The following is a 57,671-nucleotide window of genomic DNA, read 5'->3' as shown; positions in this document are numbered from 1 at the left end:
AAGCCGGACGGCGTTTGTTTTATCAATCTTCATTTCTACTTATTTTTCTGCAAATAAAACAACTAAACATGATAGATGTTTACAAAGTATGTTTTGTACTCATATTAATTGCCCTTATTGCTTTCTCATATATTAAGTTCAGAAAGAAAAAATACAGCACTAAGATTGGAGAAAAGCACTGATTTTGTCAAATGTAAATCTGAATTGCTCGTCTACTTCATCTGCGATTTTTGGTAGTGCAGGGAATGGATCTTCATGTATATATTTGTATGGATAATCCAGAATTTCGATATTGATCGGGATATCCCTGCGTGAACCTTGCAGTGTATTTATTACTTCATAGGCCGGAACAACTTCATCCTTCGCCAATGTTATAGCATAGAATTGATGGCTCATTTTTCGGAATACTTCCTCCCGGCATTCTGTCAGTACTCTATAATTCAGCATGCTTCTGAAGTTGTTGCCTTCCGGATGTGTATGCATATAATGACGAAGCACTTCGTCGCGCTTCATGTGGCTATCCAGATGTTCTACGACATAGGAATAAAGACTTACATTGGCTTCACTGTCGAGAATAAATTTTGAGACGGGTGATAGTCTGTTGAATACTGCTCCTCCACAAAAAGTAGCATACTTGGAGTTAGAGAAATGCCCGTCTTTGTTACTCATCATCAGTATTTCGCCTAAGAATGTCCCTATAGAATATGAAAAGAAATCGATAGAAGCATCCTTATCTATAGCGGGATGTAATCCTTCCTTGAAATTCTCTACAAAGTCGATTACATCATAGTAAGTTTGCAACCCCGACCAAATAAAACGTTGAGGCTTATTATGCAAACGTGTACTGATGGCTACATTAGATAAACTGGAACAGATAACATCGGGGTGGCGCATTTTTCGTTGCTCGCTCACTCTGTACATTTCACGAGTACTACTCCAAACCGCAGGAGCACGATTCATATGAAATGCTATAGGGAACATAACTATTGATTTACCCGTTTTGTCGACTATATGCTTAGCCCACGGTAAATATTTATACCAAGTTTTCTCATTAAAGCCGTGAAACATGAGTATAATGCCTTTCGCTTTCGTTTCTTTTTTAGGCATTATCATGTGATATCTGAACTTGATATTCTCTAATATTTCAGCATCTCTCTTGTTCAACATTTCCTGAATCACATCGGGTTCATAATCTTCAGGTACACTCGGTATAAATTCATAATCATCGTTATTGCCCAATCCTCCGGGAAGGATAAAACGATAATTGGAGTCGAAGGTAAAGTTACGCATTACCAAATTTTGATCGATCTCGATCTCACTATCTGTATAGTTCTCGATCTTCTTTAGATGATTAAAAAGGTCTATGTACTTCATTTTATTTTTATTTTTCTACCAGTAATTGATGTCCTATTCTACAAAACAAACATTTGCGAAGTTCGCAATATTCTCTCTTCAGTTGAATCATAGCCTGTGAGTCGGCTGCACTGTTTAATGGCATTTTCAATTTTGCAAAAAGCTTGGTTATACTATTTTGTTCAGGTTTTAGCATTTCCAAAAACTTTAGAGCTCGTTCGCAAAGGGTTTCATTGTCTATACTTTTCCCATATATAAATAATATCGGAGCTACAGTGTTGATCAGTAAAATGTCGAGAGACGAATCACCTAGATATTTAGACTTACGTTCCGATGTTACTCCAAATGCGTAATGGGTTTGCCAATACTCAGAGGCATTGACATGAAACATCAGCCGGATACGTCCGATATCATCACAAGCTGTAATTTTAGAAAATAATCCATGTGAACTATGTAACAAAGAAGCCAGTTGGGCAATTCTTATCTGAGGAAAAGCCGTAGGCCGTGATCTCATACTTTTGAATATATATGAATCTAACGGTTTCAGATCATATTTATTTTTCAGAAACTCATATTCTTTTTTCAGCAAAACGAAGTAATCATCTTCAACTTTCACATTATCAAGCATACCCGCCTGTCCGAATAAAACAGCTTCTATTTGAATAATATTGTCTCCTTGTTTTTGAATGCACTTCAATGGCAGACTAAGCGCTAATCGCTCAAAAGAGTCGGAGTTGAGGCCAAATCCAAAATTTCTGGTAAGCAGCACATAAAAAGCATCTTCCCACGAGTTCTGGAAACGCTTTAGTAGGCTTTCTATATGATTCGCTTTTCTTTCGAGACGCTCTATCAGTAAGGTATTCATCCACGAGTTGAGGTGAAAAGGCGGAACGTTTCCTATATAGTTGCGGCACGGAATGTCTGTATTGGAATGAATGAGGAAATCATAGTTCTCTTTTATATGCTGCGGATACGTTATCTCGCATTGGATAACAGATTGTCCCAGTTCATTAAATACTTCACAATTAGCCTTCTCTACTACATGAAGTATCACCGAATTGTAGCTTTTGTTTTTATGATGGTTATGTGCTTTCCATTGATCTGAGCTTGTATGTATTTCTATATTTCCTGCCCATAATTCACCATCTATTTTTATTTTAGCATTAAAATAGTCGGGACCCTCATTCGTATTTGGCAAGCCTACGTCTAAAACTTCTATCTGACGACCATCAGTCGTTTTCAGTTCTTTCTGATAGAGTTTGAATTTCCAGATGTAGTGTAAAATGTCTTCCATAAGTTAAGTGTTAGGTTGTTGATCATAATCCGGTAATACCCATTTTCTTCATCAGAAAGCTTGCGTTCATATTTTGAGCTACTCCTTCCCTGATTTTGTAGGTAAATGACAGATGATCGTCTTTAATATCCGCCTCAAAGCGGTAATTCTTTATAGCATCGGGAAACTCTTTTTCAAGGTCGCCCAACAATAAATCGTGTGTAGCGATGATACCATTTGCCCCAAGTGACATCAATTGTTTCATCAAAGCAATAGAGCCTTTTTGCTTATCTTCCGAGTTGGTACCTTTCAGTATCTCGTCGAGGATAATAAATAACGGCTCGCCCGATTGCAGACGGTCGATTATCATCTTCAGACGCTTAAGTTCTGCAAAAAAGTAAGATTCGTTGTCTGTAAGAGAATCGGAGGTGCGAAGATTGGTCACTAGCTTGTATGGATAGAATTTCAATGAAGAGGCACACACCGGAGCACCGGCGCAAGCCAGCATGAGGTTTATGCCTACGGTTCGCAAGTATGTACTTTTTCCTGCCATATTTGCTCCTGTAACTACAAGGAAAAAGGGATGGTTCTCTATTGTTACATCGTTGCTTACGCACACCTCTCGATTGAGCATTGGGTGACCAAGGTTTTTACCTTCCAATATATATGTTTCAGATGCCTCGGGATAAATATAATCGGGATGGTTGTAAGCATATACAGCAAAAGACACCAGACTGTCAAACTCTGCCAAAACTTTTAACCAGCTTCCGATATTTTCTTGATGGCGGCTTATCCACTTTTCAATCTTTATTGAATAAATAATATTCCAGAAGAAAATGGGATTGAGAAGAAGCAACCCCAAGACATTGGATGACTGATCGAGGTTGTTGCTATATGATTTTAGCTGGCGGATAGCTAGTGAGGCAAGTTCCCCTTCTTTAATTTTATTTTGTAATTCGATTAATAATGGTGATTTAAACTCTTCGGTCTCTATTATTTCAAATAGGCTTGAGTATGTTTGTAGTGTCTCTATTTTCTTCTCAAAAAAACTCATCTTCAGCCGAATGTCTTTCATCGGAGTAAGGCTTGCGATAAAGAAAATAGTCCAACAAGATCCTAGTATTGCAATAGGCATCAATCCTAAGGAACTTAGGACAATAGATAGGCCAAATAGAACCGGCGCGATATATACAAAGTATCGCCAATAGCTTTCAGATAATAAGCGAGTTTGCATAAATTGACGGGAGAAGTGATCTATATCCAGTCCCTCGGTTTCGCTCATCTGTCCTGTTGCTCTCAGGTGGTTGAGTAGCCGCGGGTTGCGACTCAATTCTTTTACGGCTTCCTGATGTGCAAAAATATCATCTTTTTTCTCAAATGGCTTTAGCAGGGAGTCTGACAGTTTGTTCTTGCCAAAAGAAGTAACAGTACGGTTTATAGACTGAAAGAATGAGTGATTTCCAAATAAGTCGAGATCTACACTATAACTATGGCTGCCATCAGCCTTTTCAGGTGCTCCATCGAAAGCTGAAAAATCATAATCGATACCTTTCAGCTCACCTTCGGCATTTTTAATCAATAATTCACAATATCTTTTTTTGAGAAATAGTTTGTTGTGATATTTTAGCAGATAGAGAAAGATGACGACTGTTATAAAAATAATAGAGGCAACGGCAACAGTATGTCCCCACATTACCCAGCAAAGGAGGATACATCCCAAGATAGTAACTAACCGCAAAGTTCCGATCTGGAAAATAGCACTTTTTAGTTTGGTCAGCTTTTCGTCTTCTCTTTTTATAAGATCCTTATATGATTCTTGTATTTCTTCTAGTGTCATTCGCTAAAGTTATAGATTTTATTATAATTAATCGTATGCTAAAACAATTCGTGTAAGACATCCAGCGACTTCAGTGCCGCAAAGTCGTACAGATGCAAGCGGTAGTATTCCAATATTCTATTTATGATGTTAATCCGATCTTGCCGAGAGAAAACAAAATGATGCATATTTTCGTATGTAATACGTGCCAGCATAGATAAAGCTTTACTGTCGTACCTATTAAGATAATGATTATGCAAAGGTTGATAATGAACAAACTCGCCGTTTATCATATCAAACAAATTATTTTCCCTATATTCTTCAAGGTTAGGATAAAATCCCATAAAGTGGCTCAGTTTGAGCATAAATACCAAATGGAAATTGGCTATGCTTTTATCCGTCATCTCGAGTATCTGGACCGACTGTTCAAGAAAGTCGAATAGCAATTGGCTGGTGTCGGCATCTTTTAAGACCCTTGACAAAAACTCGGAAAGAAAAAAAGTCATTGACGTTTTTCCCATATCTCCCGCGATCTCATATAAATAAAAATCGGAGCGGGCTTCTCTGATTCGTTGGATGTCTCTATTGCTTTGATGCTCAACTTCCATGTCAAGTATCGCTAAAGGCGAAAATAAAGATTTGGGAACTTTTGATCCCTTACCTCTTGCTTTGGACACCATATACGTTACCCGCCCGAAGGATTCGGTGAATAACTGAGCAAGCAAATACTTGTCGTTGTAGTTTATGGTATTCAGTACCAGTCCTCTTGTCTTATAAAGCACTTCGATAATGTTTAGCTATACAAAAATACTATTTTTTATCCGAGTGAGATTCGTTATCTCTACAAAGAAGATAAAAGGGGATAGTAAAAAAGTAATAAACTCGTTTAGCTTTATCTTCAATTATTATCTTATTATAAAGAGCCGTTCGATGTGTGATAAATATTGTAAAGGGTAAAAGTAACATCGAAAAACAAGTAAAATACTGTCACTTTTGTCACTTTTTACAATTTCTGATCTATGGAGGTTATTTATTAAACATGCATGAATTATCTCAGCCATGTAAAAATAATTGACTAACTTCGCATATAATAAACATAACGTTATGTCTCAAAAAATAAAAAATATACTTTTTGATCTGGGAGGAGTTATTATAAGCCTCAATAAACAGGAAGCGTTGAACCGTTTTACGACTATTGGCTTCCCTAATATTGAAGATTATTTAGGTGAGTTTCGTCAAGAAGGAATATTTCTGGAGTACGAAGAAGGTAAAATAAGTCCTGAAGGTTTTTATAAAGAATTCCGCAAGTTATGCGGTAATGATAATATTGCCGCCGAAGATATCGATAATGGTTGGTTAGGCTTTTTAGCGGGGATTCCTCCATACAAATTTGAACTTTTGAAAGAGCTTCGCAAAAAGTATAAAGTATATTTATTAAGTAATACAAATCCATCTGTAATTAAATGGGCTTCAAGTGAGGCTTTTTCACCCGAAGGTTTGCCTATTCAGGCATATTTCGATAAATGCTATCTTTCTTTTGAGATAGGGCATGCAAAACCCGACAGGGAGATATTTGACTTTATACTTGCCGATTCGGGAATGATTCCGTCCGAGACTCTGTTTCTTGATGATGGCAAAGCGAATATAGAAATAGGTAAAGAGATTGGCTTTGAAACTTGTCTGGTCGATCAAACAGAAGACCTAAGAAAAGTGTTTACTGATAGAGACCTATTATAAGTTAATACTTAGGATATGCAGTTAGTGGATAAGACAAACAAGATAGAACTTCCGTCATTAGTGGCTACTATTGGCTTTTTCGATGGTGTACATACCGGACATCGGTATCTTATTGATCAGGTGAAAGAAGAAGCCGCCAAGCGAGGTTTACCCTCTGCCGTCATAACTTTTCCTGTACATCCGCGAAAGGTGTTGCAAAAAGACTATCAGCCGTCTTTACTTTGTGGCTATGAAGAAAAGATAGAGCGTTTGGCTACTACCGGAATCGATTATTGTATTTGTCTCGACTTTACGGTTGAGATATCACAAATGTCTGCGAAGAGATTTATGCAAGATATCCTGAAAGAAAAACTGAATGTTGATTCTCTCATTATAGGCTACGATCATCGTTTTGGTCACAATAGAGAAGATGACTTTTCTGACTACGAACGATATGGCAGTGAAATAAAAATGCAGGTAATAGAAGCTAAAGCTTTACCGGGGCTCGAACATGTTAGTTCGTCACGCATACGCAAGCTTCTGGCAGAAGGCTATATTCGTAAAGCGGGGAAGCTATTATCATATAACTACACTATCTCAGGAAAGATTGTAGAAGGATTTAAAGTAGGCAGGACGATAGGTTTTCCAACGGCAAATATACAGATATGGGAGACTTACAAGGTAGTCCCTGCTTTTGGCATATATGCAGTCTATGTGCATGTCGAAGGTGTTAAATATGATGGTATGCTTTACATTGGTAAGCGCCCTACACTGCATAATGGAGATAATATAAGCATAGAGGTTAATCTCTTCGATTTTGACGGAGATCTGTATAATAAAACCCTCACGGCAGAATTTCTTGATTTTGTGCGTCCTGACGAAAAATTCTCAGATATTGCGACTTTAAAGGATCAGATTAGTAGAGATAAAGAGACTGTAATAAAAGTTATTGAAAATTATAAAGGGCTTAATACCTAGTCTCTAAACCATATCTCAGTTATATAATCCTAAAATATTAACTTATAACAAAAAAATAATAGATAAAGAGTTAAATAACTGATTTTTATTTTTATATTTGTGGAGCATTAGAGTTCTTAACAGTATGGTTTAAATTTTTCTTCGCAAGTCACTTCCCTTCTTGGTAACCTTTCTTGTCTAGTTTATTTTAGCTTTTTATTCTTATTTACTTCTTCTGCAAAGTATTAAATTTTAAATTTTATTTTTTTACAATGAACATTTTTATTGCAGGGTTGAGCTACAGCATCAACGACAATGATTTGAGAGATTTATTCAACGAATACGGTGAAATTTCCTCAGCAAAAGTTATTATGGACAAGGCTACAGGCCGTTCTAAAGGTTATGGATTTGTTGAACTTGAAGACAATGCAGCCGGACAAAAAGCTATTGAAGAATTAAATGGTGCTGAATATGACGGAAGAACTATTTCTGTTTCAGAAGCTCGTCCTCGTACAGAAGGTGGAGACCGCCCACGCAGAAACTTCGATAACAACAGAGGTGGAAACGGTGGTTTTAGAAGACGTGAATATTAATTAGTATTCTACATAAACAATAAAAGGTGCCATTTGGCACCTTTTTTGTTTTTATTAATTGACAGGCGATAATCAATATGCCCATTTTAAGTATAAAGCTCCCCATGTAAATCCTCCGCCAAATGCTGTAAGGATGAGGTTGTCTCCTTTCTTAAGCTGAGATTCCCATTCGTGTATGCAGACAGGAATTGTGGCAGCACTTGTATTACCATACTTTTGTATGTTTACCATAACCTTGTTTGGCGAAAGTCCCATACGATTTCCTACAGCCTCGATAATGCGAATGTTTGCCTGATGAGGAACTAACCAGTCTACCGATTCGTTTGATAGATTATTACGTTCCATTATCTCTACAGAAACATCAGCCATTTTAGATACGGCATGTTTGAATACTACTTGTCCTTCTTGATATACATAGTGCATGTCTTTATCTACGGTCTCGTGTGAAGCCGGATAAGCCGAACCCCCTCCATATTGGTGGAGATGAGTTATTCCAATTCCATCGAGATGAAGAATACTATCCATAATGCCAAACTCTTCTTCGGTAGGCTCCAGCATTACAGCACCTGCAGCATCTCCAAATAGAGGACATGTAGCACGATCTTTATAGTTGGCTATAGATGTCATTTTATCTCCTGCAGCTACAATTACTTTTTTGTACTTGCCTGATTTGATAAAGTTAGAGCCAACCTCTAATGCATATATAAAGCCTGAACATGCAGCTTGGATATCAAACCCTAAAGCATTTTTTATTCCACAAGCTTCAGCTGTCATCGCAGCCGTTGATGGAAATACATAGTCAGGTGTAGTAGTGGCAAAAATGATTACCTCAACCTCTTCTGGTTTGGTATTTGTTTTCTTCAATAATTCTTTCACAGCTTCGGCTCCCATAACAGAAGTTCCTTTGCCTTCGCCTTTGAGTACACGACGTTCTTTGATTCCGACACGGGTCATGATCCATTCGTCTGTAGTATCCACCAATTTTTCAATATCACTGTTGGTGAGAATATCCTCAGGGACATATGCTCCTATACCGGTAATTGCAGCTCGAATCATTGTATTTTTTGGTTTTGTGAGTATTTATAAAAAAAATGCCCTAATATTAGGGCTTAAAGTCTTGGTTTAAGATATTAAACCGCCGCTCCTTTTTCTATTGCCAATTTACCTCTGTAGTATCCGCACTCAGGGCAAACTGTGTGGAATACATGCCAAGAGCCGCAATTAGAGCATACAGCTAATGTTGGAGCTACTGCTTTGTCATGAGTTCTTCTTTTAGCTGTTCTAGACTTTGACTGTCTTCGTTTCGGATGTGCCATCTTTTTGTTTTATTTAGTTATTTCTATATATCTGAATTAAAAAATCAAATTCCTGTTCTTATTTAATCCTCGTCAATAGAGACATCTTTCAATGCGTCCCAACGAGAATCTGTAAGGGATGAGTCGTCCTCAATTTCGATATCATCCAAGTCGTCTTCGTCCGAATCTTCATCGGAAGAACTTTTAGCCCGATGCTTATTTAACTTAGAAGACATTGTTTTATTGCATGTGCCCGGAGGATGTATTCGTTTTGCCGGTAAACTGAGTACGATAAATTCATACAAAAACCATGCGATATTAATTTCTCCATCATCTTCAGGGATGATAACAATCTCATCACTTTCTTCAGAGTATTCTTTACCGAATTTAACGACAAGCTTATTTTTTGTTTCCACATTCATGTTGATGTCATCTAAACATCTGTCGCATGGAACTAAAACAAAACCGGTAATATCAAAATTGAGCTCAAAAATAGTACTGGTCTTTTTTAAAGATACTACTACTTTTAAGTTGCCCCTTTTTATATCGGCTGTGCCGTCATCAATAAGAGCAAAGTACTTATTATCCAAGTCATACTTGAATTCATGTTTCCCTTCGGTTAAACTTCTCAAAGGGATATTATATAAGCTAAACTTTCCCACGTATTGTATTTAAAACTCAAAAGAACGGCGCAAAGGTATAAAGTTTTTTTGGAATAAATAAATATTTTAAGTCTAATCTTGAAACAAAGTGGGTGAGGGGATTCAAATGTAAATGATATGATTTTGAATTTGTATATAAAAAAGCTACATAAAAATTAATTTATGTAGCTTTCTCTTAATTAGCGTAGTAATGTTGTTTGTTTTCTCTTTTAATATACCTTTAAAAATAAAGAATATATAGTTTTAATTATGTAGTGTAGTTTTGTTTTTTAAGTATTGTTCTAGTGCTCATTTAGTATATAGATGGAGGGGATATACAAACGTTGCATATAAATTTTATTTTTTTTATTTTTTAACAAAATGGTTATTGTGTAAATCGTTGATAAACAACTGTTTGATTTAATTGTGCTATAGGGTTATAGGAAATAGGAAAATATTCTTTAGCGTAAGGTGAGATAAAAAGAGAGCGCCGCATAAAAATTAATTTATGCGGCGCTACTTTATAGATAGTTATTGTTTTATCCGATTGTAATCAGAGCGACTCCTTCTAGTACAGAGTCTCCTTTAGATACATGTATACCGGTAACTTTTCCGTCTTGAGTTGCTTGGATAGCATTCTCCATTTTCATAGCCTCAAGCATAACTACAGTTTGTCCTTTCTTTACTTCGTCACCTTCATTAACTAATACGTCGATGATGATGCCCGGAAGTGGAGATTTTACACTGCCTGCACCACCACTTGCTGGTTTGGTTGGTGCCGAAGTTGTAGCTTTAGGTGCTACAGTGGGAGTAGCTGTCGGTGCTTTCGAAGCCGGACGAGTAACAAGAGTGATTTCTTCCTCGTTGTTTACCAATTCTACTTTATAGTTGCTTCCGTTTACTGCAACTTCAGCAAGACCGTTATCCATCTTGTTTACGGCTACTATGTATTCCTGTCCGTTTATTCTATATATGAACTGTTTCATAATAATTTATCAAATTTTATTTTCTTACTGGCATTTGAAGCATAGCTTTACTTTTGTCAGCCCATGGTAGATAATCTTTCGACACATGTTTGATCGTTAGCACATTGCTTTCTATGTCGTGCTGGTTTTGCACATCATATATGGCTAAGGCTATAGCTGCTAATACTTCTGACGGTATATTATTATTACTCATAATACTAATTCGTTTAGAGATTATAGAGGCAGGTTGTCATGCTTCTTAGAAGGATTGACTTGCTTTTTAGTTCTCAGTTGTTCCAAAGCACGGATAACGCGGAAACGAGTATTTCTCGGTTCTATTACGTCATCGATATATCCATAGCGTGCAGCGTTGAAAGGATTACAGAATAATTTGTTGTATTCTGCTTTCTTTGCAGCAAGTGCTTCAGCTGGATTCTCAGATTCTTTGATTTCTTTCGCGTAAAGTACTTCTGCTGCTCCATCAGCACCCATAACTGCGATTTCGGCAGTAGGCCATGCATAGTTGATGTCGCCACGAAGTTGTTTACAGCTCATTACGATGTGTGAACCTCCGTAAGACTTACGTAGAGTAACTGTTACTTTAGGTACTGTAGCTTCTCCATATGCATAAAGAAGTTTTGCTCCATGAGTAATTACACCGCCGTATTCTTGACCTGTTCCAGGAAGGAATCCCGGTACGTCTACCAATGTCACCAACGGAATATTGAAAGCATCGCAGAAGCGTACAAAACGAGCTGCTTTGCGTGAAGCGTTGATGTCTAGTACTCCGGCAAGGTATTTAGGTTGGTTAGCCACGATACCAACAGATTGACCATTCATGCGGGCAAAACCAATTATTATGTTCTTAGCATAGTTTCCATGTACTTCAAGGAATTCGCCATTGTCGACAACCGCACCGATTACTTCAAACATATCGTATGGTTTATTCGGATTGTCAGGGATGATTTCATTTAGTAAATCTTCCATTCTGGCAGCTGGGTCTGTACATTCTTTACGAGGAGCTTCTTCCATATTGTTTTGAGGAAGGAAGCTATATAAGTGGCGGATCAAAGATAATCCATCATCTTCGTTCGCTACAGAGAAATGAGCAACACCCGATTTAGTAGTGTGTACGCTTGCTCCACCAAGTTCTTCTTGTGTTACGTCTTCTCCGGTTACAGTTTTTACAACTTTAGGTCCTGTAAGGAACATATAAGATGTGCCTTCTGTCATCAAGACAAAGTCTGTCAAAGCTGGTGAATATACTGCTCCACCGGCGCATGGACCGAAGATTCCTGATATTTGAGGGATTACACCTGAAGCTAAGATATTGCGTTGGAAAATTTCTGAATAGCCTGCAAGAGCGTTAACACCTTCTTGTATACGTGCACCTCCCGAGTCGTTGATGCCGATTACCGGAGCACCTACTTTCATTGCCATATCCATTACTTTACAGATCTTTAATGCCATAGTTTCGGAAAGTGATCCTCCTATAACAGTAAAGTCTTGAGCGAAGACATAAACAAGACGACCTTCGATCGTACCACAGCCTGTTACGACTCCGTCTCCAAGGAATTTTTGTTTGTCCATTCCGAAGTTTGTACTGCGGTGTTCAACGAACATGTCAAATTCTTCGAAGCTGCCTTCATCCAATAAGATGGCTAAGCGTTCACGTGCAGTATACTTGCCTTTTGCATGTTGAGCTTCTATTCTCTTTTCTCCTCCACCGAGGCGTGCCTTTGCGCGGAGCTCTATCAGCTCTTTTACTTTTTCAAGTTGGCCCATGTTTTAATATTTTAGATTCTAATTAAATTATAGGATAATGCAAAAATGACTTTACTTCATTGTGGGTTTAATGAGTAAAGTCATCTTCTTATTTATTTTTTTGGAGTCTCACAAAGTTCTGTAAGAACGCTTCCTGTTGATTTCGGGTGAAGGAATGCGATATCAAGACCTTCAGCACCACGGCGAGGGGCTTTGTCTATTAGTTGAACTCCTTTAGCTTCTACTTCAGCTAAAGCGTTTGCTACGCCGTCTTGAACACACCATGCAATGTGGTGAATTCCTTCTCCTTTTTTCTCAATAAATTTAGCAATTGTGCTGTCTGGACTTGTCGGTTCAAGCAGTTCGATTTTTGTTTGGCCTACTTTAAAAAAAGCGGTCTTTACTTTTTGATCTTCAACAACCTCTATGCTGTAGCATTTTAAGCCTAAAACTCCTTCATAATAAGGAAGTTGTTCTTCGATGCTTTTCACAGCAATACCTAGATGTTCAATGTGCGAAATATCCATGTTATATTTGAATAAAAAGTTATTATTTAGTTCGCCCCAAAGGTACTATTAAAATATAAGACAACGAAATTAAAATTATAAAAAAACTTGCATTGTGCACAAAAAACAAGAAACTGTGCATTTGTGGAAATATGTTACTGTTTGTGTTGATATTGTACTCCTTGAGCTTGTGTGAGGTACCAATATATCCATATTTAGTACTAATTGCTATGTTATTAATATTAATCATATATTCCCTATACTCATATCTCTTTTATATCAAATAGATAATTTTGTGAACAATGTGTTATAGATGGTTGTTATAATATGACCTATTGTTCCATCTTTTAAAATGATATTGCTATGAGACTTAGAGATGTTTTGAAGGTAGGGGATATATTATATAGAGTTGACCCCAAAAAGTTGTCTATAAAGGTGTTTAAGATTGACTCTCCTGACGAAGTTGTAAATTTTACGACGACCAATTATGAGGACTTTTCTGTAACGTGTGAAAAGAAGCGATTCTCTTTGCCTTTCGATAACTTCCCGTTTGAGTTTAAAGGGCTTATATATTTCCAGAGTGAAGATGAAGCGAATAACTTTATAAAAACTCAAATAGGATTATAGTTGTTTAGTTTTATACAATTGCTATTGTATTATAATACAAAAAGATTATCCCGATCGGGATAATCTTTTTTCTTTTTATTGCTTTAGTTTTCCTATTCTTGTCTCGAAATCTTACCGCTTCCGGATATTGACTGATCTATTTGCGGGTTGCCTTTGTATTTAACGCTACCACTGCCAGAAATGCTTACGTCCAGATATTTGTTGGCATATACAAAAAAGTCTCCGCTACCTGATACTGAACATTTAACAGAGTCGGCAACTAGATCTGTAGCTATTACTTTACCGCTACCTGATATTCTGGAGTCTATGTTTGTTACTTTACCTTTTGCATTTACATCGCCCGATCCTGATACTCTCGTTGACAATGAGTGACATATAAGGCTGTCTATAATGATGTTGCCGCTCCCTGATACTGATATGTCTAATTTTGAAGTTTCTAACTTGCCTTTTAAGTGAGCCTTCATAGAACCGCTGATGCTTAGGCTTGTGAGGTCTTTCGAGTTAGTATATATTTTGTATGTTGTAGGGTTGATGTTTTCTTTGCTCTTGAAAGACAGTACATCTCCATCTGTTTTTATTATCAACAACGGATAAATATTTTCATCAGTTTCTACGCGTACATACGGTGCTGTATCGGGTTTTTGTTCATAAACAAGTTCACCGCCCCCACCAAATTCAATGGCTTTATAGTCAGATATACTAACCTCGTTTTCTACTATTGTTCCGTTACCTCTTACCGAATTGAAATTACAAGACTGGGCAACAAATATTAATAAACTAATGCTGATTGTGTATAAAATAGATTTCATTTCTATAATAATTTAAAATTGTTAACTTATAGATATGACGGCATAACTATGTTTTTGGTTACAGAAAAAATCAAAAAAAATTAAATAATTTTATTTTTAATGAAAAATACAACCAGCAGCACCCATCCTGCAATCATAAACATACCTCCGATAGGGGTAATAGGACCTAAAAATTTTAAGTTCACATTCCAATATTCGGAGAAGGCTAGAAAATAAATACTAAACGAAAATAAGAATACACCCACAATGATGGAGATAGCAGCCCACTTCTCGAGAGAGGATGTGAAAGATAGAGTCAGGCCTATTACCAGCAATACAATCGCATGATACATCTGATAACGCACCCCTGTGTCGAAGCTCGCTAGCTTATCGGGAGTTAGCATCGCCTTGAAGGCATGTGCTCCAAAAGCTCCAAGTATAACAGATATAGTACCGTATACACTTGCTGCAATTAATACGAGTTGCTTCATTATCTTTTATCTATAGGTATGTATTCACGAACGTCAGCTGCATTTTTGTATGCAGGACGGATGATTCGTTTTTGCTTAAAGTTTAGTTCTTCGATGCGGTGTGCTGTCCATCCTACAATACGAGCCATAGCAAATAAAGGGGTGTAAATTTCCTGCGGAAGACCGATCATATCGTATACAAATCCGGAGTAAAAATCCACATTGGCACATACCTGTTTGTTTACATTTTTCCCTTTTGTTTCCATGAAGTTGAAGATCGCCCGCTCTTCTAATAAGGTGTAGAAATTATACTCAGCTTCGCGACCTTTCTCGATTGCCAAATCCCGGGCCATTTCTTTCAGGAGAACAGTGCGAGGATCTGATATGGTATATATAGCGTGGCCGATACCGTAAATAAGCCCGGTGCGGTCATAAGCTTCTTTGTTCAATATCTTACAAAGGTAATTGTCTATTTCTTCAACACTGGTCCAGTCTTTAACCTCACTCTTGATAGTTTGTATCATGTCTATAACCTTCAGGTTTGCTCCTCCATGAAGAGGCCCTTTCAGTGAGCCTATGCCTGCGGCAATAGTAGAATATGTATCGGTTCCTGTCGAGCTGGTTACGCGTACCGTAAATGTAGAGTTGTTACCTCCACCGTGGTCGGCGTGTACCATCATGGCAAGGTCTAGTATTTTTACATCCAGTGGAGTATAGTGGCGTCCTTTCATCATGTAAAGGAAATTCTCGGCAAGAGAAACGTCCGGCTGAGGGTGTCTTATATGTAAGGACTTACCTTGTCCATGTCGTATGGCATTATGTGCATAGGCTACTATGGTAGGGAATGTTGCAATCAGATTGACGGATTGCTTGATTAGATTTTCGGGAGTCGTATCGTCTGGATTCTCATCGAATGTGTATAGCTCGAGCACGCACCTTGATAAATAGTTCATGATGTCTTTTCCTACCAAGTCTAATATATGCATTACGATTTTAGGATTCAAATCCATAGTTCTGCTTATTACACCCGAAAACTCTTTTAGCTCTACTTTACTAGGCAGATTGCCCGATAGAATAAGATAAACGACTTCTTCAAATCCTAGTCGGTCTTCTTTTTGAGCTCCTTTTACTATATCTTCAAGGCTAATTCCCCTGTATATCAGTCTTCCCGGTATAGGTGTCAGATTTCCCTCAGCATCACGTTCGTACCCAACAACGTCACCTACCTTTGTGAGACCAACAACAACCCCTGTATGGTCTTCATTTCTAAGTCCACGTTTTACATTGAAAGTTTTGAAAAGTTCATTGTCAATGTTGCATGTTGTTTCTACTGTTTTTGATATTTTTTTTATTGTTTCACTATCTTTTAATCTATCCATAATATCTGGTTTTAATTGTTTGTCAATGGTACTTATTAGGAACAAAAAATTATTCAAATAGGTTCTTGAATAATATAAATATATTTAGAATATTATGTCGCAATTTTTTTCTGTTTCGTCTATTTTTGCTCCTAAACTTTTGTAAAAGGATATCGCTGGCTTGTTCCATTCAGAAACTTGCCACCTTAACCTGTCGCACTTCTCTTTCTCGGCATGTTTGATAACAGTATTGATGAGTAGCGTGCCGATTCCCTTCCCTCTATATTGTTCTTTTATGTAAAGGTCATCCATATATAAGGATTTACCCACCCATGTGTAATATGCAAAGAAAAAAGTAGCATATCCTATAATCTTATCATCTTCATCTCTGGCTGTAAAACCATGAAGGAAGTCTTTCTCGGATATCATCTTTTCTAACGAATTTTTCATCTTTTCCGGTTGGTTCTGGAATGTTGCAAATTCAAGAAAAAGAGCAACTAATTCTTCGAAATCATTCTCTTCAATGTTTTTTATTGTTACCATATTTTGATCTTTAATCAGTGAAGTTATCAACGGTTTTATCTTCCTGCCAGTTGTATTCTATTCTTTTTGCTATTTCTCTAGCTTTCACTAGTCCCTTTATGTCTGCTATAAAGCCTAAAGCCATATCTATTCCTGCGCTAATACCTGAAGATGTATAGTATTTGCCATCTACTACCCATCTGGCTTGTTTTATCCAAGTGACTTGCTCGGAGCTTTGTTTTACCCAATCGAAAGACCGTTTGTTTGACGTTGCTTTTCTTCCGTCCAATAGCCCCGTCTTTGCCAGTAGTGCACTTCCTGTGCAAACAGTGATAACGAATTGGCTTTTGGCCGCCAGATGTTTTATTGTATCAATAAAGCCGGAGTTGTTTATTTCATCCCTTGCACCCATTCCCCCGGGAAGAAACAATACCTGATCGGAGATAAACTGATCAAGTTTTTCTGTCGCGATGCGTATATTGTCTTGATTCGAAATCAAACCGCCATCCTGAGAATAATATTTGATTTCCCATCCGTCTGCTTTTCCAAAAACTTCCACAGGGCCGAATACGTCAAGGGTTTCAAAGTTGTGAAATAGTACAACGTTTATGATCATTGCTACATTGTGTTTCTATGTAAAAGGTGACAAAGGTGACAAAAGTAACAGGTTAATGATGTTTTCGTAATGTCACCTTTTACTATAGGTGTAACTTTATAATGAGATAAATAAAAATTATTTTTGTTTCATATAGTTCAGGGCACTACCGGCTTTAAACCAAGCTATCTGCACCTCATTATATGTATGGGCAACCTCAAAAGATTCTTTTGTCCCATTCTTGTGTGTTAGTTCAACAGTCAGGTTTTTTCCGGGTTTAAACTCGGTGAGACCGATTATGCTGATTTTGTCGTCTTCCTTTATTTTTTCATAGTCATTCTTATCCACAAAGGTAAGCGCCAGCATCCCTTGCTTTTTTAGATTTGTTTCGTGTATACGAGCGAAAGACTTAACAAGTATAGCTTTTACATTCAAGAAACGAGGTTCCATCGCAGCATGTTCACGAGAAGACCCTTCTCCATAATTTTCTTCGGCAACAACAACAGACCCTAACCCCTCGGCTTTAAACTTACGGGCTAGTTTTGGAACTGGTATGTATTCGTTAGTTTCTTGATCAAGTACTGCATTTGTCTTCTCATTGAAAGCGTTTACTGCCCCAATGAGCATATTGTCAGAGATGTTATCCAGATGTCCTCTGAATCGAAGCCACGGACCTGCCATCGAAATATGGTCTGTTGTACATTTTCCTTTTACCTTAATAAGAAGAGGTTGTTCTATAATGTCTTTGCCATTCCATGCAGCAAATGGCGCTAATTCTTGAAGTCGTTGCGAATCTTTTGCTATGCTGATTTCGATATCCGATCCATCTGCAATAGGTGCTAAAAATCCGGATTCTTTCAATTCATATCCCAACGGAGGTAATTCATATCCTTTTGGCTCTTCCAATTTTACTTTCTCTCCCTCACTATTTACTAAGGTGTCAGTCATTGGGTTGAAACAAAGATCACCGGCAATGCTTAATGCTGCAACAATCTCAGGAGATGTAACAAATGCGTGTGTATTTGGGTTGCCGTCGTTTCTTTTTGCAAAGTTCCTGTTAAAAGAGGTAACGATAGAATTCGCACGCTCAGGGTCTTTGCTTTCACGTTTCCATTGTCCTATACATGGACCGCAGGCATTCGCCATTATGGTAGCGCCCACTTCTTCGAAGGCTGGAAGTATGCCGTCTCTTTCGGCTGTATAACGTACTTGTTCCGATCCGGGATTAATAATGAATTGTGCTTTAACTTCTACATGCTTTTGTTTTGCGTCTTTTACAATCGATACGGCTCGTGATAAGTCTTCATACGATGAGTTTGTACACGACCCTATCAAGCCCACTTCCATTTTTTGAGGATAGCCTTCTTCTTTCACTACTTTGGCAAATTCCGAAATCGGATGAGCTGCGTCGGGAGTGAATGGGCCATTTACGTATGGTTCGAGTGTAGATAAGTCTATTTCTATCACCTGATCGAAATATTCTTTCGGATTGTTTACTGTTTCTGTATCCGGTTGAAGATACTCGATTACTTTATCAGCCAGTTCAGATACATCGGTGCGTTCTGTTGCTTTTAGGTAATCAGATGATTTTTTGTCGTAAGGGAAGATGGATGTGGTTGCCCCTACTTCTGCTCCCATATTACATATAGTTGCTTTTCCCGTAGCAGATAGCGAACTTGTTCCATCTCCGAAATATTCTATAATAGCATTCGTGCCTCCTTTTACGGTAAGTATTCCTGCCAATTTTAGTATCACATCTTTTGGCGAAGCCCACCCGGATAGTTTTCCTGTGAGTTTGACACCGATCAGTTTAGGCATTTTTAGTTCCCAAGGCATTCCCGCCATAACGTCTACTGCATCGGCACCACCCACGCCTATGGCTATCATGCCCAGCCCTCCGGCATTAGGCGTATGAGAGTCCGTTCCTATCATCATTCCTCCTGGGAAGGCATAGTTCTCGAGCACTACTTGGTGTATGATGCCGGCTCCCGGCTTCCAAAAGCCGATGCCGAATTTATTTGATACGGCACTCAGAAAGTCATATACTTCTTTGTTTGTTACTTCGGCCGTGTTCAGATCTTCTTTTGCCGATTTATGAGCTTGTATCAGGTGATCGCAGTGTACGGTGGAAGGCACAGCCACTTTTGTTCGTCCTGAATTCATCAGTTGTAATAAAGCCATTTGAGCCGTAGCATCCTGCATGGCAACCCTATCGGGTGAAAAGTTTACATAATCGGTGGCACGGACATAGTTTTTTAAAGGCTCATCTGTTGATAGGTGAGCGTATAGGATTTTCTCGCTAAGGGTTAATGGTCGCTTAAGGATCTTCTTTGCTTCATCAACTTTTTTGGGGTAAGATTCATAGAATTTACGAATCATCTCTATGTCAAACGTATTACTTTTCATCGATCATTGTTTTTTTAGTTATGTCCAAATACCTAGAATAACAAAAATAATAAAAATGTTCTATTATGTGACGTCTTTTATATAGAAAGATTATATTACACATAGATAAAGTAAGCTAAAATTGAATATCTATATATAAATGTAAGATGTGGATAAAATCGTTGTTTTTAGGTAATATGAAATAGCTGTATATTAAACCTCGGTCTTTTAAAAAAGTCTAAGAATTTTAGTTAAAGGCTTATTTTAGCAGGATTTTCTTATTTTTGTAGCTCTAAACAATTTTATGGCATGAAGAATATCATCTTTATATTAATTCTATTATTCGCAACATTATCTATAAAGGCCCAGTCTTCCTCCGAAAAACTCATTAGAGAAGGGGTTAGCCTTCATGATAAGGGGCGTTATAAAGAAGCCATATCTTCTTATGAAGAGGCATTGAAGGTAAATCCTTCGTCAATGTCTGCTGTTTACGAAATGTCTTTGTCTTATTTGAAGCTTAATAATTATGAGCGTGCCGTAAGCTTAAGCTCAAAAGTTATTAATGCCAACTTTCAGCCTTTACTTATGGATGCCTATATTGTAAAGGGTACGGCGCTGGCTAATATGGATAAGATGAGCGATGCAATTAAAACATTGAACGATGCGGTTGTCAGATGTGGAGATGAGTATTTGCTTCACTTCAACTTAGGACTCTGCTACTTCAATAGTAAGGATAATAAAATGGCTGCGCATCACTTGCGTAAAGCGATAGAAATAGATGCAACGCACTCGAGTGCATTCTTGTTGTATGCTTATGCTTTGAATGACTTGGATCAGTGGGTGCAGAGTTTTTATGCATTCCATTTCTTTTTATTGTTGGAGCCTAATACCGAAAGATCGAAAGATGCTTTCAGTGAGATGTTGGATATATTGAATGCCAAACTAGAACCCGGTTCAGTAAGGTTGACTCCTGAAGATGGCATAGACCGTGAATGGCTGTATAAGAATATACAATTGAAGAAACCGCAAGGCACCGATAGCGCTTCTGAATATTCTTATTTTGTAGAGGCTTCGAAGCTTATATTCTTTACTATAGCGCAAATGCAGAATGACTCTCAAAGTGGATTGTTGTGGTTTTTCTTTGTTCCTACCTATGAAGAAATCTTAGGTTCGGGACATTTTGATACTTATTGCCGCTATGTGAGTGTTGCTTATTTCCCCGAATCGCTTACATGGTGGGATAAAAACAAGACGCAAGTTGATAATTTTATCGAATGGTTCGAGCATGGTCAGGGTGAAGCCGATGAAGAAGCCGATTTTGGTGATGATTCGGATTTAGAATAATAGAGTAATTGATATTTGGAAGATTTATAGTAAATGTCACGGGAGGCAGAAGAACAACTTATAGAGAGGCTTCACGAGCCCAAAACTCAGCAGGCGGCATTTGCCGAACTGGTGAAGGAGTATAGTGAGCCTTTGTATTGGCAGATACGAAAAATCGTATTGAGCCATGATGATACGGATGATGTCTTGCAAAATACATTTATAAAAGTATGGACAAGTATCGAAAATTTCCGGGGAGACTCCAAGCTGTCTACCTGGCTTTATCGTATAGCTGTTAATGAGGCTATTACATTTCTGAATAAGCAGCGATCTCTGAACAATGTATCGATAGATGATGCAGATACGTTCTTATTGGGTAAGCTCGAAGGTGATGAATATTTTGACGGAGACGAAGCTCAACTGAAACTACAGAAAGCAATTCTTCTTTTACCGGAGAAGCAGCGTATTGTTTTCAATATGAAATATTTTGATGAAATGAAATATGAAGATATGTCCGAAATTTTAGAAACCTCTGTGGGTGCGCTAAAAGCGTCTTATCATCATGCTGTAAAAAAAATAGAGGAATTTTTAACAACAGAGAATTAAACCTTTTATCTAAATAATAGTCTATAATACAGATAAGGAATCTAAAGATTAAACAATCATGTTGGATAATTTTGACAAAAGCAAAAAACCTTTTAAAGTTCCCGAAAATTACTTCGAGAGTTTTAATAACAGGATAATGGATCAACTGCCTTCTAAAGAAGAACCAAAGGTAAAGATTGTTCCGTTGTGGAAGAAGGTATTGCCTTGGACAGCAGCTGCGGCAGCAATTGTTGGTGTTTTGTTCACAGTTGGTGTTTTTGACAGAAACAATATGCCTTCGGGTAAAGAATATGCCAATCAAAAGACGGATATGACCGGAGAAACTATTGCATATACCAGCGCTCAGGACGAAGAGGATTACTATCTTTTTTTGCAGGATGAGGTAAGGAAATCTCAATTTAAGGAAATGTTATATAACTATTAATAATGAATACCGATATGAAGTTGAAAAGTATTCTGGTTTTGTTGTTGCTGTTCTGTTTTACGTTTTCAGTTGCAGCCCAGAATAGACCGAGACAAGGTGGAGGACGGTTCGATATACAAGCATTCAACCAAAAGAAAGCAGAGTATTTAAAAAAAGAACTTAACTTAACAGATGCGGAAGCTAAAGCATTTTTGCCGTTGGAAGCAGAGTTTTCAATGAAAAAATATGAAGCTAACCGTGAGGCACGAAGGGAGACCCGCGAACTGAAGCGTAAAAAAGACAAAACGGATGCAGATTATAAAAGAATTGTTCAATTGAATCTGGAATCGGAACAAAGAGATTCTCAGTTACAAATCGAATATTATAAGAAGTTTGCAAAAGTACTGTCGGCTGAGAAGTTGGAAAAGTACAGATCAGTTGATATTCGATTCAAAGAAGACGAATTGAAGCGCCACAGGGAAAGATTCAATTCCGGTGGAGATTCTGATTAAAAGTGAAAAAATAATGACATAAAGTTTGGTTTATTGCAAATAATGTATACTTTTGCTTTTGTAAAAATAAAATTATGAGCAATAAATTTCATCATCATCATTATAGTGTTACTCCCGTAGGGTAAGTAAGTATATTGATGTGGTGTTTGCCAAAATATAGAAGAGCTTGCCTGATAGAGGTAAGCTCTTTTTTTTTTGCTGGAAAATAATATAAAATTAATATATCATGGTATTAAGAATTGCTGTTCAGTCGAAAGGTCGGCTATTTGAGGAAACGATGGCGCTTTTGCAAGAAGCCGGTATAAAACTGAATAATATTAAGCGCACGCTGCTTATTCCTGCGAAGGATTTTCCCGTAGAGATTCTCTTTCTGCGTGACGATGATATCCCGCAAGCTGTAGCTACAGGGGTTGCCGATATCGGTGTGGTAGGAGAAAATGAATATAAGGAAAAAGCCGAGGCAGCGGATGTCGTAAAAGGCTTAGGGTTTAGCAAATGTCGCTTATCGTTGGCTATTCCAAAGGATGAAAAATACGAAGGTGTGCAATGGTTTGAAGGAAAGAAGATAGCCACATCTTATCCTCATATCTTAAACCAGTATTTAGCAGAACAGGGTATTAAATCAGAGATTCATATTATTACCGGATCTGTAGAAATTTCGCCTAGTATAGGTCTCTCCGATGCTATTTTTGATATAGTGAGCTCCGGAGGGACATTGGTAAGTAATCGCTTGAAAGAGGTTGAGGTTGTAATGCAATCGCAAGCCTTATTGATAGCAACAAAAAACTTACCACAGGAGAAAAAGGATATTCTTGACGAACTAATATTCAGGATAGAAGCTGTTCAGAGTGCAGAAGGCAAAAAATATGTACTTCTGAATGCACCCGAAGATAAGCTTGAAGAAATATTTGATATCTTGCCGGGTATGAGAAGTCCTACAGTTACCCCACTAGCTACAAAGGGTTGGTGTTCTGTTCAGTCGGTTATCGAAGATAAACGTTTTTGGGAGGTTATCACCAAACTAAAAGCATGTGGTGCTGAAGGCATTATTGTATTACCTATAGAAAAAATGATTTTATGATAGACGTCTCAGAAGATATTGTATTATATCCTTTGTCTGTAGATGATATCTTTAAGATATTCAATACGCTCAACAACGAACGAGAATATATGCGTGAATGGTTGCCGTTTGTAGATGCTACAAAAGAAGCGGAAGATACGGGTAACTATGTGAGATATGTATTGCAGACTGCCGACAAACAATTTACTATATACTATAAGGATCAGTTTGTAGGACTGATTGGTTTCAAAGATACGGATACCGATAATAAGAAGACAGAAATAGGATACTGGTTGTCACAATATGCTCAAGGTAAGGGTATAATGATACAGTCAGTAGTCAAACTTATAGAACATGCTTTTGGTGAACTGGACATGAATCGTATTCAGATAAAGGTTGCTGTAGGTAATGATAAGAGCCGCCGTATTCCTGAAAAGCTTGGCTTTCAGATGGAGGGTATAGAGCGTGATGGAGAATTGTTGGTAGATAATATGTTTACTGACATAGCTGTTTACAGCTTGTTGAGGAAAGAATATAAGAAGTAAATTATGCAGATAATAAAATATCCTTTACGCAGCCAGTGGGCAGAGATACTGGCACGTCCTGTTTTCGATACTTCAGCATTGAACAGCACAGTTAGTTCTGTACTTGATGATATAAAAGAAAGAGGAGATCAGGCTGTCTTTGAATATGAAGAAAAATTCGATAAAGTGACGCTTCTCTCTCTGGCAGTTTCGTCAGAAGAAATAGCAGAAGCCGAGAATTTAGTTTCTCAAGAATTAAAGGAAGCTATCAGACAAGCAAAAGAGAATATCGAGGTATTTCATCGTAGTCAGATATTTGAGACTAAAAAAATAGAGACAAGCAAAGGTGTCACTTGTTGGCAAAAGGCCGTCGCTATCGAAAAAGTAGGACTTTATATTCCGGGGGGGACAGCCCCTTTGTTTTCTACAGTCTTGATGCTTGCCATTCCGGCTAAAATTGCAGGTTGTAAAGAGATTATCCTTTGTACACCACCCAATAAAGAAGGTAATATACATCCGGCTATATTGTATGCAGCAAAAGAAGCCGGTGTGGATAAAGTATTTAAGGCGGGAGGAATACAGGCTATTGGCGCCATGGCTTACGGCACTGAATCTGTACCTAAAGTCTATAAAATCTTCGGACCCGGAAACCAGTATGTGATGGCTGCGAAACAGCTTGTAAGCCTCAGAGATGTAGCGATAGATATGCCGGCAGGGCCATCCGAGGTACAAGTGATTGCAGATGAGACATCCATACCTGCATTTGTCGGGGCTGATTTATTGTCGCAAGCAGAGCACGGAGCAGATAGTCAGGTGATATTAACAACAACCAGCGAATCTCTTATCTCCGAAGTTTTGCACGAGATAGAGCGACAATTGTTTGAGCTTCCTCGTCGAGAGATTGCACAAAAGGCATTAGAAAATAGTAAGCTGATCCTATTAAAGGATAATAGGGAAATTATAGATATAACCAACGAATATGCACCCGAACACCTTATTATAGAAACGGCAGACTATGCAGATATTGCAGACGAAATAGTAAATGCAGGCTCTGTTTTTCTTGGAAATTATACGCCGGAGAGTGCCGGAGACTATGCTTCAGGAACAAATCATACGTTGCCTACTAATGGTTATGCTAAGGCTTATAGCGGTGTTAATTTGGATAGTTTTGTGAAAAAGATAACTTTCCAGAAGATTACAAAAGATGGCATTCACAATCTTGGCAAAACGATTGAAGTAATGGCAGAGAACGAACAATTGTTTGCTCATAAAAATGCAGTAACTTTACGGCTAAAGGACAAAGAAAAATGAAATCACTTAGTTTATTAGTTACAATCGTACTATTGGTAAGCTGTTCGGCTTTTGAGAAAACAATCAATAAGGCTCAATATGTAAATGCTGACAAGGTAATTTACGAAAAATATTTTGGGGAGAGAGTTGAAATACGAAACAAGGCTCAAATAGCCAGGCTAGTTGATATCATAGGCTCGGCACAGAAGGAAGCTGTAGACTTTATACCGAAAGATCAGTTTGTATTTATTCGAAGTAAAGATACTATCTCTATCCAACGAAACGGAGCATTACTGAGAGATGGAAACGGTACATACCGTTTAGGAGCTTACATGTCGACAGAACTAAATAAACTGTTAGAGAAATGATTCAGTCCAGAATTATAAAATATGGTACATCAGACTACGATAAGATGGTTGCTCTTCGTTATAAAATATTGAGAGCGCCTCTAGGACTTACATTTTCTGCTGAATATCTCGAAAAGGAGAAAGAGGATATGCTCTGTGTCTGTGAAAATGAAGAGCAGATTGTAGGATGTTGTATTCTTACACCAATAGATAAAAAGGTAGTTCAATTGCGTCAAATGGCAGTAGATGATTCTGTTCAGAAAAAAGGAATAGGTTCAAAGTTACTCTTGTTCACAGAAGAGTCTGCAAAAGCGAACGGATTTGACAAGATTGTACTGCATGCCCGAAAGGTTGCTATAGGATTCTACCTGAAATATAACTATGGTATAGTTGGTGACGAGTTTGAAGAAGTTGGTATTCCTCATTTTGAAATGCAGAAAATACTCTAAACATACCAAGAAAAATATTCGTATAAAGACATATATAAATTGAATAATGATGGAAAACGAAAAAAAACAAGTACTGGAAACAGTCTCAAAATATGTAGATATTACATTAACTCCTTTTGGAAAACCTCAACGTACAGTTATAGATATAGAAAAGAGAGACCCGATGTATGATGGTAATGGCGTTGTGTACATGCTGTCTATATTTGAGAAAGGAGAATTGGTGAATAACCGTATTGGTACTTACATGGTTTTGTTGAATAAGGGTGATCAGGCTGGATTTCATGAGCATGGCACTAAGAAAGAACAAGAGTTATATGTATTGGTTCATGGCGAAGGAGAATATATAGAACGTGAAGGATTGGACAAAATTACCCGAAAGTTCAACTTGAAAAAAGGAAACGTAACATCTATTCAGGGAGATAATAATTATCACTCTATAATCAATACGGGGGACGAGCCTCTGATCGTATTTGTTGTGACTACATATCAGCCTAATATATAAATAACTTTAACTCATAGAGCCTTTTGTTAAAATATTATTTATATTTATTGGAATTAATTGATTGTCTAATTATAAAATCTGTTTTATCATGAATAAAAGAATATTGATGCTAGCGGGCGATTTTGTTGAGGATTACGAATTGATGGTTCCTTATCAAGCACTGGTGAGTGTAGGATTCCATGTAGATGTAGTATGTCCGGGGAAGAAAGCCGGAGAACAGGTTGCTACGGCAATACATGATTTTGTAGGATTTCAGACTTATGCAGAGCTGAGAGGTCATAACTTCACATTGAATAAGACTTTTGATAATGTAAAACTTGAAGATTACGCAGGATTGTATATTACAGGTGGTCGAGCTCCTGAATATATTCGTCTCGATCCTAAAGTAATAGAATATACAAAGTATTTCTTCGAAAAAAATCTGCCTGTTGCAGCTATTTGCCACGGTATACAGGTGCTTACTGCCGCAGATGTGGTTAGAGGAAAGACGCTTACCTGTTATGTAGCTGTAGGGCCTGAAGTTAAGTTGGCCGGCGGTAATTACAAAGATATTCCCGCTACCGAAGCTATTACAGACGGTAATCTGACTACCTCCCCTGCATGGCCCGGACATCCGGCTATATTAAAAGAGTTTTATAAACTTCTTGGGGTTAAAATTGAATTGTAAAATATACAAGTATAAGAGAATAGGAGTGCTCAAAAGTGTGTTCTTCTCTTTTGGGCACTTTCTTAGCTCTGATATATGGCAGTGCTTGCTGCGTAGTTAAGTTAAATAAGTAAGATAAAAAGACATCTAAACTAAACAGTTTAAAGGAATGAATTTACAGCAGCTTGTGCGCAAAAATGTATGGAATATGAAGCCTTATTCATCGGCTAGAGATGAATTTAAAGGAGAAGCATCAGTGTTTTTAGATGCGAATGAAAATCCTTTGAATGATAAGTATAATCGTTATCCCGATCCTTTACAGTGGTCTTTGAAACAAAAAATAGCTAAGGTAAAAAATATAGCCCCCGAAAATATCTTCTTAGGCAATGGCAGTGATGAGCCTATCGATCTGGTTATTCGTGTCTTCTGCGAACCTCGCATTGATAATATTGTTGCCGTTGATCCTACTTACGGGATGTATCAGGTTTGCGCAGAGGTGAACGATATAGAGTATCGGAAAGTATTGCTGAACGAAAACTTCGATTTGGATGCTCAGAAACTGCTTGAAAAAACAGATCGTAATACAAAGTTGATATTCTTATGCTCTCCTAACAACCCTACAGGAAACCTGTTAAGCAGGGAAGAAATAAAAAAGGTATTAGATTCTTTTGCGGGTATTGTAGTCTTAGACGAGGCTTATATCGATTTTGCTTCTGAAGCGACATGGCTGAATGACCTTGAGAAATATCCTAATCTGATAATTCTTCAAACATTTTCTAAAGCATGGGGGTTAGCTGCTGTACGTCTAGGCATGGCTTTTGCTTCGGCTGAAATAATCAAGTTGTTCAATAAAGTTAAGTATCCATATAATGTAAATATCCTGACTCAAAATTTTGTTGGAGATGAATTAGACAAACTTGAATTAAGGAAGCAGTGGATTGCTACCTTGCTCGAAGGACGAAATTATCTGATAAATGAGTTGCCAAAATTACCTTTTGTAGAGAAAATATATCCCACGGATGCCAATTTTATATTGGTAAAGGTTGAGGATGCCAATAGCCTGTACAAGCAATTAGCAGATAAAGGTGTAATTGTTCGCAACAGGAATTCGGTCTCTTTGTGCGCCGGATGTTTGCGTATAACAGTAGGTACTGATAAAGAAAATGAGATGTTAATTAAAACTTTGCGAACGTTATAAACATATCAATAGAGAGGGAAATCCGATCTAAAAGCATATCCAATATATTATAATGAAAAAGAAAGCTTTATTTATAGACCGTGATGGGACTTTGGTTATAGAACCACCGATAGATTATCAACTGGATAGCCTCGATAAACTCGAGTTTTATCCAAAGGTTTTTCGTAACCTTTATTTTATCCGAAAGAATCTCGATTTTGAATTTGTGATGGTTACCAATCAAGATGGATTGGGTACCCCATCCTTTCCCGAGGATACATTCTGGCCGGCACATAACAAAATGCTTAAGACGCTGGAAGGAGAAGGAATCGTATTTGATGATATCCTTATTGATAAAAGTTTTCCTGAAGATAATGCCCCGACACGAAAACCTCGTACAGGTATGTTAAGCAAATATATGACAGGGGATTATGATCTTGAGCATTCTTTTGTGATTGGAGACAGGCAAACAGATGTTGAGCTAGCAAAAAATCTAGGTTGTAAAGCTATCTTTATGCAAGATGAATTTGTTTTACCTGATGAGCTAAACGATATATGTGTACTCCAAACTACCGATTGGGATGTCATCTCTGAGTTTCTGTTTGCCGGAGAGCGCAAAGCAGAGGTAAAAAGAACGACCAAAGAAACAGATATATATGTCGCACTCAATCTGGACGGAAAAGGGTATTGTCAGATATCTACAGGTTTAGGCTTTTTCGATCATATGCTTGAGCAAATAGGAAAACATTCGGGGATGGATCTTACCATACAGGTAAAAGGAGATCTGCATGTAGATGAACATCATACAATAGAAGATACCGCTATTGCTTTAGGTGAAGCAATATATAAGGCATTAGGAGATAAAAGAGGTATAGAACGTTATGGCTATAGCTTGCCTATGGATGATTGTTTGTGTTCCGTTGCGCTTGACTTTGGAGGTCGGGCTTGGTTGGTTTGGGATGCAGAGTTTCATCGTGAGAAAGTAGGAGATATGCCTGCCGAAATGTTTCTACACTTTTTCAAATCTTTGAGTGATTCAGCAAAAATGAACCTCAATATAAAGGCAGAAGGCGCGAATGAGCATCACAAAATAGAAGGTATTTTCAAGGCGTTGGCCAGAGCTTTGAAGATGGCGAAGAAGAGAGATATCTTCAATTACGAACTACCTTCTACCAAAGGGGTGATTTGACTATTTAATGTGAAATTGATGCAATAAATAAAGCAAGAGCCTGTTTTTAAAGGTACATTAACTACTCATTTTTCATTTTTTGTGTAAGTTTGCACCAATGAAAAAATATACAGTATTTCTTTTCTTATTTCTTTTCGCTTCTCTTGTTGCGGAAGCACAAAACAAGAAAGCTTTACAGTCTCCCGCAATAGTGGAGAAAGCGGATTCTATATCTGCAAGTCTTGGTAAATTGCCTCCGAGTGGACGAAAAATAGATACAGTAAAAGTTGAAGTTCCTAATATATATGTGTGGAAAATAACACCACGTTTGGGAGAACGTATATTTATTCCTCGCGATTCGGCTGTAATAGATTTTCATAAAAGTATGTTAGTGGATGGAAAAGGTGTAGCTATTGGCTATTTGGGTAATGTAGGCTCTCCTTTACAATCTAAAATATTTTTTGAACGACCCGAGCCTTCCCGTTTTATTTTTCAAGACCCGGTGCGTGCATGGCGAAAAGGGCCGGAGGATCAGATATTCTATAATACAAAAGTACCTTACTCTGAGATTAAATATCAAAGTGGGGGTGGAGGTGAAAGCGCTGAAAATCGTTTTCAGGGAGAGATATCCATGAATATGGGTAAAAAGTTGAATGTCGGTTTTGATTTTGACTATATATATTCTCGTGGATTTTACAATTCTTTGTCAAATAAAGGAGTTAGCTATGATTTATATGCCAGTTATATAGGTGATAAGTATAAGATGCATGCTTACTTCCAAAATAATAATTTTACTATTATCGAGAATGGAGGGATATCCGATACATTGTATATTTCGAACCCTGACCATCCCAATGTAGTCAATAATGGAAACTTCAAAGGGAGTTCTTTGGATATTCCTACTCGAATGCAGGATACTTGGAACAGACTCAGAGGTCGTAATCTGTACGTGACTAACAGGTATGACCTGGGTGATGATACAGAAACATATCCTGTAAATGACAGCGTGATGGGAACACGTAAAAAGAAGGACTATGTTTCGTTAGCAAGTGTGATCTTTACAACGCACTATACAGATCAGCGTCGCAGATTTAATTCAAACTATAGTAATATCGCAAATGTCTATACTCCACAGCTTTGGACTGGAGAGAAAGGTTGGACTACTCTTTCGGATCCGAAGTATGAGGCGAATATTGATGATTATATGCCATATTATTCTTTCAAGAATACATTGGCATTGGCGATGAATGAAGGCTTCCGAAAATGGACGAAATTTGGTTTAACAGCCTTCATTGAGCATGATCTGCGTAAATATTCCATGCCTTTTTTAGGTATCGAGGAATCAGGGACTATGTATGGTCTTCCAGGTGCATCGATGAAGGAAAGTGAATATTCATTGCTTGTAGGAGGAGTATTAACGAAGGAGAAGGGGAAGTTTTTAAGATATAGGGCTACAGCCGAAAAAGATTTACATAATAGTGATTACAGGCTTGAAGGAGAAATTACAACTCGATTGAACTTCAGAAATAAAGACTTTTCGGTAAAGGCTAATGCTTATATAAAAAATATAAGTCCAAGTTTTTTTCAGAACAATTTTTCATCTAAGTATTGGAACTGGAAGGATATGGGTTTGAAAGATACACGTCGTGTTTATATAGGTGGCGAGATTATTTTTCCAGAACTGTCATTTTCTCAGACTCGGATAAGTGGAGGTGTTGAAAATATAACAGGGTTGATATATTATAATCAGGAAAAGAAAATAGCTCAAAGTAATGAAGAAATACAAGTGATAGCTTTACGCCTCGATCAGAATTTCAGATCCGGAATTTTCCACTGGGATAATCAGGCTGTATATCAATACACCAAGAGTGAAGAAGCTTTGCCATTACCTCAATGGAGTTTGTATTCAAATATATATTTGACGACTAAGCTGGCTAAAGTATTGACTCTACAGCTGGGGGCAGATGCTTATATTCATGCAAAATATCATATGCCGGGCTATGAACCTTTGACTATGCAGTTCTATAATCAACAAGATATGAAACTCGGAGAGTTTCCTGTTGTAAGTGCTTATCTGAACCTTCATCTGAAATATACTCGCTTTTTTGTTATGATGTATAATATTGCCGAAGGAATGGGTAATGGACAGTCGTTTTCTCTATATCGTTATCCGGTAAACCCTCGGGTTTTAAAATTAGGAATTTCATGGCAATTCAATAATTAGTAAAATTATGAAGAATAAGGCTTTCTTATCGGTTCCCATAATTGTTATTATTCTGATTGTTGTTTGGATTTTTATACGGAATAATACTACAGGTAATGATTTTCGTGACTACCCTCAAATTCAGCACGAAGGAGTACTTCGCGTAGTTACAGATTATAACTCTGTTGGTTATTTTGTGTTAGGAGATACGATTGCCGGTTTCAATCACGATCTTATTGAATTATTACAGGAGAATATTCCTTTAAAAATAGATATCCAGCTAGAATCCAGTATAGATAAAAGTATGGATGGATTGAGAACCGGAAAGTACGATATTGTGGCTAGGAATATACCTGTTACTTCAGAGTTGCGTGACTCTGTAAATTTCACAGAAGCCATTGCTCAGAACAGGCAGGTGTTGATTCAACGTAAAAAAAAGTATAATGATAATATAGAGCCGATTAGAAGTCATTTAAACTTGGCTAAGAAAACGCTTTATGTTCCTGCTAAGTCTCCGGTTATCCTTCGGATACAAAACTTGGCTCATGAAATAGGGGACACAATATATATAAAGGAAGATCCGGCCTATGGTTCTGAGCAGTTGGCTATGATGGTAGCATCAGGAGATATCGATTTTGCAGTTTGTGACGAAAAGGTAGCAGCTAATATTGCCAAAACATCACCTGAAATAGATTATTCTACTTTTGTAGGTTTCACCCATCTGGAGGCCTGGGCTGTGAGGAAAAGCTCTCCTGTCTTGCTTGATTCTCTGAATGTTTGGATCAGCCGTATAAAGGGGACGGAAGCATATAATAAAATATACAAAAAATACTATAATTGAGTTTTTTTAAGCACTATTTTAGTAGAACTAATAGAGTTTGTTATTCATCATTGAAAAATACACCATGCGAATATAAAATTTTTCTGCATTTTTATATGCTGTTTCAAGAAAAATGATTAAAATTGCTAAGTGGACTTTGCAATGACATAAAAAAAAGTTACCTTCGTCGGGGTTTTAAGGAGTATCGAGTGGAATCTTTTTTTCGGACACATAAGTATTTAGTTGAACATCTTTTCGAAGATGCAACTCCCAGGCTGTTAATGCAACAGATTGACTGGTCGCGCCGTTTGATTGGAATCAAGGGGGCGAGAGGTGTCGGGAAAACTACATTCCTTCTGCAATATGCTAAAGAGTTCTTTGAGCTAGACAAACGAGACTGTTTATATATCAATATGAATCAGTTTTATTTTACAGTCAGAACAATCTTTAGTTTTGCAAAAGAGTTTGTAGAAAAAGGGGGTAAGACGCTTCTACTCGATCAGGTATATAAGTATCCGGGGTGGTCTAAAGAATTGAGAGAATGTTACGAATGTCTTCCTCAACTGAAGATCGTATTTACAGGTTCTACTGTAAACAAACTCGGAGAAGATGCAGAACTGGCATCTATTGTAGATGTATATAATCTGAGAGGTTTTTCCTATCGGGAATTCTTAAATATTCAATTTGGCTTGAATTTCAAGCCCTATGGTTTGGATGACATAATAAATAATCACCGTGAAATAGCTGAGGATATATTCTCAGAGATCAATCCTTTAGAACATCTATGGGGTTATATACATCACGGTTATTATCCGTTTTTTCTTGAAAAAAGAAATTTTTCGGAAAATTTACTCAAAACGTTGAATATGATGTTGGAGGTAGATGTGTTGTCTATCAAACAAATAGAAATGTCTTATTTGCCTAAATTAAGAAAATTGCTGTATCTATTGTCTTTGTCTGCACCGGGCAAACCCAATATCAGCCAATTGAGTACCGACTGTGAGATATCCAGAGCTACAGTGACTAATTATCTGGAATACTTGCGTAGTGCCAGATTGATAAATATGCTTTATAGAGAAGGAGAGGAGTTTCCAAAGAAACCCGACATGGTCTATATGCATAATACGAATTTGATTTTCCCTCTGAAAATATCAGATGTAAATGATCAGGAGCTACGTGAAACATTTTTCTACAATCAGGTGCATCACAGCGATAGCAAATTGAAGAAAGGAGCTAAAAGCGGAATGTTTATTGTCGAAAATGATGACAAGAAATATAAATTTAAGATAGATGGTCAAAAAAACAGAGGCAAACATAAACCGGAGATGATTTACGTAATAGCAAATCTAGAGAGGGGTGATAGAAATATTATTCCTTTATGGCTGTTTGGTTTTTTATATTAAAAGAATAAGGAGCTGATAATTGAAAAGTTGTCAACTTAGCCAAATCAAAAAAATGTAAACTAAAAAAGATAATCAACTATTAAAAAGTATGGCTAAACAAAAAAAATTCATTACATGTGATGGAAATCAGGCCGCAGCACATATCTCTTATATGTTCAGCGAAGTGGCTTCGATATATCCAATCACACCATCGTCAACTATGGCAGAGTATGTTGATGAATGGGCAGCAGCCGGACGCAAAAATATATTCGGCGAAATCCTCAGAGTGCAGGAAATGCAGTCGGAGGCTGGTGCTGCTGGTGCAGTTCACGGATCATTACAGGCTGGAGCTCTAACAACTACTTATACGGCATCGCAGGGATTGTTGTTGATGATCCCTAATATGTACAAAATAGCAGGAGAGTTACTCCCTAGCGTTTTCCACGTATCGGCACGTGCTTTGGCAGCACAGGCCTTGTCTATTTTCGGAGACCATCAGGATGTTATGGCAGCTCGTCAGACCGGGTTTGCTATGTTCTTCTCGGGCTCGGTACAAGAAGTTATGGACTTGTCTGCTGTTCCTCATTTGGCAACTCTCGAGTCTCGTATTCCTTTTATGAATATTTTTGATGGATTCCGTACATCTCACGAAATACAGAAAGTGGAAGAAATGAGTCAGGATGACTTAATTCCTCTTGTTAACCAAGAGGCTCTTAAAGGATTCCGTGATAGAGCATTGAATCCAGAAAATCCTGTAACTCGTGGTACAGCCCAGAATGATGATATTTATTTCCAATCGCGTGAAGCTGCTAATAAATTCTATGATGCAGTACCTGCTATTGTTGAAAAATATTTAGAAGAAATCAATAAGATTACAGGTCGCAAATACGGCTTGTTTGATTATTACGGAGCTGAAGATGCTGACCGTGTGATTATAGCTATGGGTTCGGTAACAGAAGCAATTAAAGAAACTGTAGACTTCTTGAATGCCAAAGGAGAGAAAGTCGGCTTAGTCGCAGTTCACCTTTATCGTCCATTCAAAGCTGAAGCTTTCCTTTCTGCAGTTCCTAAAACTGCAACAAGAATAGCTGTGCTTGACCGTACAAAAGAACCGGGAGCTCTTGGACAGCCATTGTATATGGATGTTAAAGACTGTTTCTTCGGTAAAGCTGATGCCCCTACAATTGTTGGCGGTATTTATGGACTTTCTTCTAAAGATACTACTCCTGCTCAGATTATGTCTGTGTACGAAAATCTGGCGATGAACCTACCTAAGAACGATTTTACAATCGGTATCGTAGATGATGTTACATTCAAATCATTACCTCTTAAAGAAGAAGTTTCTGTAGATGATACTACTTATGAAGCTAAATTCTATGGTTTAGGATCGGATGGTACAGTAGGTGCAAACAAAAATACAGTTAAGATTATCGGTGACAATACCAATAAATATTGTCAGGCTTATTTTGCATACGACTCTAAAAAATCAGGAGGATTTACAGCATCGCATCTTCGCTTTGGTGATAATCCTATCCGTTCTACATATTTGGTAAATACTCCAAACTTTGTAGCATGTCACGTTCCTGCTTATTTGCATTTGTATGATGTAACTAAAGGATTGAAGAAAAACGGAACATTCCTTCTCAACTCTGTATGGAGCAAAGAAGAAGTAGGAAACTACCTTCCTGATAATGTGAAAAAATATCTTGCAGTCAACAATATCAATTTCTATATCATTAACGCAACTCAGATTGCAACAGAAATTGGTCTTGGTGGCCGTACAAATACAATCCTTCAATCAGCATTCTTTAAGATTTCGAATGTAATCCCTTACGATTTGGCTGTAGAACAAATGAAGAAATTCATTGTGAAATCATACGGACGTAAAGGTGAAGACGTTATCAATAAGAATTATGCTGCGGTTGATCGTGGTATCGAACTCGAAAAAGTTGAGGTTCCCGCAGAATGGGCAAATATCGTAATTGGTAAAGCTGAAGAAGATGATGCTCCTGAGTTTATCAAAAACGTAGTTCGTCCAATAAATGCACAGCGTGGTTATGATCTTCCTGTATCTGTTTTCGTAGGCCGTGAAGATGGTACGTGGGATCATGGTACTACAGAGTATGAAAAACGCGGTGTTGCTGCTTTTGTACCTGTATGGGATGCCGAAAACTGTATACAGTGTAACCAGTGTGCTTATGTTTGTCCTCATGCTACTATCCGTCCATTTGTTTTGGATGCAGAAGAGCAAGCTCAAGTTCCGGGCGATGTTACTTTGTTGAAAGCACAGGGTAAACAATTTGATGGCATGGGCTTCCGTATTCAAGTGGATGTGCTAGACTGCCTTGGTTGCGGTAACTGTGCTGATATCTGTCCGGGTAAGAAAGGAAACTCTGCTCTTACAATGGTTGAGATCGGATCACAATTCCCTGAGCAAGACAACTGGGATTTCATGGTCAAGAATGTAACAAGCAAGGCTCACCTTGTTGATACTAAATTGAATGTAAAGAACTCTCAATTTGCAACTCCGCTGTTTGAGTTCTCGGGGGCATGTTCTGGTTGTGGAGAAACTCCATATATCAAACTTGTGACTCAGTTGTTTGGTGATCGTATGTTAATTGCCAATGCTACAGGTTGTACATCAATATATGGTGGTTCAGCTCCATCTACTCCATACCGTAAGAATGAAGAAGGTAAAGGACCGGCATGGGCTAATTCACTATTCGAAGATAATGCAGAGTATGGTCTTGGTTTTGCCTTGGCTAATATTACTATGCGCAACAGACTCGAAAAACTGATGAACCAAGCTCAGGATTGCGATAAATGTTCACCTGAAATAAAAGCTCTATACAAAGAATGGGTAGAAAATAAAGATGAGGCTGACAAGACAAAAGAACTTACAGCTGCAATGTTACCATTACTGGAAGTAGAGAAAGATAAATGTGACTACTGCAAAGAGATATATTCATTGAAACAATATCTAATCAAGCGTTCTATCTGGATATTTGGTGGTGACGGTTGGGCATATGATATAGGTTTCGGTGGATTGGATCATGTATTGGCTACAGGCGAAGATATCAATATTCTGGTATTGGATACAGAGGTGTACTCTAATACAGGAGGCCAGTCTTCTAAATCTACTCCGATAGCAGCGGTTGCTAAATTTGCTGCAGCAGGAAAGAAGATTCGCAAGAAAGACCTTGGTATGATAGCTACTACATACGGTTATGTATATGTAGCACAGATTGCTATGGGTGCTAACCAAGGACAATGTCTGAAAGCGATCAAAGAAGCTGAAGAATATAAAGGCCCATCATTAGTTATTGCATACTCTCCTTGTATCAGCCATGGTCTGAGAAAAGGAATGGGACATGCACAGGATGAAGAGAAAGCAGCAGTTGCTTGCGGATACTGGCATCTATGGCGCTACAACCCGATGTTGGAAGAGGAAGGCAAAAATCCATTTACAATGGATAGTAAAGAGCCTGACTGGTCTAAATTCCAAGCGTTCTTAGGTAATGAGGTTCGCTATACATCTCTACAAAAATCAAATCCTTCTGAAGCTTCTGAACTATATGAAGCAGCACAGAACAATGCGATGTGGAGATATAATAGTTATCAGCGTTTAGCTAATAGCAGTTTTGGCAAATTTCACGAGACAAAAGAACTGTAAAATTAATAAATATTATCGATGAGAGGGGAGCCTGGAAAGGCTTCCCTTTTATGTTTTTAAAAACACGCAAAATCCAATCGTTTATTGAGTTAAGTTATTATTTGATAAGAAAATAAATAAATATTAAAAAAAAATATTATCTTTGCCACACTTGATATATCGTTACTATAACTGTTACAAAACAAATGAACAAAAAAACTTTACTGACTTCACTGCTATTGGTCTGTGTATCAATAGTTTCTTATGCTCAACGTCAAAGCTCAGAGCAATATTCAGTTCCTTCGAGGAATGAATATTTGTTAAAAGATCCAGTGTGGTTCATATCCATTGGAGGTGGTGCCCAATTATATGTGGGTGAGGATGATAATGGTGTTCCGTGGAATAGGACGTCATTTTCTAGTAGATTAACCTTTGCTCCAACACTTTCCGTCGGTCGTAGAATGAGTACATTGATTACTCTACGAGCTCAAATATCAGGAGGAAGCATACATGGCTTCAATGATGGTTGGAGCGGAACTTACGATAGATGGTGGAAAGATGGAACGAATGGCGAAGGGTTAAAAATGTTAACTAAAGATCCCGCCTGGGATTATATGGGTTGGATTGAAGGTGTTGATTATGAGTATAGTGCTGTTGATGAGAGTGGAGTGCCTGTTTGGCATCCTACAAAATATCAACCAAACGAACAATATTATATGCAACATTTACGTTATATGAGTATAACTGGAGATGTGCAGTTAAATTTTCTTAATCTTATAAATGGATATAGGCCCGAACGTAAGTTCGAAATAAATCCTTTTGTAGGTGTAGGCATGTATCAGCGCTTTGCTCATAGAGGAAATCTTCAGGGTACTTTCTTTGGTGGAAGCGGCGGTTTGAACTTAGGCTTTAATTTAACTCGTAACTGGCAAATATTTGGAGAGGGAAGAGTCGTTTTACTTAGTGATACCTTTGATGGACAAAAAGGAGATAAAAGTAATAATGGGCTAGCTCAGGCAACGCTAGGTGTAACCTATAAGTTCACAAATCCAAAATATATTGACCCTGCTATTGAAACTCGTTTACGTTTACCTTACAATATAGCCCGTGCCTGTGACAATATGGTTCTTGTTCCGGGAGGTAATATAGAGTTAGGGACAGGTATTGATCCTTTATGGGGAGATGAAGTACCTCGTAAACTTGTTGCTGTCAGCCCGTTTTGGATGGATGAAACCGAAGTTACAAATAAGCAGTATCGTGAGTTTGTATATTGGGTGCGTGACTCTATTATAAGAGAACGTTTGGCAGATCCGGCGTATGGAGGAGACCCAACGTTTAAAGTTTTGGTAAGACCTGAAGATCAAAATAGTGCTGTTGGGCAGCGTTTAAACTGGAGTAAGCCAATTCCTTGGAAAAATCCAACTCAACGCGAACAGGCTGCTATAAACAGTGTGATAGGAGGAAATCCTTTTGCTGCGGATAAATCCGGATTGATAAATACTGCTTTGAATTTTAAATATGACTGGTTTGACGTAAAAAGTTATAATGCGTTTTTGGCAAAACTAAAAGAAGGCGATGCACGTTCTATAGTTATATCCAAGGATACAGCTTATGTAAATCAAAGAGGTGATATTATTCGCGAAACATTAGCAAGATCATCGCACGGAGATAAGATTGATTTTACAAATACATATATTGTAAATGTTTACCCTGATGTGATGGCATGGATGACAGATTTTGCTAATGCAAAGAGTGAACAATATGTGGGTAAATATTTTAATGATAAGGCTTATAATAATCATCCTGTGGTAGGTGTATCGTGGGAACAAGCCGATGCTTATTGTGCATGGCGTACGGATCGCTATTTGGCTGAAAAGAAGTGTAGCTTAGACGGTTTCGAAGGGTATCGTTTGCCTACAGAAGCTGAATGGGAATTTGCGGCAAGAAACGGACGTTCGGAGTTGATTTATCCGTGGTATTCGGATAAAACTCATACAACCGATGGGCTGGCTCATGCTAACTTTAGAGCATCAAAAGATTTGAAAGACTTAATGTCCCCTGTAGCAAGCTTCTTGCCTAATCGTTTTGGACTTTACGATATGGCGGGTAATGCGGCAGAATGGACAACTACAACATTTACGGAATCTGTAGATCGTATGGCTGATGAGGCTAATCCTGACTTCAGCTATAGAGCAGTACTTGCAGACCCAAGAGTGTTGAAACGTAAAATTGTAAAAGGCGGTTCATGGAAAGACTCTACGGTTAAATCCGGAGATCGTTCTGTTGAATTTCAAGATAAAGGCCGTTCATTCATTGGTTTCAGATGTGTAAGAACATGGAGCTTTGATGAAAGGGGTAAATTCTATTAAAAAATAATTTTTAAGAGAGCTCTCAAAATGGGAAAAGCGTGGCATAATTTTAGGCGATTTATTGCAAGTAGAAGAGGACAGACAGTGTTTAATATTCTTTATAGTTGGGGTGCTGCTGTAGTCATCCTGGGGGCAATGTTTAAAATTATGCATGTACCGGCAGGGAACATCGTTCTGATGATCGGAATGATTGTCGAGGTTATTGTTTTTATTGCCGCAGGGTTCGACTACTCATCTCCATCGAGTGATGAGGTCGGAGCGAATGCTTTATCCGGAGTAATAGTAAGTGGTGGGGTTGGATATGACGAATCCCCTTCTAATATAAAACTAGCAGAGGCAAGGAAATCCGGAGATTCTATAAAATCCTCCGGAGTTTCCGGCTCTTCGGTCGTTGTTCTTGGCGGTTCGGGTGGAAATGGAGTAACAGCTGTTTCTGGCAGTGGATCATCTTCATCATCGCCTACAGGGCAAACTTCTGCTGCTCGTACAGGTTCGGCAGATTATGGACAGAGCGCAGCAAATACAGCTCAAAATTTAGAAGAATTCTCCACTACAATTAACTCGTTGAATGAGGCTTCTCAAAAACTATTGAAAGCATATAATCAAATCACCGAAACAAATGGTTTTGTAGACAATCTGACTACATTAAATCAGAATGTGAGTGGTTTGAACGATGTATTTAATGCACAATTACAGACTATAACTGAACAAATGTCGGCTATCAGATATATTAATGACAGTTTGGCAAGGATGAAGAATTTATATGATGGAGCTATTGGTGATAGTTACATGTTCCGAGAAGAGTCTGCGAAAATGACCAAACACATTGAGGCTTTGAACAATGTATATGCTCGTTTATTACAAGCTATGACAACGAATAACAATCCAAACCAACCTAAATTCTAAGATAATCGGAGAAATAAAAAAACAGAATTAGAAACCTAAAGAAGAGAATATAAGATGGCTTTAAGTAAAGGGCAATTGACTAGGCAGAAGATGATCAATCTCATGTATCTGGTGTTTATTGCGATGCTAGCTCTAAATGTTTCTACCGAGGTATTGGATGGATTTGTGATGATTAACGATAATATTCAAGAATCTATTGTTGTCACAGATGAAAGAAATAAACAGATATACGCAGATATAGCTGCTTCTTATGAGACTAACAGAGACAAAACTCAGGACTCATATAATAGGGCACAAAGTGTAAAAGCTAAGACCGATTCTATTTTCGATTATTTGCAGTATCTAAAACTGGAAATTGCAAAAAAGACAGATGGAGCCGATGCTGATATAAATAATTTGAAATCGAAAGATAATCTCGATGCTTCTTCCGAAGTAATGATTTCACCAGTGGGTGGTCAGGGAAAGAAGCTGAAAAAAATATTAGACACGTATCGGGAAGCTATGGTGGCGCAGATTCCTGACGAGAGCAAACGTAAGATCGTAAGCAGTACTTTATCTACTGAACCTTCTGCAAGAGCAAAGAAGGATCATAAAGATTGGATAACTTCCTCTTTTGACGGTATGCCAAGTATTGCTGTGCTGACTTTCCTTTCAGAATTGCAAATGAATGTGAAGCAGGCCGAGGGTGAAGTTCTGAATGATCTTGCTAAAAATATCGACTTGAAAGATATTCGTGTAAATGAACTGAGTGCTTTTGTTGTTCCGCAATCAAATATGGTGATGAAAGGTGTACCTTACAAAGCCAATATTATAATGGCGGCGGTAGATACAACACAACGACCTCGTATTGTTATAAATGGTAAAGAGTTACCATCCGAGAAAAATGGTTTGTATGAAGTTGGTACAGGAGCTTCCGGTACATATAAATTCGATGGATTTATCGAGCTTATGGATAGGAGTGGATTGCCTGTAAGACGTAATTTCTCTCAGGAATATACAGTAATGGAACCTATGGCCACAGTAGCGCCATTCTGGATGGATGTGCTATATGCCGGGGTTCAGAATATGTTGACTATTGCTGTGCCGGGTGTAGCCAGTCAGGACGTACAGGCTACAGTGGTAAGTGGGGGGACATTAACTCCTTCGGGCAAAGATTGGGTTGCAGTGCCTTCACCATCTCTGATAGGTCAGAAGTTTATAATTTCTGTATCTGCAAAGGTGAATGGAACACAACAATTCATAGCAAGGAAGGAATTGAGGATTCGTCCGTTACCGGAACCATTAGCGTTTATCTCATATACAGATCAGAACGGTGCACCAAAAGTATTTAGAAAAGGAGTTATAGCCAGATCTATACTACTGGGCACACAGGGTATAAAAGCTTCTATCGATGATGGTATTCTGAATATTCCATTTCAGGTTTTGAGCTTCAGAACAATGTCTGTGGACGCTATGGGAAATGTAACTCCTGAAATGTCAAGTGGTGCTAATTTCTCACCTCGTCAGATAGAGCAAATGCGAAGAATGACTAGAGGTACAATTTTAATAATATCAGGAATAAAAGCCAAAGGCCCCGATGGTATAGAAAGAGATCTATACCCAATGGAAGTAAGAATTAATTAATTAACACAAAATACACATCCTATGAAATATATTGTTTCATTAATGTTGGGTGGACTGCTCTCGGCAAGTTCACTCTCTGCACAAAACTCAGCAAATAACGCATTCAGAATGATGAATGGAGCACCTGTTACATCGTCCACGGAAGATATGATTACAGAGATTTCGTCCAGAGAGCTTTTTCTTATGGAGAATTCGATGAACGATTACTCGTCTGCTACATGGACTAGAGATATATACAGGGAAGTATATGATGTAGAAGGCAACGAATCCTTGTTTTATCCAACAGTTTCAACCGAAAAGCGTGCTAATTTGTTTTCTCTTCTGATTAATCTTTTATCAGATAATACAATTGCCGCATATAAATTCGAAGATCAACCCGACTTCAATGATGATAGTAAATATACAGCAAAAGGGGTGATGGAGCAGAATCGCATTGGATATACAGTAAATAACAATCATACACTTTCTATAAAAAGGGAAGATTTGGCAAATATGCAAATCACTTGTTACCTTGTAAAGGAAAAATGGTATTATGATATTGCAACAGGAAAAGGAGATGTCCGTGTAGAAGCTATTTGCCCTGTGATTTGCGACAGAGGAAGAGAATATCCGATGTTTTGGGTAATGTTTGACGATATTAGTGTATATCTCGCCAGGGCCATATCTCCCGTAGCTGTAGCTAATATTACTCCGGTACTAAGCAATGCCTCTTTTTACGATATCTTCAGAAACAGATATTATAGAGGGTGTATATACCGTGTAGGGGTGCGAGACTTAGCTAAATATTTTACGACCCCTGAAAGTCTTACAAAAGAACGCAAACGTATTGAAAGCGAACTTGACTTTGTGCAATCCCGTTTTGACGCTGTAGCAACAGCTCATCAGAAGAATTAAGGAATTATGAGTTTTATATAGCCGAATTGAAGGGGGGGATCCGTATGGATACCCCTTTTCTTTTGCTAGTTTTTTTGTGCAAATTAAGTTGCAAAAAGGAATTATTGTTGCATTCGCTCTTATCTGTTTTTTATCACAGAGTGAAAAGTACCACAGAATTTTTGTATTATATGCTTATATACAAGAAAAAAGCTTAAAAGTTTCCTTTTAAGCTTTCTTTGTGAATAAATATAAGTAATTCTGATTATTTTGGTCTTACAAATACTTTATACTCCCATGCTTTTAGAGACGGGGGTAATTCCGGAACATTCACTCCCGCAAAATAATCGGTATAGCTGCCACGTCCTATGGCGTCATTGCTAGTATAATTGATATCTTTGTTCGATAAGTTGAGCATTACAACAATCTCTTGTCCTGCTCTTTCTCTCGAATATATCAACAGCTCCTTATTTGCAGAAGTATTATATTTCTTGAATGTGCCACCCTGTCCGGCTTGTAGCGCAGGATGGGTATGTTTTAATTGATTAAGCTTCTTATAGAACTGTGTTGTGCTATTTTCTGCCCATGAAGGAACCATATCTTTTTCGAAGAATGACAAGCGTTTTTTGAGTCCTACTTCCTGACCGGTATATATCATCGGCATTCCATTCAACGTGTAGGTAAGAACTGCAAACGCTTCAACACCTTTTCCGTAGCGTTCAAACTCTGTTCCATTCCATGAATTTTCATCATGGTTTGTTAAGAAGAGCATTTTATAAGCGTCCGGACACATTATCGTATCCAGTTTTTGAATATATGATGTAATATCTTCTGCACTCTTTGTTCCTTTGTTTACATCAGCCATCATGTGCATCAACTCCCATGAGTAGTTTGCATCAAATGCGTGTTCCAATAAATCATAATTTTCGGATTCAGCAAGCATAAATACAGGCTTGATGCTATCTAAAGTTTTACGTACATCGTTCCAGAAATCGGTAGGTACTTCATGAGCCATATCGCAGCGATATCCATCTATATTGAAATCCTTTATCCAGTATTTCAGGGCATCTGTCATTGCGGCTCTCATATCTTTGTTGTCATAATTCAGTTCGTAGGTATCAGTCCAGTCATACGGGCTTTTGATATTACCAAGACTATCTTTCATATACCAATCGGGATGTTCTGTAGTCCAGGCATTATCGCAACCGGTATGATTTGCAACCCAGTCCAGTATTACTTTAAAGCCCATTTCATGCGCTTTATCTACCATCTTTTTGAAATCCTCTTTTGTTCCAAATTCAGGGTTGATATCTTTATAGTCTCTTACAGCATAGTAACTTCCGAGAGTGCCTTTTCTATTCTTTTCCGAAATAGGATGTACAGGCATAAACCAAAGCACGTCTACACCCAGCTCTTTGAGTCGGGGAAGATGTTGTTCGAAAGCGACAAAGGTTCCCTCTTTAGTATACTGTCTTACGTTAACTTCATATATTACAGCGTTTCGAGTCCAATCCAAGTGTTTGACTGTACATTTCTCTTCTTGTTGTTCTTGAGTGTTTTCTGTTTGAGTTTTTGGTTTACACGCATAGCTGGTAAGAGCTATTAATGTGATTACAAATAATAATTTATTTTTCATAAATATTTATTCTTTCAGATAATTATATTTTCTAATTATTTAGCAGATTCGGGTTTAAGTTCTTTATGTGAGTCTTCGACAAAAGATACCGATATAGCAGCCAAAAGCATGGCTATCCCTGCAACCACCAACATCATTATAGAGCTGCCGCCAACCACATGCTTTAATATAAGCCCGCCTGTCAGCCCTGCTACGATCTGAGGTATGGTAATCGTTGCATTAAAGATTCCCATGTATAACCCCATTTTACTAGCCGGTAACACGGCTGATAGTATAGCGTAAGGCATAGCCAGTATACTTGCCCAAGCAATACCGACACCTACCATAGAAACAAGCAATAGGTATTTGTCCTCAAACACATACATAGACATCAGCCCTAAAGCACCAAGCAGTAATGAAAAAGAATATACTTTTTTTCGACCGAGCTTATCAGCGATTTTAGCCATAAAAATAGCAAAGATTGCCGCAAAGATACCGTATACACCACTTAATACCCCGTTCCAGTTTCCGGCTTCGTTATATGCCGCAGAGAGAGGGTCTGTTGTATGCCACACATTCTCTGCAATTCCGCCGATTGCATACACCCACATAATGAAGAGTGCAAACCATGAGAAAAACTGTACTATAGCCAGTTGTAACATCGTTTTTGGTGTGGCCTTGAGTACATCTATAAAAGATTTCTTTTGTTTTTCTTCTTCTGTTATATTATTATATTCTTCATACTCTTTCGGGGCATATTCTTTGACACGAATACTTGTCCATAACACTGTCAGTAAAAGTGCCGAACCTCCTATATAAAAAGACCAGATAACAGATGGTGCAACCTTTTCTCCTGCACCGGGAATATTCTGAATACCTATCCAAGTAAGTATAAATGGTAGGAATGATCCAACTACAGCTCCAATGTTTGTAAGGAAGCTTTGAGTTGAATATCCTAGATTTCGTTGTTTGTCATTCACCATATCGCCAACCAAAGAGCGGAATGGCTGCATAGAAACATTAAACGCACAATCCATAAATAACAGCATGAATGCTCCAAAAAAGACAGGAGGCATAATAGCTGCTACAAACTCGGAATTTGGCATAAAGAACATGGCAATGGCCGAAACTATAGCTCCTCCCAAAATAAATGGAATACGACGTCCTAGACGTGTCCATGTACGGTCACTCGACATCCCTATGATTGGTTGTACGATGAGCCCGGCAATAGGGGCAGCTAGCCAGAATAATGGAAGATGATGAGGGTCAGCACCTAAAGCTGATAAGATACGGCTTGTTTGAGAACTTTGTAAAGAATATCCGATTTGTATTCCTAAGAATCCGAAACTAAGGTTCCAGATTTGCCAAAATGTTAGACTTGGTTTTTGTTTCATGGTTTGTCCGATTATCTAAATAAACTTATTGTTATTAGCCATCAGACAAATTTCGTGTTGTCTGCCTGACAATTAATGAAGTTTTTATTATTTTGTTTTTCCTTGAGGTATTCTCAGGGTTTTCTATTTTTTCTAGAATTAGTTTCATCGCTTCCATTCCGACCTCTATAGGGTGTTGATCCATAGTTGTTAACATTGGGTCGGTATCTTGAGATATATTAGAATTCGAAAATCCGCAGATAGAGATTTCGTCAGGAACCTTGAATCCCAACTTTTTACAAGCAAGCAATATTCCCGAAGCCGTATAATCATTCATCGCCATGAAGGCATCAGGATGATTGGACTCTTGTAAGATTTCCATTGCTTTCTCATATCCAAGCTGTTTTGTGTCTGCGGTACGTATCAGTTGTTCATCAACAGGTATCTGATGTTTTCTCAGAGCGTCCAAATAGCCATTTTTCCTGTTTTTTGAAATCTCAAGATGCGAAGGAGCTGAAAAGAAGGCTATACGCTTACAGCCTGTTTTTATCATATAATCTACAGCAGTAAGTGTTCCATTGTAGTCGTCCACTACTACTTTATCTGAATCGATTCCGGTACATATCCTATCGAAGAAGATGACGGGAATATCATTGTCTATCAGTTCCTGAAAATGATCATATTTTGTTGTTGTCTTCGACTGAGAGATTAAAATCCCACATACTCGTGCCTTTATTAGCGTTTGCACATTTCTTGACTCCTTTTTATAGTCTTCAAGCGATTGGCAAACAATTACATGATAATCTTTTTCTTCAGCAACTGTTTCCATTCCGGAAAGGACACCCGAAAAAAAGTGATTAGCCAGTTCAGGTACAATAACTCCAATAATATTGTTGTGTTGAGTTCTGAGACTTAAAGCCAACGCATTTGGCTTATACTTATGCTTTTTTGCATAATCCTGTACTATTCTCCGTGTTTCAGGGCTGATGTCCGGATTATCTTTAAGCGCCCTCGATACTGTCGAGGGCGATATATTAAGATCCTTTGCAATATCTTTAATAGTAAGAGGCCCTTTTTTCATGCACTAGAATTTTGATGATACTTTCTATAAAAGTAATCAAAATTCTAATATAAAAACACTTCTTGGCCTAATTGTTAACGTCTCACCATCCAAGTTTATAATATTTTCAGTGATAATATCTTTAGCCTGACTTTTAGGTAGTATTTCTTTGTAAGTGGCTAAATTAATTGTCTTTTCGCTATCCGAGCCACTTAATATAACAACTACCGATTTTCCATTATACTTACGCTCATAAACGTAAACGCCATTGGTTGGGGCAAAATGCTTTAGAGTCCCTTTTGCTATTATTTCATTCCCCTTGCGCCAGTTTAATATCTTCTTCATATAATCGAAGGCCTCGTTTTGTTGAGCCGTTCTTTCATTCGCCTTAAACATATTCACTGCATCACCTTGCCATCCACCGGGGAAGTCGCGACGAAGATATCCATCACCTTCACTTTTGTCTGCCGCCATTAATATTTCTGTACCGTAATATATTTCAGGTATGCCACGAGTCGTTAATAGAAAAGCAATAGCTTGTTTATATCTGTTTAGATTTGATGTTTGTTTTTCATTCTTGAAAAAGCGTGATGTATCATGATTGTCAAGAAATATCAATAGGTCATGAGTGTTTTCATAAACAATATCCTGTCCTAAATATTCGTATATGCGAGATAGCCCCAAATCCCATGTTGTCTCTTCGTCAAAAGCTTTTTCCATCACAGACAATAGAGGGAAGTCCATTACACTGCGAAGGTTAGAGTTTCTTGGTGCAGCCAGTTTGCTGTCTTTTTGCCAGAAAGCAATGGCTACGTTGTTGTTTAACCAAGTTTCACCTACAATATTGAAATCAGGATATTCTTCTGTAACTTCTTTACACCAGCGAGACATCATATCGTAATCGGCATATGGGTGGGTATCTTGACGGATGCCATCAATACCACTATATTCTATCCACCAGATACTGTTTTGAATTAGATACTTTGCTACATGCTCGTTACGTTGATTGAAGTCCGGCATAGATTCAACAAACCATCCGTCAATAGCTAGTTTTTTGTCTGCTGCTGAAGCATAAGGATCATGTTGCGTTGTAGTTTTATAAGATGTCTGAACATATTTGTCAGGATAATTAAACCAGTCCCTGGAAGGCTTGTCTGTAAATAGATAGTGTTCGCTGCCACAGTGATTAAATATCATATCCATAACTACTTTCATACCCTTCGCATGAGTTTTGTCTACAAGATCAACAAATTCTTGGTTCGAACCAAAGCGACGGTCTACTTTGTAGTAGTCAGTTGCTGCATACCCATGATAAGAACCTTCCGGCATATCGTTTTCCAGTACCGGATTGAACCAGATAGCTGTCACGCCTAAATCATGTATATAATCCAGGTTATCGGCTACCCCTTTGAAGTCTCCGCCATGGCGGGCATATTGTTGATTTCTATCTACTTTGGTTTCACGCATTCCCGGAATCACATCATTTGTAGGATCTCCGTTCGCAAATCGATCCGGCATGATGAGATATAAAACATCACTGGAGTTAAATCCAACCCTTTCGGATGAACCCGCTTTACGTTGTTTAATCTCATAAGGAATAACTTTCTTGTCTTTACCTTGTTGTAAGATAATATCAAATTTCTCAGGTTGGGCATTCGAAAGATCCAAATATAAAATAAGATAGTTAGGATTTTCAAGCTTTACAGTTTCTTTTATTCTGGCCGTTTTGGAAGTAATACTTACATCACATTTAGATATATTATTTCCGTGAATCAGCACTTGCAGTTCGGGGTTTTTCATTCCCGCCCACCAGAAAGCCGGATCTACAGTCTTTATATCAATTGCTAGAATTGATTGACTTACAAAAACAAGAAGTAATAAAATTAAACAGTTTCTTTTCATCGGTATATTTATATATATAGGTTTATTCTCTTCCGGATGATTTTACCATGTCTTTTACATGTGCATTATATTCTTTGGCATCTAATAATTCCTCTAAACTGAGGTGCATGCGATATCTCCAATAATGTTGTGCAATCGCCGGAATATTTATACGTTCTTCTTCGGGGTTCTCTCTTTTCAGCTTATCATCTATCGAGAGCCAGTCTTGAAGAGGGAGGATAGCTAGCATTGAAGGAGAATTTAAGTGATTGGTTACAATCTGCGAGCATAACTCAGAATTACAGTCTTTCGGAGCAGCTCCGTTTTTCCATAATATTTGATTGTAATACTTCTGCGTTGTTTCTCTATTTTCGTTCCACCATGCTCTTATCGGAGCCATGTCATGAGTGGATGTAGTACAAACACTCATATATGGCAAGTTGCCCAGATAGTTGAAAGCCATATCTTTAACTTTAGGCATACGCTCTATCTCCAGACTGAGTATTTGCAACTCGTTCATTACAGACGGAACAGACTCCGGAACCATCCCAAGGTCTTCTCCACATACAAGCATGCGTGTAGAAGCTATCAGACTAGGCAATTTGCTCATAGCTTGCTCTCTCCAGAATTGGGAGTGACGACGATAGAAGAATTCGTCATAAAGTCTGTTGAACGCGAGTTTAGCATTGTTGTCCAGATTGGCATACGAATGGGTGTACTGTGCAGTAATACGTGGATGATATTTCCAAGGTTCACGTTTATCTTTAATAAACAAGACCTCATTACATAAACTGTACAGTCCGTTTCGTATAACATTGCTTTTATTATCGGTCTTATTTTCAAATAGAGCTTTAATCTTCACTTGAGTATTGCAAGAGTCTTTCAATTTGAACGTTTGCCAAGCAATCGGAGTTAGATATCTATCAATAACGTCTTGAGTATATTCTCCAAATACATCATTTAGGAAATGTTCGTGAATATAAGGACTGGTCATTCTATACTCATCAAACCACATACCCCACGATTGTATTTCTTCTACAGTCATCGGTATGGCAGGGCTAAAATACCCTAAGAGACCTTGTACCGATGATAGAGGTATTTCCCAGATGCGGAAAAATCCTAATATATGGTCAATCCGATATGCGTCGAAATAATCGGCCATTTTTCGGAAACGCTTTACCCACCATTGGTAGCCGTCTTTTGCCATTTCATCCCAATTGTATGTAGGGAATCCCCAGTTTTGACCGAAAAACGAGAAATCATCAGGTGGCGCACCCGTTTGTACATCCAGATTGAAAAGGTGAGGTTCTACCCATGCTTCAACGCTGTTGCGGCTTATACCGATAGGTATATCACCTTTTAATACAACTTCATGTTGATGAGCATACTCTTTTACTTCTTTCAATTGTATATGTAGCAGATATTGAGTAAAGCAAAGCATCTCTACGCTTTCTTTTGCTTCTTTATTTGATTTTATAAATGCAGTTAACTTCTTTTTATCAAAAGAGTTTTGGGTTTTCCATAAAGAGAAGTTTGCCGTTTTGTACACATCACGGAAGTACGAAAAACAAGCATAAGGGAACAGCCATTCTTCATTCTGCTTATAGAAAGTGAGATAGTCTTTACTTTTGAGGGTTGATGTTCCGATCTCTTTAAATAAATCTTTTATATATGACGACTTAAGGGCTAAAACCTTATCATAGTCTATTTCTTTTAATGCATTTAGCTCTTTAGCCTCACTTTCGTATTTCTTATATAATTTCTCATCCTTGAGCGGATAACTCTTTAAGCCTAAATAGATAGGGTGGAGAGCATAAATAGATATCGCATTATATGGGTATGAATCAATCCACGTGTGCGTGATTGTAGTATCGTTGATCGGTAATATTTGTATGATTTTTTGTCCCGTAAGGGTAGACCAATCAACCATTTTTTTGAGGTCGGAAAATTCACCGATACCAAAGCTATCGTTTGATCGTAGCGAGAATACAGGGATAGATACTCCGGCAGCTTTCCAGCTCATCCATTCGTGGCGATAGTCAAGTGCCTCTACTCTTACTGTATCTTCCTTTTCCGCGATGGGTGAGAGTACTCTGTTTGAGCCCTTTTCCCAATGGATTATCTTGTTCTCTGAATTGTCGTATATAGCTAATTTATACTCCTGGGGAGTTTTTATAGGGGTTGCATTGATTGCCACTTGCCATTCTCCAAAATTAGCAGGATTAAGGTGTATCGCCTTTTCGATGTTCCATTCGCCTAAAGCTTTTGACGAACCGGAAAGAATCATCGTTTGATTTTTCTTTATATATGGGCAATTTACCTTGACTAAAATAGTTTTTTTGTAATATTTCAGTTTTGAAGCATTGTCATGATGGAAAAAGCTTTCCGAAAATCCTGAAGTATAAAGATATCTTTGAGATGGAACTCCACGCCATGAATCCAATATATCGAAAGTCTTACTTGAATCCAGTAATAACGTATGAGGATCTCCCCACTCTTGTGCAGTAACTATTTCATTTTCTTTTACAATATAGCGATATTCTATAGATGTATCATTTGTTTCGAAATCAACAATCCATTCACTTGAAGAGATACATGTCATTTTCAGAGCCTTCTTCTCGTCCCAGTTGCCTAACTCGGGGCAAGATCCGCAGACATAGATGTTTTGTCCCCAGACAGTATGATAGTCGATATGTAACTTTATTTTCATGTTGCAGTTTTTATGGTTATAGATTAATGGTCTTTTTATGCAAAAGAGTATATCTGCTAAACAAAACTACATATTAAAGCATCATACTATAGCTTTAGAGGATTCTTTTTTTATAAAAATGATTTGCAAACGATTGCATTAGAACATAAAAAGCACAGAATCAGTTCTGTGCTTTCAATGCTTCTGTTGATTATTATTGAGGTTGAAAATGTTTTCCGATCTTTTCGAATTGGAATCAGAAACCAAAGCCATCAATGACAACATCTTCTTTCTTTTCTTCCTTAAAAGCTTTACGCTGTTTGTGCTCCTTGTTTCCTTCCACGTATATAGCTCTGTATGGGCGAACCGGACAAATATATTCACAGCCACCACAACCTACACAGATATCAGGGGTGATGAATGGGATAGTTAAACCTTCGTGACCTTCGTACGGAATCATCGTTACGGCTTGAGTAGGGCAATGCTCTGCACAGGCTCCGCAATTTGTCCCTTCGGTATGAACTACGCATATATCTTCGTGAAAAGTCACACGTCCAATTTGAGTCATATGTTTTTCTTCTATCGTAAGCGATTTTAGAGCATGACTTGGGCAAACATCAGAGCAAACAGTACAATTGTAATTGCAAAAACCGTTATCGTAGTTCATCATAGGTTGCATCATTCCCCCTAATCCATATTCCATAAAGGCAGGCTTGATAACTTTTGATGGGCATCGGCTGATGCAAAGATGACACGCTGTACAGTGCTCTAGTAAATGTTCTGCACTTACCGCACCCGGGGGGCAAATAGCATTCTTGCGGATGTACCTACCGTTACCGGTCAACTCAGCAGTTTTGTTTTGGGCATACGCAGCAGGAACAGCTATCGCTGTGGTGAGTCCGGCAAAAAGGAATTGTCTTTTATTTTTATCGGTTTTGTTATCCGCTTCCGCTCTTGTTGGACGTTTTTTCTTGAAAGATGGAGAAAACGCAAGTGCATTTTTTGAGCAACTACTTAAACAATTGAAACAGTCTACACAACGAGAGTAATCAACAGCGTGATTTTTGCTGTCGATGCACGAAGCTTTACATTTCGTAGCACATGAACCACAGCTATTGCACAAGCTTTCGTCTATCCTGATTTTAAATAAGGAAAACTTGCTTAAGAATCCCAATACTGTGCCTACCGGACAGATAGTGTTACAATATGTTCTTCCATATCTCCAAGCAAAAAAGCCGATAGTAAAGAATGTAATCAACGCCACAATAAAAGAAAATAGGCTAAGCATGACTATTTCCACTTTATAGAAAGTATAATTACCAAAGCTTGTAAAAATAGATTCTAAAACATTGTTGCCACCCATATAAACCGGGCGGAATACATTCGAGATAATTCTTCCCCATGCACTGTAAGGATCGATTAATCCAAGTAGGATAGGGAATCCGGTCAAGAAGGCAATAATTGTCGCACCGAGAACACTCCAGCGAATAATGTTTTTTGCTTTACTGTAATTATAGCGTTTCTTTTTCTTTGAGAATAGGCGTCGTTTAGAAAACCAGCTTACAATATCTTGATATATTCCCATTGGGCATATAGACGAGCAGTAGATGCGCCCGAAAAGTAAGGTTAGGATAGCTAAAAAAAGAAGGATAAGCAAACTACCTCCCAGTATTGCGGGAACTAGTTGTATCTGGGCTAACCCGTGAAAACCTTCGGGGAGTAAGGCTGCAAAGTCCAGAAAATAGAATGTTATGAGAGTGAATATCACAATAGATATCCCTACTCGCAAGTACTTAAGCATTTGATGATAGTTATAGTTTAATTATATTTTTATTCTCTTGATGTTCAGTTTTTCAATATCCATTGTTCCCAGTTTTAGCTTTTGTCCGTTAGCCAAGTGACCTACATGGTCGAGTGGCATTTCACGTACCTGACCAAAGAATTTAGTAGCGGCAGTATCTACTGCAACAATATCTTGTGAGACGAACAATCCCTTTGTCGTTACCACGTCGGAGGCCGATCTTCCCTGAGGCCCGTTGGTTTTCACGATACGGTATGCGTCCACTACATTCAATACCGGTTTTTTAGAATATGTACACACGTCAGCAATGCATTGTTGCAGTCCGCTTGCATGAAATATTCTTCTATCCCATACAATGCCCATATAGTTTTTCATCGAGATAGTGAGATTCGCTCCACCATGATGTTTGAGTACAGGCACGTTGATCCATGCATCACAGTCCAGAATTGCTTGATGTATCTTTGTGTTTTTCAGGGTAACACCGTTAGGCAACGACACACTTTTGTAGTATGACTCCTCATGAGCAGGCACAACCTTTGCTCCGGCGGCCTTTGCAGCAGCTTCTATACCGCTATTCTTGTAGCATTTGAGCCAGTCGTCACAGGTGTGATCAAATACAGTAACTTCTTTAGCTCCGGCAGCAAAGCATTGTCTAACAATTTCACTGACAAGCTTTGGGTTCGTATTTCCGGCAAGCTCGGGAGCTTTGTCCCATCCAATGTTAGGTTTAACTACAACTTTATATCCTTTCTTTATAAATTTGCCCATACCTCCCAATTCTGAGATGGCACGTTTAAACATAGCGTCAGGTTCTCCGCCCATTACGGCTACCATATCCACCGGCTTACCTGTTTGAGTGTTTTCAAGCGTTTGGGCCAGTACGTCCATACCTGCGCTTGTCTTTATTGTTGCTGCAGCACCGGTGATGGCTATTGCTCTTAGAAAATTTCGTCTGTCCATAGTTAATCTTTATTTAATAAAACCTTATTTTAAAATCTTAAATTGACACCACCAAACACTGTTGCTCTAGGCATGGGGTATCCTGCATTTATTTCATACTTCTGAGCCAGAAGGTTTTCTCCTCTTGCAAATATTTCCAGCATGCTTATAGGCTTGTAAGCTGCTCTGATATTCCATAGAGTAAATGTTTCTTTCTTTGCTTCTGTATTTGTCACTTTGTTCTCAAGCACGGTATATAGCCCATCTATAAACTGAATACCTGTAGATAACATCCATTTGTTATACAAATAGTTTACCCCTGCATATAATTTGTGTTCGGGAGATGCCAGAACTTTATATTTCATATGCAAGAAGCTGTAGTTTGCAGACAGATTTACATGTGGGGCTATTCTATATTGAGTTGCAAATTCCAGTCCATAGTTTTTTATCTTTCCTGTATTTACATTCAATGGCTTGTTGTTTACCATCACGGTTTGTATGCTGTTACTGCCGTCTATATAATACAGACTTAGATCAAAATTTAATGCTCTGTTAAGTAATTTTTGAGATGCTGATATTTCGTAATTCATCAATCGCTCGGCTTTTAAGTCGGGATTCTGAGGAGGGAACATGTACATTTCGCGTATAGTAGGGTTACGAAAACCCTTACTAACGATTCCTTTTATTATTGTATTCTCCGTAGCTATATAACTCACTCCGGCTTGTGGAATGTATTCTGTACCGGTAATGGCGTGATGATCTATTCTTATTCCCGCATTTAGTGCTACTTTAGAAGCCAGTGTTTGTTGGAAGTTTATATATCCTGCAACTTCATTTATGCTTTTCTTGGCTATGTCTACATCATCTCTGTTATCCAGAAATTTGTTCCACGCATGTCCTCCGAAATGTTGAAAATCGAATCCTGCGGTTGTTTGGTTTCCTTTAAAGAAGCTGTAATTCTGGTAGAGGGTGATACCTACCATCTTATCGTTCGATCTGAACCTATAATCTTTGGCTTCTTCTGTAGGCGGATACCCGTCATTGATCTTATGCGAGCCGAAGTTATAATAGAATTTAAGAGCTCCTGATGTTCTCTCGTAGCTATTTTCAAGAGAGAAGGATGTTACTCCACGGGTAATATCGGCATCATTATCGATGACCGGACTATTCACCGCTCCGGGATTTGACGCTTTGAAATTAGTCAAGTCAAGATCAATAAAAGTTTTCCAGTTTGGAGTGAAATCATAACCGACTTTTGCATATCCACTATATTGCTCAAAATCCATATTTTCTCGCTGTCCGTCCGAACGGTTGTAACTTAAAGATACGTAGCTGCTGAACTTACCCGAACGAATAGCATTGTTCGCCTCTGTACTGAGTGTGTTGTATGAGCCATACATGGCTCTAACGTTTGTCTTCACTCCATTTTGCAGTTGCTTTCTGGTAATAATGTTGATCACCCCACCCATTGCATTCGATCCGTACAAAACGGAGGCTGGTCCACGCACTACTTCTACTCGTTCTGCCATTAATGACTGATACGAATCGGCTAGGGGATGTCCCATCAATCCCATATATTGTGGGTGTCCGTCTATCAACATCAGCATTTGTGTGGTAGGGCTTCCGCCTATACCACGTATTGTCATACCTCCGGCAGATCCTGCTGCGACACCGTAGCCCATAATGCTTCGTGAAGTAACGAACAAACCCGGGACTTCTTCTGTAATGATAGGTAATAATGATTGTTCAAACCGACTCTCGATTTGTTTACTTCCCACTATGCTTACACTCATCGGAAGATTGTTGATATTTACCGCCGGACGAGTTCCGGTGACAATAACATCTCCTAGTTGGATAGAATCCTTAGGTGCTGAAATTGGATTGTTATCTATGGCATAAGTAAGCTGGGCAAATAATAAAACAGAAGCAATGGCACTAATTGTTTTCTTCATTCATTTTTATAATAGCCACGGGAACTTGAAGCAATCTTCATCATATAGGGCATAATCTGCTTTTCCGTTTACCGCGAATGTTTTAACTAGTCTGGCACCTTCGAGCAACTTACATGCCAACGCCAGAGATGCGCCCGTCTTCACTCTGTCTTCTACCAGCAATATAGATTTGCCTCTGAAGTCGAAGTCGATGGGAGCTATCAATTGCGGACTTTCATATTTGGGCTTTTGGTAAGCGTCGCGTAGGTTTATTTTTAACAGATGGATATCGATATTTAGTCTTTGATTGAGAATAGCAGCAGGTATTATGCCTCCATTAGCGATAGCGACAATCATATCGAAGCTTTCATAAAAAGCAATGTCGCGGAAGCGTTCTAATACTTCCGAAAAAGACTTGTTGTCAGACATTTTTGTATCTTATATTTTAGCGATAGCTTTCAATAAAGCGTACCCCCCGAATATTTGTATTAACATTCCCGGAATACCAATACGGAAATCTTGTACTGCTGTAAAGAAATCTTTTACGATAGCCCATTCTATCAATGTGCCTGCTATCTGATATGCCAAAACAGCGGCAATTATTCCTAATAGAGAAATTTTTTCGAGTCGATGTGCTGCATAAGCTGCTGCTCCTGCTAATAAGGTAGACTTGATTAGTATGGCAGGGAGTAAAGCCACCGGAGGCATACCGAATAAAACACTATTGATAAGCGGAGATAATATTGCAGTTAACAAACCAACCCGTAGACCGTATTTGTACGCTGCTATCAGAGTGAAAAAGTAGATAGGAAGCCAGGTTAAGCCTCCACCAGGTATCAAATGGCATATCTGAGGAAGTGCAATGTTTCCAACAACGAATAACAATGTAAACAAATATGTTTTAATCTCTTTGTAAGTTAAGG

53 protein-coding genes (2 of these 53 cut by a window edge) are annotated in these 57,671 nt (G+C 38.1%); 25 read left to right on the top strand and 28 right to left on the bottom strand.

Annotated features, from left to right (window positions below):
- From ybaK to recO, 5 genes are all read right to left on the bottom strand, one after another.
- On the bottom strand, positions 1-33 hold the 5' portion of the coding sequence (gene ybaK / locus PKC55_RS04725) for a Cys-tRNA(Pro) deacylase (RefSeq protein WP_135103793.1). 444 nt of this gene lie to the left of the window's left edge; the window shows 33 of its 477 coding nt (coding positions 1-33); it begins with the start codon at positions 31-33; its stop codon lies off the left edge, out of view.
- Between the two features lie 126 nt (positions 34-159).
- Positions 160-1,374 (bottom strand): DUF6051 family protein, encoded by a 1,215-nt coding sequence (locus tag PKC55_RS04720; RefSeq protein ID WP_135103794.1) that lies wholly within the window; start codon positions 1,372-1,374, stop codon positions 160-162.
- Between the two features lie 7 nt (positions 1,375-1,381).
- On the bottom strand, positions 1,382-2,647 hold the full coding sequence (locus tag PKC55_RS04715) for a DUF2851 family protein (RefSeq protein WP_291125910.1): 1,266 nt from the start codon (positions 2,645-2,647) through the stop codon (positions 1,382-1,384).
- A 22-nt stretch (positions 2,648-2,669) separates the two neighbouring features.
- A complete protein-coding gene (locus tag PKC55_RS04710; RefSeq protein ID WP_291125913.1) occupies positions 2,670-4,463 on the bottom strand; it encodes a MutS-related protein in 1,794 nt (597 codons plus the stop codon).
- A 38-nt stretch (positions 4,464-4,501) separates the two neighbouring features.
- Positions 4,502-5,224, bottom strand: a complete 723-nt coding sequence (gene recO / locus PKC55_RS04705) for a DNA repair protein RecO (protein WP_291125915.1) — start codon at positions 5,222-5,224, stop codon at positions 4,502-4,504.
- Between the two features lie 322 nt (positions 5,225-5,546).
- Between recO and PKC55_RS04700 the strand changes: the two genes are divergently transcribed.
- From PKC55_RS04700 to rbp, 3 genes are all read left to right on the top strand, one after another.
- Entirely contained in the window at positions 5,547-6,179 is a 633-nt protein-coding gene (locus PKC55_RS04700) for an HAD family hydrolase (RefSeq protein WP_291125918.1), read from the top strand.
- 15 nt (positions 6,180-6,194) lie between these two features.
- Positions 6,195-7,136 (top strand): riboflavin biosynthesis protein RibF, encoded by a 942-nt coding sequence (gene ribF, locus PKC55_RS04695; protein WP_291125921.1) that lies wholly within the window; start codon positions 6,195-6,197, stop codon positions 7,134-7,136.
- 251 nt (positions 7,137-7,387) lie between these two features.
- Positions 7,388-7,708, top strand: coding sequence for an RNA-binding regulator (rbp, locus tag PKC55_RS04690; protein ID WP_006842405.1), 321 nt, complete (start codon positions 7,388-7,390; stop codon positions 7,706-7,708).
- A gap of 72 nt (positions 7,709-7,780) precedes the next feature.
- On the opposite strand, the gene PKC55_RS04685 is transcribed toward rbp, so the two are convergent.
- The 7 genes from PKC55_RS04685 to mce form a co-directional block, all read right to left on the bottom strand.
- Positions 7,781-8,764 (bottom strand): beta-ketoacyl-ACP synthase III, encoded by a 984-nt coding sequence (locus PKC55_RS04685; protein WP_135103800.1) that lies wholly within the window; start codon positions 8,762-8,764, stop codon positions 7,781-7,783.
- A gap of 74 nt (positions 8,765-8,838) precedes the next feature.
- Positions 8,839-9,024, bottom strand: a complete 186-nt coding sequence (rpmF, locus tag PKC55_RS04680) for a 50S ribosomal protein L32 (protein WP_006842407.1) — start codon at positions 9,022-9,024, stop codon at positions 8,839-8,841.
- Positions 9,025-9,086: 62 nt separating this feature from the next.
- Positions 9,087-9,665, bottom strand: coding sequence for a YceD family protein (locus PKC55_RS04675; RefSeq protein ID WP_135103801.1), 579 nt, complete (start codon positions 9,663-9,665; stop codon positions 9,087-9,089).
- Positions 9,666-10,183: 518 nt separating this feature from the next.
- Positions 10,184-10,630: a biotin/lipoyl-containing protein gene (locus PKC55_RS04670; RefSeq protein WP_291125925.1), complete on the bottom strand. Its 447-nt coding sequence runs from the start codon at positions 10,628-10,630 to the stop codon at positions 10,184-10,186.
- Positions 10,631-10,646: 16 nt separating this feature from the next.
- Positions 10,647-10,823 carry a hypothetical protein gene (locus tag PKC55_RS04665; RefSeq protein ID WP_167755417.1) on the bottom strand — a complete coding sequence of 59 codons (177 nt, stop codon included), beginning with the start codon at positions 10,821-10,823 and terminating at the stop codon, positions 10,647-10,649.
- A 20-nt stretch (positions 10,824-10,843) separates the two neighbouring features.
- Complete coding sequence (locus PKC55_RS04660; protein WP_135103803.1) at positions 10,844-12,394, bottom strand: acyl-CoA carboxylase subunit beta; 1,551 nt, start codon at positions 12,392-12,394, stop codon at positions 10,844-10,846.
- Positions 12,395-12,486: 92 nt separating this feature from the next.
- Positions 12,487-12,900 carry a methylmalonyl-CoA epimerase gene (gene mce, locus PKC55_RS04655; RefSeq protein WP_006842412.1) on the bottom strand — a complete coding sequence of 138 codons (414 nt, stop codon included), beginning with the start codon at positions 12,898-12,900 and terminating at the stop codon, positions 12,487-12,489.
- Positions 12,901-13,242: 342 nt separating this feature from the next.
- On the opposite strand from mce, the gene PKC55_RS04650 reads away from it, so the two are divergent.
- Positions 13,243-13,506 (top strand): hypothetical protein, encoded by a 264-nt coding sequence (locus PKC55_RS04650; RefSeq protein ID WP_135103804.1) that lies wholly within the window; start codon positions 13,243-13,245, stop codon positions 13,504-13,506.
- Positions 13,507-13,598: 92 nt separating this feature from the next.
- Here PKC55_RS04650 and PKC55_RS04645 read toward each other — a convergent pair whose 3' ends face one another.
- The 6 genes from PKC55_RS04645 to PKC55_RS04620 all read right to left on the bottom strand — a co-directional run bounded on the left by PKC55_RS04645 (position 13,599) and on the right by PKC55_RS04620 (position 19,645).
- Positions 13,599-14,315: a head GIN domain-containing protein gene (locus PKC55_RS04645; RefSeq protein WP_324372072.1), complete on the bottom strand. Its 717-nt coding sequence runs from the start codon at positions 14,313-14,315 to the stop codon at positions 13,599-13,601.
- A gap of 80 nt (positions 14,316-14,395) precedes the next feature.
- Positions 14,396-14,785, bottom strand: coding sequence for a DUF423 domain-containing protein (locus PKC55_RS04640; protein WP_283686271.1), 390 nt, complete (start codon positions 14,783-14,785; stop codon positions 14,396-14,398).
- A complete protein-coding gene (locus tag PKC55_RS04635; protein ID WP_135103807.1) occupies positions 14,785-16,143 on the bottom strand; it encodes a citrate synthase in 1,359 nt (452 codons plus the stop codon). Before PKC55_RS04635 ends, PKC55_RS04640 begins: the two co-directional genes overlap by 1 nt.
- Positions 16,144-16,227: 84 nt before the next feature.
- The gene (locus tag PKC55_RS04630; RefSeq protein ID WP_291127245.1) at positions 16,228-16,665 is read right to left on the bottom strand and encodes a GNAT family N-acetyltransferase; all 438 of its coding nucleotides are present in this window, start codon (positions 16,663-16,665) and stop codon (positions 16,228-16,230) included.
- Between the two features lie 10 nt (positions 16,666-16,675).
- Entirely contained in the window at positions 16,676-17,260 is a 585-nt protein-coding gene (locus PKC55_RS04625; RefSeq protein WP_291127247.1) for a DJ-1/PfpI family protein, read from the bottom strand.
- Between the two features lie 117 nt (positions 17,261-17,377).
- Positions 17,378-19,645 (bottom strand): aconitate hydratase, encoded by a 2,268-nt coding sequence (locus PKC55_RS04620; protein WP_324372068.1) that lies wholly within the window; start codon positions 19,643-19,645, stop codon positions 17,378-17,380.
- Between the two features lie 288 nt (positions 19,646-19,933).
- On the opposite strand from PKC55_RS04620, the gene PKC55_RS04615 reads away from it, so the two are divergent.
- From PKC55_RS04615 to porN, 21 genes are all read left to right on the top strand, one after another.
- The gene (locus tag PKC55_RS04615) at positions 19,934-20,968 is read left to right on the top strand and encodes a tetratricopeptide repeat protein (protein ID WP_006842420.1); all 1,035 of its coding nucleotides are present in this window, start codon (positions 19,934-19,936) and stop codon (positions 20,966-20,968) included.
- Positions 20,969-21,001: 33 nt separating this feature from the next.
- Entirely contained in the window at positions 21,002-21,553 is a 552-nt protein-coding gene (locus PKC55_RS04610) for an RNA polymerase sigma factor (RefSeq protein ID WP_135103811.1), read from the top strand.
- Between the two features lie 58 nt (positions 21,554-21,611).
- Positions 21,612-21,977 (top strand): hypothetical protein, encoded by a 366-nt coding sequence (locus PKC55_RS04605; RefSeq protein WP_291126981.1) that lies wholly within the window; start codon positions 21,612-21,614, stop codon positions 21,975-21,977.
- A 2-nt stretch (positions 21,978-21,979) separates the two neighbouring features.
- Complete coding sequence (locus tag PKC55_RS04600; RefSeq protein WP_283686279.1) at positions 21,980-22,468, top strand: hypothetical protein; 489 nt, start codon at positions 21,980-21,982, stop codon at positions 22,466-22,468.
- Positions 22,469-22,694: 226 nt separating this feature from the next.
- Entirely contained in the window at positions 22,695-23,549 is an 855-nt protein-coding gene (gene hisG / locus PKC55_RS04595; protein ID WP_135103814.1) for an ATP phosphoribosyltransferase, read from the top strand.
- Entirely contained in the window at positions 23,546-24,073 is a 528-nt protein-coding gene (locus PKC55_RS04590) for a GNAT family N-acetyltransferase (RefSeq protein WP_291126978.1), read from the top strand. The genes hisG and PKC55_RS04590 overlap by 4 nt, the downstream gene beginning before the upstream one ends.
- A 3-nt stretch (positions 24,074-24,076) precedes the next feature.
- Positions 24,077-25,363 carry a histidinol dehydrogenase gene (gene hisD / locus PKC55_RS04585; protein ID WP_291126976.1) on the top strand — a complete coding sequence of 429 codons (1,287 nt, stop codon included), beginning with the start codon at positions 24,077-24,079 and terminating at the stop codon, positions 25,361-25,363.
- Positions 25,360-25,710: a hypothetical protein gene (locus PKC55_RS04580; protein WP_135103817.1), complete on the top strand. Its 351-nt coding sequence runs from the start codon at positions 25,360-25,362 to the stop codon at positions 25,708-25,710. The genes hisD and PKC55_RS04580 overlap by 4 nt, the downstream gene beginning before the upstream one ends.
- On the top strand, positions 25,707-26,138 hold the full coding sequence (locus tag PKC55_RS04575) for a GNAT family N-acetyltransferase (RefSeq protein WP_291126974.1): 432 nt from the start codon (positions 25,707-25,709) through the stop codon (positions 26,136-26,138). The genes PKC55_RS04580 and PKC55_RS04575 overlap by 4 nt, the downstream gene beginning before the upstream one ends.
- Positions 26,139-26,184: 46 nt before the next feature.
- Entirely contained in the window at positions 26,185-26,640 is a 456-nt protein-coding gene (locus PKC55_RS04570) for a cupin domain-containing protein (RefSeq protein WP_135103819.1), read from the top strand.
- Positions 26,641-26,728: 88 nt separating this feature from the next.
- A complete protein-coding gene (locus tag PKC55_RS04565) occupies positions 26,729-27,307 on the top strand; it encodes a DJ-1/PfpI family protein (protein WP_252637708.1) in 579 nt (192 codons plus the stop codon).
- 148 nt (positions 27,308-27,455) lie between these two features.
- Positions 27,456-28,484 (top strand): histidinol-phosphate transaminase, encoded by a 1,029-nt coding sequence (gene hisC / locus PKC55_RS04560; protein ID WP_291126972.1) that lies wholly within the window; start codon positions 27,456-27,458, stop codon positions 28,482-28,484.
- A gap of 52 nt (positions 28,485-28,536) precedes the next feature.
- A complete protein-coding gene (gene hisB, locus PKC55_RS04555) occupies positions 28,537-29,652 on the top strand; it encodes a bifunctional histidinol-phosphatase/imidazoleglycerol-phosphate dehydratase HisB (RefSeq protein ID WP_291029464.1) in 1,116 nt (371 codons plus the stop codon).
- Positions 29,653-29,749: 97 nt separating this feature from the next.
- Complete coding sequence (locus PKC55_RS04550; RefSeq protein WP_291126970.1) at positions 29,750-31,855, top strand: putative porin; 2,106 nt, start codon at positions 29,750-29,752, stop codon at positions 31,853-31,855.
- 7 nt (positions 31,856-31,862) lie between these two features.
- Positions 31,863-32,675 carry a transporter substrate-binding domain-containing protein gene (locus PKC55_RS04545; protein ID WP_291126968.1) on the top strand — a complete coding sequence of 271 codons (813 nt, stop codon included), beginning with the start codon at positions 31,863-31,865 and terminating at the stop codon, positions 32,673-32,675.
- 188 nt (positions 32,676-32,863) lie between these two features.
- A complete protein-coding gene (locus tag PKC55_RS04540; RefSeq protein WP_324372056.1) occupies positions 32,864-34,057 on the top strand; it encodes an AAA family ATPase in 1,194 nt (397 codons plus the stop codon).
- 88 nt (positions 34,058-34,145) lie between these two features.
- Positions 34,146-37,709, top strand: a complete 3,564-nt coding sequence (gene nifJ / locus PKC55_RS04535; RefSeq protein ID WP_324372054.1) for a pyruvate:ferredoxin (flavodoxin) oxidoreductase — start codon at positions 34,146-34,148, stop codon at positions 37,707-37,709.
- Between the two features lie 185 nt (positions 37,710-37,894).
- Positions 37,895-40,057 (top strand): T9SS ring complex lipoprotein PorK/GldK, encoded by a 2,163-nt coding sequence (gene porK, locus PKC55_RS04530; RefSeq protein ID WP_291126962.1) that lies wholly within the window; start codon positions 37,895-37,897, stop codon positions 40,055-40,057.
- A gap of 27 nt (positions 40,058-40,084) precedes the next feature.
- Positions 40,085-40,963, top strand: coding sequence for a type IX secretion system motor protein PorL/GldL (porL, locus tag PKC55_RS04525; protein ID WP_291126960.1), 879 nt, complete (start codon positions 40,085-40,087; stop codon positions 40,961-40,963).
- A gap of 54 nt (positions 40,964-41,017) precedes the next feature.
- Entirely contained in the window at positions 41,018-42,586 is a 1,569-nt protein-coding gene (porM, locus tag PKC55_RS04520) for a type IX secretion system motor protein PorM/GldM (protein WP_324372051.1), read from the top strand.
- Positions 42,587-42,607: 21 nt separating this feature from the next.
- Positions 42,608-43,480 carry a type IX secretion system ring subunit PorN/GldN gene (gene porN, locus PKC55_RS04515; protein WP_291126956.1) on the top strand — a complete coding sequence of 291 codons (873 nt, stop codon included), beginning with the start codon at positions 42,608-42,610 and terminating at the stop codon, positions 43,478-43,480.
- A gap of 244 nt (positions 43,481-43,724) precedes the next feature.
- On the opposite strand, the gene PKC55_RS04510 is transcribed toward porN, so the two are convergent.
- From PKC55_RS04510 to PKC55_RS04465, 10 genes are all read right to left on the bottom strand, one after another.
- Positions 43,725-45,095 (bottom strand): alpha-amylase family glycosyl hydrolase, encoded by a 1,371-nt coding sequence (locus PKC55_RS04510; protein ID WP_291126953.1) that lies wholly within the window; start codon positions 45,093-45,095, stop codon positions 43,725-43,727.
- Positions 45,096-45,130: 35 nt separating this feature from the next.
- Entirely contained in the window at positions 45,131-46,468 is a 1,338-nt protein-coding gene (locus tag PKC55_RS04505; protein ID WP_291126951.1) for an SLC45 family MFS transporter, read from the bottom strand.
- A 34-nt stretch (positions 46,469-46,502) separates the two neighbouring features.
- Positions 46,503-47,528: a LacI family DNA-binding transcriptional regulator gene (locus tag PKC55_RS04500; protein WP_291126949.1), complete on the bottom strand. Its 1,026-nt coding sequence runs from the start codon at positions 47,526-47,528 to the stop codon at positions 46,503-46,505.
- Positions 47,529-47,564: 36 nt separating this feature from the next.
- Positions 47,565-49,409 carry a glycoside hydrolase family 13 protein gene (locus tag PKC55_RS04495; RefSeq protein ID WP_296948645.1) on the bottom strand — a complete coding sequence of 615 codons (1,845 nt, stop codon included), beginning with the start codon at positions 49,407-49,409 and terminating at the stop codon, positions 47,565-47,567.
- Positions 49,410-49,431: 22 nt separating this feature from the next.
- Complete coding sequence (locus tag PKC55_RS04490; protein WP_291126945.1) at positions 49,432-52,098, bottom strand: 4-alpha-glucanotransferase; 2,667 nt, start codon at positions 52,096-52,098, stop codon at positions 49,432-49,434.
- Between the two features lie 235 nt (positions 52,099-52,333).
- A complete protein-coding gene (locus PKC55_RS04485; RefSeq protein WP_324372045.1) occupies positions 52,334-53,878 on the bottom strand; it encodes a 4Fe-4S dicluster domain-containing protein in 1,545 nt (514 codons plus the stop codon).
- A gap of 21 nt (positions 53,879-53,899) precedes the next feature.
- On the bottom strand, positions 53,900-54,838 hold the full coding sequence (locus PKC55_RS04480; RefSeq protein WP_291129199.1) for a DUF362 domain-containing protein: 939 nt from the start codon (positions 54,836-54,838) through the stop codon (positions 53,900-53,902).
- A gap of 29 nt (positions 54,839-54,867) precedes the next feature.
- A complete protein-coding gene (locus PKC55_RS04475; protein ID WP_324372042.1) occupies positions 54,868-56,769 on the bottom strand; it encodes a TonB-dependent receptor in 1,902 nt (633 codons plus the stop codon).
- Between the two features lie 6 nt (positions 56,770-56,775).
- Entirely contained in the window at positions 56,776-57,177 is a 402-nt protein-coding gene (locus PKC55_RS04470) for a phosphoribosyltransferase (RefSeq protein ID WP_291129193.1), read from the bottom strand.
- Between the two features lie 9 nt (positions 57,178-57,186).
- Positions 57,187-57,671, bottom strand: partial view of an ECF transporter S component gene (locus PKC55_RS04465; RefSeq protein ID WP_291129190.1) — the 3' portion only. 25 nt of this gene lie beyond the right edge of the window; only the last 485 of its 510 coding nucleotides appear in the window; the start codon falls outside the window, past its right edge; it ends in the stop codon at positions 57,187-57,189.

It is taken from the genome of Dysgonomonas sp. (genome assembly GCF_035323175.1).
GTDB lineage: Bacteria > Bacteroidota > Bacteroidia > Bacteroidales > Dysgonomonadaceae > Dysgonomonas.
Note: the sequence above shows the minus strand (reverse complement) of the source record. Positions and strands in the feature narration are given on the sequence as shown.

What these genes read in the sequence shown, in the direction of transcription:
- PKC55_RS04630 (WP_291127245.1), bottom strand. Translation starts at nt 16,665, where the DNA reads ATGGTAACAATAAAAAACATTGAAGAGAATGATTTCGAAGAATTAGTT.
- hisD (WP_291126976.1), top strand. Translation starts at nt 24,077, where the DNA reads ATGCAGATAATAAAATATCCTTTACGCAGCCAGTGGGCAGAGATACTG.
- PKC55_RS04645 (WP_324372072.1), bottom strand. Translation starts at nt 14,315, where the DNA reads ATGAAATCTATTTTATACACAATCAGCATTAGTTTATTAATATTTGTT.
- rbp (WP_006842405.1), top strand. Translation starts at nt 7,388, where the DNA reads ATGAACATTTTTATTGCAGGGTTGAGCTACAGCATCAACGACAATGAT.
- porN (WP_291126956.1), top strand. Translation starts at nt 42,608, where the DNA reads ATGAAATATATTGTTTCATTAATGTTGGGTGGACTGCTCTCGGCAAGT.
- PKC55_RS04550 (WP_291126970.1), top strand. Translation starts at nt 29,750, where the DNA reads ATGAAAAAATATACAGTATTTCTTTTCTTATTTCTTTTCGCTTCTCTT.
- PKC55_RS04670 (WP_291125925.1), bottom strand. Translation starts at nt 10,630, where the DNA reads ATGAAACAGTTCATATATAGAATAAACGGACAGGAATACATAGTAGCC.
- PKC55_RS04510 (WP_291126953.1), bottom strand. Translation starts at nt 45,095, where the DNA reads ATGAAAAATAAATTATTATTTGTAATCACATTAATAGCTCTTACCAGC.
- PKC55_RS04615 (WP_006842420.1), top strand. Translation starts at nt 19,934, where the DNA reads ATGAAGAATATCATCTTTATATTAATTCTATTATTCGCAACATTATCT.
- PKC55_RS04635 (WP_135103807.1), bottom strand. Translation starts at nt 16,143, where the DNA reads ATGGATAGATTAAAAGATAGTGAAACAATAAAAAAAATATCAAAAACA.
- porM (WP_324372051.1), top strand. Translation starts at nt 41,018, where the DNA reads ATGGCTTTAAGTAAAGGGCAATTGACTAGGCAGAAGATGATCAATCTC.
- ribF (WP_291125921.1), top strand. Translation starts at nt 6,195, where the DNA reads ATGCAGTTAGTGGATAAGACAAACAAGATAGAACTTCCGTCATTAGTG.
- mce (WP_006842412.1), bottom strand. Translation starts at nt 12,900, where the DNA reads ATGGATATTTCGCACATTGAACATCTAGGTATTGCTGTGAAAAGCATC.
- PKC55_RS04700 (WP_291125918.1), top strand. Translation starts at nt 5,547, where the DNA reads ATGTCTCAAAAAATAAAAAATATACTTTTTGATCTGGGAGGAGTTATT.
- nifJ (WP_324372054.1), top strand. Translation starts at nt 34,146, where the DNA reads ATGGCTAAACAAAAAAAATTCATTACATGTGATGGAAATCAGGCCGCA.
- PKC55_RS04720 (WP_135103794.1), bottom strand. Translation starts at nt 1,374, where the DNA reads ATGAAGTACATAGACCTTTTTAATCATCTAAAGAAGATCGAGAACTAT.
- PKC55_RS04660 (WP_135103803.1), bottom strand. Translation starts at nt 12,394, where the DNA reads ATGGGCCAACTTGAAAAAGTAAAAGAGCTGATAGAGCTCCGCGCAAAG.
- PKC55_RS04640 (WP_283686271.1), bottom strand. Translation starts at nt 14,785, where the DNA reads ATGAAGCAACTCGTATTAATTGCAGCAAGTGTATACGGTACTATATCT.
- rpmF (WP_006842407.1), bottom strand. Translation starts at nt 9,024, where the DNA reads ATGGCACATCCGAAACGAAGACAGTCAAAGTCTAGAACAGCTAAAAGA.
- PKC55_RS04495 (WP_296948645.1), bottom strand. Translation starts at nt 49,409, where the DNA reads ATGAAAAGAAACTGTTTAATTTTATTACTTCTTGTTTTTGTAAGTCAA.
- PKC55_RS04580 (WP_135103817.1), top strand. Translation starts at nt 25,360, where the DNA reads ATGAAATCACTTAGTTTATTAGTTACAATCGTACTATTGGTAAGCTGT.
- PKC55_RS04470 (WP_291129193.1), bottom strand. Translation starts at nt 57,177, where the DNA reads ATGTCTGACAACAAGTCTTTTTCGGAAGTATTAGAACGCTTCCGCGAC.
- PKC55_RS04590 (WP_291126978.1), top strand. Translation starts at nt 23,546, where the DNA reads ATGATAGACGTCTCAGAAGATATTGTATTATATCCTTTGTCTGTAGAT.
- PKC55_RS04570 (WP_135103819.1), top strand. Translation starts at nt 26,185, where the DNA reads ATGATGGAAAACGAAAAAAAACAAGTACTGGAAACAGTCTCAAAATAT.
- PKC55_RS04505 (WP_291126951.1), bottom strand. Translation starts at nt 46,468, where the DNA reads ATGAAACAAAAACCAAGTCTAACATTTTGGCAAATCTGGAACCTTAGT.
- PKC55_RS04600 (WP_283686279.1), top strand. Translation starts at nt 21,980, where the DNA reads ATGAATACCGATATGAAGTTGAAAAGTATTCTGGTTTTGTTGTTGCTG.
- PKC55_RS04605 (WP_291126981.1), top strand. Translation starts at nt 21,612, where the DNA reads ATGTTGGATAATTTTGACAAAAGCAAAAAACCTTTTAAAGTTCCCGAA.
- hisB (WP_291029464.1), top strand. Translation starts at nt 28,537, where the DNA reads ATGAAAAAGAAAGCTTTATTTATAGACCGTGATGGGACTTTGGTTATA.
- PKC55_RS04625 (WP_291127247.1), bottom strand. Translation starts at nt 17,260, where the DNA reads ATGATCATAAACGTTGTACTATTTCACAACTTTGAAACCCTTGACGTA.
- porL (WP_291126960.1), top strand. Translation starts at nt 40,085, where the DNA reads ATGGGAAAAGCGTGGCATAATTTTAGGCGATTTATTGCAAGTAGAAGA.
- PKC55_RS04480 (WP_291129199.1), bottom strand. Translation starts at nt 54,838, where the DNA reads ATGGACAGACGAAATTTTCTAAGAGCAATAGCCATCACCGGTGCTGCA.
- PKC55_RS04715 (WP_291125910.1), bottom strand. Translation starts at nt 2,647, where the DNA reads ATGGAAGACATTTTACACTACATCTGGAAATTCAAACTCTATCAGAAA.
- hisG (WP_135103814.1), top strand. Translation starts at nt 22,695, where the DNA reads ATGGTATTAAGAATTGCTGTTCAGTCGAAAGGTCGGCTATTTGAGGAA.
- PKC55_RS04620 (WP_324372068.1), bottom strand. Translation starts at nt 19,645, where the DNA reads ATGAAAAGTAATACGTTTGACATAGAGATGATTCGTAAATTCTATGAA.
- porK (WP_291126962.1), top strand. Translation starts at nt 37,895, where the DNA reads ATGAACAAAAAAACTTTACTGACTTCACTGCTATTGGTCTGTGTATCA.
- PKC55_RS04575 (WP_291126974.1), top strand. Translation starts at nt 25,707, where the DNA reads ATGATTCAGTCCAGAATTATAAAATATGGTACATCAGACTACGATAAG.
- PKC55_RS04500 (WP_291126949.1), bottom strand. Translation starts at nt 47,528, where the DNA reads ATGAAAAAAGGGCCTCTTACTATTAAAGATATTGCAAAGGATCTTAAT.
- PKC55_RS04485 (WP_324372045.1), bottom strand. Translation starts at nt 53,878, where the DNA reads ATGCTTAAGTACTTGCGAGTAGGGATATCTATTGTGATATTCACTCTC.
- PKC55_RS04685 (WP_135103800.1), bottom strand. Translation starts at nt 8,764, where the DNA reads ATGATTCGAGCTGCAATTACCGGTATAGGAGCATATGTCCCTGAGGAT.
- PKC55_RS04710 (WP_291125913.1), bottom strand. Translation starts at nt 4,463, where the DNA reads ATGACACTAGAAGAAATACAAGAATCATATAAGGATCTTATAAAAAGA.
- PKC55_RS04565 (WP_252637708.1), top strand. Translation starts at nt 26,729, where the DNA reads ATGAATAAAAGAATATTGATGCTAGCGGGCGATTTTGTTGAGGATTAC.
- PKC55_RS04545 (WP_291126968.1), top strand. Translation starts at nt 31,863, where the DNA reads ATGAAGAATAAGGCTTTCTTATCGGTTCCCATAATTGTTATTATTCTG.
- PKC55_RS04490 (WP_291126945.1), bottom strand. Translation starts at nt 52,098, where the DNA reads ATGAAAATAAAGTTACATATCGACTATCATACTGTCTGGGGACAAAAC.
- hisC (WP_291126972.1), top strand. Translation starts at nt 27,456, where the DNA reads ATGAATTTACAGCAGCTTGTGCGCAAAAATGTATGGAATATGAAGCCT.
- PKC55_RS04665 (WP_167755417.1), bottom strand. Translation starts at nt 10,823, where the DNA reads ATGAGTAATAATAATATACCGTCAGAAGTATTAGCAGCTATAGCCTTA.
- PKC55_RS04610 (WP_135103811.1), top strand. Translation starts at nt 21,002, where the DNA reads ATGTCACGGGAGGCAGAAGAACAACTTATAGAGAGGCTTCACGAGCCC.
- PKC55_RS04650 (WP_135103804.1), top strand. Translation starts at nt 13,243, where the DNA reads ATGAGACTTAGAGATGTTTTGAAGGTAGGGGATATATTATATAGAGTT.
- PKC55_RS04475 (WP_324372042.1), bottom strand. Translation starts at nt 56,769, where the DNA reads ATGAAGAAAACAATTAGTGCCATTGCTTCTGTTTTATTATTTGCCCAG.